Genomic DNA, 52831 nt, shown 5'->3' on the forward strand with positions numbered 1-52831 from the left:
GGGCACCGAGATGGTGATGCCGGGCGACAACATCACGATGGAAGTGACGCTGATTGCGCCGATCGCCATGGAAGAGAAGCTGCGCTTCGCCATCCGCGAAGGCGGTCGCACCGTCGGTGCCGGCGTCGTCGCTTCCGTGATGGATTAATTGAGAGGATCAAAGGACAGCGGCCGGGTTTCGGCTCGGTCGCTTCCCTTGTTGAATGGATAAGCCATGAACGGTCAAAACATTCGTATTCGCCTTAAGGCGTTCGACCACAGGATCCTCGACGCTTCGACACGTGAAATCGTGTCGACCGCGAAGCGGACCGGCGCTCAGGTGCGCGGGCCCATCCCGCTGCCGACGCGCATCGAGCGCTTTACGGTGCTTCGCTCGCCGCACATCGACAAGAAGTCGCGCGAGCAGTTCGAGATGCGCACTCACAAGCGTGTTCTCGATATCGTGGACCCCACCCCGCAGACGGTTGATGCTCTGATGAAGCTCGATCTCGCTGCTGGTGTGGACGTGGAAATCAAGCTCTGAGCCTTCGGGCTTGGAGCCTTCGGTAGACACGCCGAGAGGATACGCACATGCGCTCAGGCGTCATTGCACAGAAAGTCGGGATGACCCGCATCTTCACGGATGCTGGCGAGCATGTCCCGGTCACGGTTCTGAAGGTCGACAGCTGCCAGGTCGTCGCCCACCGGACCAAGGAAAAGAACGGCTACACCGCGCTGCAGGTCGGCGTCGGCAAGGCCAAGGTGAAGAACGTTTCGAAGGCCGAGCGCGGTAGTTTCGCCGTTGCCCAGGTCGAGCCGAAGCGCAAGCTCGCGGAATTCCGCGTCTCCGAGGATGCGGTCATCCCGGTCGGCGCCGAGATCACCGCTGATCACTTCATTGCCGGTCAGTTCGTTGATGTCACGGGCATCACGACCGGTAAGGGCTTCGCGGGCGGCATGAAGCGCTGGAACTTCGGCGGATTGCGCGCCACGCACGGCGTGTCGGTCTCCCACCGGTCGATCGGTTCGACCGGCGGTCGCCAGGATCCGGGCAAGACGTTCAAGAACAAGAAGATGCCGGGTCACCTGGGCGTCGAGCGCGTCACCACGCAGAACCTGCGTGTCGTGTCGACCGACGTCGAGCGCGGTCTGATCCTCGTCGAAGGCGCCGTTCCCGGTGTCGCCGGCGGCTGGATCTTCGTCCGCGATGCGGTGAAGCGCAAGCTGCCGAAGGAAGTGCCGATGCCCGGCGCATTCCGCTCGGCCAACGATGCTGCGCCGGCCGCCCAGGCTGAGCAGGCCCAAGAGGAGAATGCGTGATGAAGCTTGATATCACCACGCTCGAAGGCGGCAACGCCGGTTCGGTCGACCTGAACGAGACCATCTTCGGTCTCGAGCCGCGCGCCGATCTTCTGGCCCGTTGCGTCCGCTGGCAGCTCGCGAAGCGCCAGGCCGGCACGCACGCCGTCAAGAATCGTTCGGACATCGACCGGACGACGAAGAAGGTCTACAAGCAGAAGGGCACCGGCAGCGCCCGCCACGGCGCCGCGAGCGCTCCCCAATTCCGGGGCGGCGGTCGTGCCTTCGGCCCGCAGGTCCGCAGCCATGCTCACGATCTGCCCAAGAAGGTTCGCGCTCTCGCCCTGAAGCACGCGCTCTCGTCGAAGGCCAAGGATTCTTCGCTCGTCGTGATCGACGACGTGAAGCTTTCCGAGCCGAAGACGAAGGCTCTCGTCGAGCGCTTCGGCAAGCTCGGTCTCGGCAACGCCCTGATCATCGGCGGCGCTGAAATCGAGACGAACTTCCAGCGGGCTGCTCGCAACATCCCGAACATCGACGTCCTGCCGGTGCAGGGCATCAACGTCTATGACATCCTGCGTCGCGAGAAGCTCGTTCTCACGAAGTCGGCTGTCGATGCGCTGGAGGCGCGTTTCAAATGAGCCTGGACCCGCGCCATTACGATGTGATCGTAAGCCCGGTCATCACCGAGAAGGCCACGACCCTGTCCGAACAGAACAAGGTTGTCTTCAAGGTGCGTCCGGATGCGACGAAGCCGCAGATCAAGGAAGCGGTGGAGAAGCTGTTCGATGTCAAGGTGAAGAGCGTCAACACGCTCGTCACCAAGGGCAAGGTGAAGATGTTCCGCGGCATCCGCGGCCAGCGGTCGGACGTGAAGAAGGCGGTCGTAACCCTCGTTGAGGGCCAGACCATCGACGTCACGACGGGCCTCTGATCGGTTGAGAGAGTGATCCGATGGCTTTGAAAACATTCAAACCGATCACCCCCGGCCTGCGCCAGCTGGTGATCGTCGACCGCAGCGAGCTCTACAAGGGCAAGCCGGTCAAGAAGCTGACGGAGGGCAAGAGCTCCTCCGGCGGCCGCAACAACCTGGGTCGCGTGACCGTCCGCTTCCGTGGCGGTGGTCACAAGCGCACCCTCCGTCTGGTCGACTTCAAGCGTCGCGCCCGTCTGGGCGATGCGGCGACTGTGGAGCGGATCGAGTACGATCCGAACCGCACCGCCTTCATCGCTCTGATCCGCTACGCCGACGGCGAGCAGTCCTACATCCTGGCCCCGCAGCGTCTGGCTGTCGGCGATCAGGTGTCGGCTGGCGAGCAGGTCGACATCAAGCCGGGCAACGCGATGCCGATCGGCAACATGCCGGTGGGAACGATCATCCACAACGTCGAGCTGAAGATCGGCAAGGGCGGCGCTCTCGCCCGTTCCGCCGGAACGTATGCTCAGATCGTTGGTCGTGACCAGGGCTACGTGACGATCCGCCTGAACTCCGGTGAGCAGCGCCTGGTCCATGGGCTGTGCTTCGCCAGCGTCGGTGCGGTGTCGAACCCGGACCACATGAACACCTCGATCGGTAAGGCTGGTCGTAACCGTTGGCTTGGCAAGCGTCCGCACAACCGCGGCGTTTCCATGAACCCGATCGACCACCCGCACGGTGGTGGTGAGGGTCGCACCTCCGGTGGTCGTCATCCGGTGTCCCCGTGGGGCGTACCGACCAAGGGCAAGAAAACCCGTTCGAACAAGCGGACCGACAAGTTTATCGTGTCGAGCCGCCACGCTCGGAAGAAGTAAGGATAGAGGCACGTCATGGCACGTTCGCTTTGGAAGGGTCCGTTCGTCGACGGCTACCTCCTCAAGAAGGCCGAGGCTGCCCGTTCCTCGGGCCGCAACGAGGTTATCAAGATCTGGAGCCGCCGCTCCACGATCCTCCCGCAGTTTGTTGGCCTCACCTTCGGGGTCTACAACGGTCAGAAGCACATTCCCGTCTCCGTGAACGAGGAAATGGTGGGTCACAAGTTCGGCGAGTTCTCGCCGACCCGCACTTTCCACGGCCACGCGGCGGACAAGAAGGCGAAGAGGAAGTAAGATGGGTAAGGCCGCGACTCCTCGCGCACTGAGCGACACCGAGGCTCAAGCCGTCGCTCGCATGCTGCGCGTCAGCCCCCAGAAGCTCAACCTTGTTGCGGCCCTTATCCGCGGCAAGAAGGTTTCTGCGGCTCTCGCCGATCTCGAGTTCTCTCGCAAGCGCATCGCGCGTGACGTGAAGAAGTGCCTCGAGAGCGCCATTGCCAACGCCGAGAACAACCACAACCTCGATGTGGACGATCTCGTCGTCAGCCAGGCCTATGTGGGCAAGGCGCTCGTCATGAAGCGCTTCCACGCCCGGGCCCGCGGCCGGGGTGCTCGTATCATGAAGCCGTTCTCGAACCTCACGATCGTGGTTCGGGAAGTTGCCGAACAGGCATAAAGGAGAACCAGATGGGTCAGAAAATCAACCCGATCGGTCTTCGGCTCGGCATCAACCGGACCTGGGACTCGCGCTGGTTCGCCGGCAAGGGCGAGTACGCCAAGCTGATGCATGAGGACATGGCGATTCGCGAAGCTCTCATGAAGCAGCTGAAGCAGGCCGCCGTTTCGAAGATCGTGATCGAACGCCCGCACAAGAAGTGCCGCGTCACCATCCACTCGGGTCGCCCGGGCGTGGTGATCGGCAAGAAGGGCGCCGACATCGAGAAGCTGCGCAAGCTCGTTTCGAAGATGACGGACGCCGACGTGGCGATCAACATCGTCGAAGTCCGCAAGCCGGAGGTCGACGCGACGCTGGTGGCCGACTCGATCGCTCAGCAGCTCGAGCGCCGTGTCGCTTTCCGCCGCGCCATGAAGCGCGCCGTTCAGTCGGCGATGCGTCTGGGCGCCGAGGGCATCCGTATCAACTGCTCGGGCCGTCTGGGTGGCGCTGAAATCGCCCGCCTCGAATGGTATCGCGAGGGCCGCGTTCCGCTGCATACCCTGCGTGCGGATGTGGATTACGGAACGTCCACGGCCTTCACGACCTATGGCACCTGCGGCATCAAGGTCTGGATCTTCAAGGGCGAAATCCTCGAGCACGATCCGATGGCCCAGGACAAGCGGATGAACGACGAAGGAGGCCGCTCCGGTGGCCGCCGCGAGCAAGCGGCGTAACCGAGAGGTCAGGAGAGGTTTGCCATGTTGCAACCGAAGAAAACCAAGTTCCGTAAGCAGTTCAAGGGCCGTATCTCCGGCACTGCGAAAGGCGGTACGGACCTCAACTTCGGCCAGTTCGGCCTGAAGGCGATGGAACCCGAGCGCGTCAACGCTCGTCAGATCGAAGCGGCTCGCCGCGCCATCACCCGCGCCATGAAGCGCGCGGGCCGGGTGTGGATCCGCATCTTCCCGGACGTGCCGGTGTCGTCGAAGCCGACCGAAGTGCGTATGGGTAAGGGTAAGGGCGCTCCCGAATTCTGGGCGGCCAAGGTAAAGCCTGGCCGTATCATGTTCGAGATCGACGGCGTGCCCGAGGATATCGCTCGCGAGGCCCTGCGCCTCGGCGCAGCGAAGCTCCCGATCAAGACGCGCTTCATTCAGCGCATTGCCGAGTAAGGAGGGGATCATGAAGTCTAAGCAGAGAGCCTCTGACCTCAACGCGATGTCGAAGGACCAGCTGTCGGACGAGTTGCTGAACCTGAAGAAGGAGCAGTTCAACCTCCGCTTCCAGCGTGCGACCGGCCAGCTCGAAAACACCGGACGCGTCCGTGAGGTCCGCCGGGACATCGCCCGCGTCAAGACGCTGCAGCGCCACAAGGCCGCTGCGGCTAAGGCTTAAGAGGAAATCAAGATGCCGAAGCGCGTTTTGCAGGGCGTCGTTGTCAGCGATAAGCAGGACAAGACGGTCGTCGTGAAGGTGGAACGTCGTTTCACGCACCCGGTTCTGAAGAAGACCGTGCGTAAGACGAAGAACTACCACGCACACGACGAGAACAACACTGCCAAGGTGGGCGACACGGTCTTCATCGAAGAGACCAAGCCGTTCTCCAAACTCAAGACCTGGGTGCTCGTCAACGAAGCGAAGGCCTAAAAGCTTTCGTTTTGGGGTTGTCTAATGGGGGCGGTTCGTGTATACGGCCGCCTCTCTCGACATTTGAAGGGCAGGGGACGTCAGATCCCCGTCAGGCGTAGTCCGGGGGGCAATCCTGCCTTGGCCCGGAAACCTGTCTGAAACAAAGGAAAGGATCAAAGCCATGATCCAGATGCAGACGAATCTTGACGTCGCCGATAATTCCGGCGCCCGTCGCGTGATGTGCATCAAGGTTCTCGGCGGTTCGAAGCGTAAGTACGCTTCCGTGGGCGATATCATCGTCGTATCCGTGAAAGAAGCTATCCCGCGCGGCCGCGTGAAGAAGGGCGACGTCATGAAGGCGGTCGTCGTGCGCACCGCCAAGGACATCCGTCGCGCTGACGGCTCGGTCATCCGTTTCGACCGCAATGCCGCCGTTCTGATCAACAATCAGAAAGAGCCGGTCGGCACCCGCATCTTCGGCCCCGTTCCGCGTGAACTGCGTGCCAAGAACCACATGAAAATCATTTCGCTTGCGCCGGAGGTGCTCTAATGGCCGCGAAGATCAAGAAGGGCGACAAGGTCGTTGTCCTGACCGGTCGCGACAAGGGCAAGACCGGTGAAGTCGTGCAGGTGCTCCCGAAGGAAGAGCGCGCGGTCGTCCGTGGCGTGAACCTCGTGAAGCGCCACCAGCGCCAGACGGCAAACGCCGAGGGCGGCATCATCTCGAAAGAGGCTGCCATCCACCTGTCGAACCTGGCCTACGCGGACCCGAAGGACGGCAAGCCGACCCGGGTTGGTTTCAAAGTTCTCGAAGACGGCCGCAAGGTTCGTTTCGCCAAGCGTTCGGGAGACCTGATCGATGGCTAAGGCTCAGGTGGACGGCTACACGCCGCGGCTGAAGAAGCACTACGAGGAAGTGGTGCGTCCGAAGCTCATTGAAGAATTCGGCTACAAGAACCCCATGGAAGTCCCGACGATCGAGAAGATCGTCCTTAACATGGGCGTCGGCGAATCGACTGCGGACTCGAAGAAGGCTTCGGTCGCCGCTTCTGATCTCGCGCTCATCGCCGGCCAAAAGCCGGTGATCACGAAGGCCCGCAAGGCTATCTCGCAGTTCAAGGTTCGCGAGGGCATGCCGATCGGTGCCAAGGTCACGCTGCGCAAGGCTCGCATGTACGAGTTCCTTGACCGTCTCGTGACCGTCGCTCTTCCCCGCGTCCGCGACTTCCGGGGCCTCAACCCCAAGTCGTTCGACGGCCGCGGCAACTACGCAATGGGTATCAAGGAGCACCTGGTGTTCCCTGAGATCAATTACGACAGGGTCGAGCAGGTTTGGGGCATGGACGTCGTCATCACCACCACGGCGAAGACCGACGAAGAAGCCCGCGCCCTGCTGCGTCACTTCAACTTCCCGTTCCGGCAGTGAGGATAGCTGTCCTCAAACGCGGACACTGGAGATAAAAGCATGGCTAAGAAAAGCGCTATTGAGAAGAACAAGCATCGTCGCGAGCTGGTGAAGAAGTTCGCCGGCCGGCGCGAGCGCCTCCTGGCGGTCGCCAACGACGAGTCGAAGTCCATGGAGGAGCGCTTCGAGGCGCGCCTCAAGCTGGCTGAGCTGCCGCGCAACTCGAGCAAGACCCGCATTCGCAACCGTTGCGAGATCACGGGCCGCCCGCGCGCCTTCTATCGCAAGCTCGGCATGTCGCGTATCGCTCTGCGCGAACTGGGCAACAAGGGCCTGATTCCGGGCCTCGTGAAGTCCAGCTGGTAAGGGGAGGGCATTATATGATCAACGATCCGTTGGGCGATATGCTCACCCGTATCCGTAACGCGCAGATGCGCCGTCGCGGGTCCGTCTCCACCCCCGGCTCGAAGCTTCGCGCCCGTGTCCTCGAAGTTCTGAAGAGCGAGGGCTACATCCGCGACTATTCGCAGACCGAGTTCGGCAACGGCCGGACCGAGTTCTCGATCGAGCTGAAGTACTATGACGGTCAGCCGGTGATCCGCTCCATCGAGCGTGTCTCCAAGCCCGGCCGCCGCGTGTATGCCTCCGTCGACACCATGCCTCGCGTGGCTGACGGCCTCGGCATCACCATCCTCTCGACGCCCCAGGGCGTGATGGCCGACCATGAGGCCCGTGAGAGGAACGTGGGCGGCGAAGTGCTCTGCAAGGTCTTCTAAGGCCAGGCACCCGCACAGAACCACGGAGATTCGAAAATGTCCCGAGTAGGCAAGAAGCCCGTTACGGTTCCGTCAGGTGTGACGGCTACCGTTGACGGTCAGATGGTAAAAGTGAAGGGCTCGAAGGGCGAACTCTCGTTCCTCGTTCCCGAGGAAGTGTCGGTTGCTCTTGAGAGCGGCGCCGTGTCGGTGAACCCGCGCGACGAGTCCAAGACGGCCCGTTCGAAGTGGGGCATGTCCCGCGCCCAGGTGGCGAACCTGGTCGAAGGCGTGTCCAAGGGCTTCGAGAAGCGCCTCGAGATCAACGGCGTCGGCTACAAGGCCGCCGTTGCCGGCAAGGTGCTGAAGCTGTCGCTGGGCTACAGCCACGATATCGACTACGCGATCCCGGCCGGTGTCACGATCACGACGCCCAAGCCCACGGAGATCATCGTGGCCGGCATCGACAAGCAGGTCGTCGGTCAGACCGCCGCCGAGATCCGCGAGTATCGCGGTCCGGAGCCCTACAAGGGCAAGGGCGTCAAGTACTCCGACGAGTTCATCTTCCGCAAGGAAGGCAAGAAGAAGTAAGGACGACGTATCATGGCTGAGAAGAAAGGCGCTGAAGATCGCCGCAAGGCTCGTGTGCGCCGTGCGATCAAGAAGGCAGCGAATGGCCGTCCGCGTTTGTCGGTCTTCCGTTCGTCCAAGCAGATCTACGCCCAGGTCATCGATGACGTGCGCGGCCATACGGTCGCCTCGGCTTCGACCCTCGAGGCTGACCTGAAGGGCAAGCTCAAGACCGGCGCCACCGTGGATGCGGCGAAGGAAGTGGGCAAGCTCGTTGCGGAGCGCGCGGTTCAGGCCGGCGTGAAGCAGGTCATCTTCGACCGCTCGGGCTACCTCTATCACGGCCGCGTCAAGGCTCTGGCCGACGCAGCCCGTGAAGGCGGTCTGGATTTCTAACGGCGGGTATAATCCAAGCAACCCTTAGCGAGCGGGCCCGCCGCCCGCGCAAGTGAGAGGTCTCATGGCTAGAGAACCAAGAGAACGTGCTGATCGCGAAGAGCGCGACAGCGAATTCGTGGACCGCCTGGTCCACATCAATCGCGTCGCCAAGGTGGTGAAGGGCGGCCGTCGCTTCGGCTTCGCTGCTCTCGTCGTCGTCGGCGACCAGAAGGGCCGCGTCGGCTTCGGCCACGGCAAGGCCCGTGAAGTGCCGGAAGCCATCCGCAAGGCCACGGACGCCGCCAAGCGTTCCATGATCCGCGTCGCCCTCCGCGAGGGCCGCACGCTCCACCATGACGTGAACGGCCGCCATGGCGCCGGCAAGGTCGTGCTGCGTGCCGCTCCCCAGGGTACCGGCATCATCGCCGGTGGCCCGATGCGTGCCGTCTTCGAAGTGGTGGGCATGCAGGACGTGGTCGCCAAGTCGCTCGGCTCGTCGAACCCGTACAACCTCGTCCGCGCGACGTTCGACGCGCTCAAGAACGAGGACAGCCCGCGTTCGGTCGCTGCTCGCCGTGGCCTGAAGGTCTCGACGCTGCAGGCTCGCCGCCGCGATGCGGATGCCAGCGAAGCCGCTGGCGCTGAAGCGTAAGGGAGGCTTTGACGATGGCAAAGAATCCTGCTTCCGCTGGGAAGACCGTCACCGTTGAGCAGATCGGCTCGCCGATCCGCCGCGAAGCCAAGCAGCGCCAGACGCTGATCGGCCTCAAGCTCAACAAGCTTCACCGTACCTCGACCTTGGAAGACACGCCGGCTGTGCGCGGCATGATCGAAAAGGTCAAGCACCTCGTGCGCGTTGTCGACGGGCAGTGAGGAGAGCGTCATGAAACTCAACGAAATTCGTGACAACGAAGGTTCCACCAAGAACCGCATGCGTGTCGGCCGTGGTATCGGCTCCGGCAAGGGCAAGACCGGTGGACGCGGCGTGAAGGGACAGAAGTCCCGTACCGGCGTGTCGATCAAGGGCTTCGAAGGCGGTCAGATGCCTCTGCATCGCCGTCTGCCGAAGCGCGGCTTCAACAAGCCGAACGCGATCGACCTCAACGAGGTCAATGTCGGCCGTATCCAGCAGGCCATCGAGGCCGGCAAGCTCGACACGGCTGCCGCCGTGACCGTCGAGTCGCTGGTTGCCGCCGGTGTTGTGTCCAAGCCCCGCGACGGCGTGAAGATCCTCGGCGTCGGCGAGCTCAAGACGAAGCTTTCCTTCCAGGTCCACGGCGCGTCCAAGTCGGCCGTCGAAGCGATCGAGAAGGCTGGTGGCTCGGTCACCCTCCTGGGTGCCGTTGCGCAGGCGTGAGCCAGCGCCCACATTGACTAAGATCCAAGCGGCGGCCCGCGTCTGATCGCGTGGCCGCCGTTTGCGTGATGACCGTCACGTATCAGGGAATTCGGGGACACCACTATGGCCTCAGCAGCCGAGCAACTTGCGGCAAACATCAATTTCGGCGCCATTGCCAAGGCCGATGAGCTGAAGAAGCGCATCTGGTTCACCTTGGGCGCTCTCATCATCTACCGTCTCGGCACCTATATTCCGCTGCCCGGTATCGACCCGGAGGCTCTCCGGCAGAGCTTCCAGAATGCCAGCGGGGGCGTGCTCGGCCTCTTCAACATGTTCTCGGGCGGCGCCGTGGAGCGCATGGCGATCTTCGCCTTGAACATCATGCCTTACATCTCGGCATCGATCATCGTCCAACTCCTCACCTCCGTTCTGCCCTCGCTCGAGGCGCTGAAGAAGGAAGGGGAGGCGGGGCGCAAGATCCTGAACCAGTACACGCGGTACCTGACGGTGTTCCTGGCCGTGTTCCAGTCCTGGGGCATCGCGGTCGGCCTGCAGAGCTCGGGGACCATCGTGCAGGCTCCCGGGCCGTTCTTCCTCATCTCGACCGTGATCACGCTCACCGGCGGCACCATGTTCCTCATGTGGCTGGGCGAGCAGATCACCTCGCGGGGCATCGGCAACGGCACGTCGCTGATCATCTTCGCCGGCATCGTGGCGAACCTGCCGAACGCGATCGCAGGCACGCTCGAGCTCGGCCGCCAGGGCGCGATCTCGACGGGCCTGATCCTCGGCGTCATCGTCATGGCCGTGGCCATCATCTACTTCGTCGTGTTCATGGAGCGCGCTCAGCGCCGCCTGCTCATCAATTATCCGAAGCGCCAGGTCGGCAACCGGATCTATGAGGGCCAGACGTCGTTCCTGCCGCTCAAGCTGAACACCTCGGGCGTGATTCCGCCGATCTTCGCCTCGTCGCTGCTGCTGCTGCCGGCCACCATCGGCAGCTTCCAGCACAACGCCGACGGGACGGGCATCATCTCTATGCTCACGACCTATCTGGGCCATGGGCGGCCGGCCTACATGTTCATGTATGCCGCGCTGATCGTTTTCTTCGCCTTTTTCTACACGGCTATCGTGTTCAATCCGACCGAGACGGCCGACAACCTGAAGAAGCAGGGTGGCTTCATTCCGGGCATCCGTCCCGGCGAGCGCACGGCGGATTTCATCGACCAGGTCCTGACCCGTATCACCGTGCTGGGCGCGGCCTATCTGGTGATCATCTGCCTGATTCCCGAACTGCTGGTGTCTTACGCCGCTTTGCCATTCTACTTTGGCGGCACTTCGCTTCTGATCGTGGTGTCTGTTACCATGGACACGGTCGCCCAGGTGCACGGCCATCTTCTGGCGCACCAGTACGAGGGCCTCGTCAAGAAGGCGAAGCTCAAGGGCGCCCGCAGGCGATAAGGCGATCTCCGGCGAATCGGGGGGCCGGTTCGCCGTCAATGAACACGTGACTGGCAAGGGGAGCCGGTCTCCGCCGGGAGAGCGGCTCCGGACTTTGACGATCCCGCCTGAAGGCGGGGACACTCGACGGAGTGAGGGGGGCGTCGATGAGGATGATTCTGCTGGGGCCGCCGGGGGCCGGAAAAGGCACTCAGGCTGTGCGTCTGGTCGAGAGGCTGGGGATTCCGCAGCTGTCGACGGGCGACATGCTCCGCGCAGCGGTGGCAGCCGGCACGCCGGTGGGCCTCAAGGCGAAAGCCGTCATGGACCGGGGCGATCTGGTGTCCGACGATATCGTGGTCGGCATCATCGCCGACCGGATCGAAGAGGCCGACGCCAGGAACGGCTTCATCCTCGACGGGTTCCCGCGGACCGTGGCTCAGGCCGAGGCCTTCGACGCCATGCTGGCCGATAAGGGCCTCAAGCTCGATTCCGTCATCGAGTTCAAGGTGAACGAAGTCGAGCTGGTCGACCGGATCGTCAAGCGCGCCAGGGAGACGGAAGCCCGCGGAGAGCCGGTCCGCAAAGACGACAACCCGGAGGTCTTCAAGACCCGGCTCGAAGCCTACCGGAACCAGACGGCTCCGCTTTCGGCCTATTACGAGAGCAGGGGCATGCTCAGGACCGTCGACGGCATGAAGCCCATCGACGACGTAACGGAAGCGGTCAAGAGAATCCTGGGTCGCTGAAGGGCAGGGGCAGCCTGGCTGCTTCTCATCCGTTCCCGTCAAACCTCTTATCGTCTCCGATCAGAACGTCCCGTAGGATCTTCGGCACGGGAAAGCCGTAACCGGATCCCGGTGTTTCGAAATACAAGCCTCCGGACTGGTGGTAGTCGCTGAGATACAGCCGCGCACTGATCGTCTGAAGCGCTAGAATGATCGCCTGGACCTGATCGACGCCATGGCTTGTGTCCTCATCCACGCCGTCGGGCCAGCCAATAGAGAAGCGGCAAGACCAGTGTTTGCCGCCACCCTCGGGGGCATAAAGCCTGACAGGCACAGGAATGGTTGTCCCTGATTGTGCGGCATAGTCGAGATCGCGCTGTGCGATGATCATCGGAGCAACAGTAGTTCAGCGGCGGAGCTCGCCGGATTTCTGTCGCTATAGAGTTGCAGTTAATCTTCCGGCGAATCAATACTGGGTGTCCGGTGATGCGGTCAGGATAGGTCCCTAAGGTGCAGGGCAGGGAACCGACTACCGGCGGAGCCGGTAAACGGTGTTGACGCAACGCCAAAAAGCGGCTATGTGCCTCCCCTTGCAAAAGATGAGCTCGGCTCGAAGGGCTTCGGGAGAAGTCAATCGGGTCGTTTTGTTTTGCATAAGCCCGCGCAGGGGCCGGCCTCCACCGGACGCGCGATAACCAAAACCCGAAGCATTTGCTTCCCACATGGAGACGGACGATGGCCCGTATAGCAGGCGTCAACATCCCGACCGCCAAGCGCGTTGTGATCGCGCTTCAGTACATCCACGGCATTGGGCCCAAGAAGGCCCAGGAGATCGTCGAGAAGGTCAACATCCCGGCCGAGCGCCGCGTGAACCAGCTGACCGACGCCGAAGTTCTGGCCATCCGCGAGACGATCGACCGCGACTACATCGTCGAAGGTGATCTGCGCCGCGAAGTGTCCATGAACATCAAGCGCCTGATGGATCTTGCCGCCTATCGTGGCCTGCGCCACCGCCGCAGCCTTCCGACCCGCGGTCAGCGTACCCACACGAACGCCCGCACCCGCAAGGGCAAGGCGAAGCCGATCGCCGGCAAGAAGAAGTAATTTTGATCGGCCGCCCCCGACGGGCGGCCTTTTCTCCCGAGCGCCTGGAACGACGGGCGCGCTTGAAGGATCTTTGGAATGGCTAAAGAAGCTACCCGCGTCCGCCGCCGCGAACGCAAGAACATCGTTTCCGGCGTGGCGCATGTGAACGCCTCGTTCAACAACACCATGATCACCATCACCGACGCCCAGGGAAACACGATCTCCTGGTCCTCGGCTGGCGCCATGGGTTTCAAGGGTTCGCGTAAGTCGACCCCTTACGCGGCGCAGATCGCCGCTGAAGATGCGGCCCGCAAGGCTGCCGAGCACGGCATGCGCACCCTCGAGGTCGAGGTGTCCGGTCCCGGCTCAGGCCGTGAGTCCGCTCTGCGCGCCCTCCAGTCGGCCGGTTTCACCGTCACGTCGATCCGTGACGTGACGCCGATCCCGCACAACGGCTGCCGCCCGCGCAAGCGTCGCCGCGTCTAAGGTTATCCGGCGCGTGGGTCCAAAACCCACGCGCGTTCCGGTTTAAAGGGCGGACTGAGCGCCTCCCTTCAAGCCGTACCTCATGAGGTGTGGTTGTGATCCAAAAGAACTGGCAAGAGCTGATTAAGCCGAACAAGCTTGAAGTCGCCCCCGGCGACGACCCGAAGCGCATCGCGACGGTCGTGGCCGAGCCGCTCGAGCGTGGCTTCGGCACGACGCTCGGCAACTCGCTGCGCCGGGTCCTCCTGTCGTCGCTCCAGGGCGCGGCGGTGACGGCGATCCATATCGACGGCGTGCTGCACGAGTTCTCGTCCATCCCGGGCGTCCGCGAGGACGTGACCGACATCGTCCTCAACGTGAAGACGATCGCCATCAAGATGCAGGGCGAGGGCGCGAAGCGCATGACGCTCCGCAAGACCGGCCCCGGCGCCGTGACGGCTGGCGACATCAACACGGTCGGCGATGTGCAGATCCTGAACCCCGAGCTCGTGCTCTGCACCCTCGACGAGGGCGCCGAGATCCGCATGGAGTTCACGGTCGATATGGGCAAGGGCTACGTTCCGGCCGAGCGCAATCGCACCGAGGACGCCCCCATCGGCCTCATCCCGGTCGACTCGCTCTACAGCCCGGTGAAGAAGGTCTCCTATCGCATCGAGAACACCCGCGAGGGCCAGATTCTCGACTACGACAAGCTGATCATGACGGTCGAGACCAACGGCGCCGTGACGCCTGAGGATGCCGTGGCCTATGCCGCCCGCATCCTGCAGGATCAGCTCCAGGTCTTCGTCAACTTCGAAGAGCCGCGCAAGGAAGAGGCTGCCGCTGCCGCGCCGCAGCTGCCGTTCAACCCGGCCCTGCTCAAGAAGGTGGACGAGCTCGAGCTGTCGGTCCGTTCGGCGAACTGCCTGAAGAACGACAATATTGTCTACATCGGCGATCTCATCCAGAAGTCCGAGGCGGAAATGCTCCGCACCCCGAACTTCGGCCGCAAGTCGCTCAACGAGATCAAGGAAGTTCTCGCCGGCATGGGCCTGCACCTCGGCATGGACGTGCCGGGCTGGCCGCCGGAGAACATCGAAGACCTCGCGAAGCGCTTCGAAGAGCATTACTGAGTTTCTTGAGGCCGCCTCACAATGAAGGCGGCCTCAAATCTGCCCCTCGTCCGAAAGGGCGGGGATCATAAGAGAGACGGCCGTACCTTGGCACGGCGGCCGTAAGATCAAGGAGAAAGCCAATGCGTCACGGATTTCGTGGTCGTCGCTTCAACCGCACGACCGAACACCGCAAGGCCATGTTCGCCAATATGGCGGCTGCGCTGATCAAGCACGAGCAGATCGTCACGACCCTGCCGAAGGCGAAGGACCTGCGTCCGGTCGTCGAGAAGCTGATCACCCTCGGCAAGCGCGGTGACCTGCATGCCCGTCGTCTCGCCATGTCGAAGCTGCGCGACGAGACCATGGTCAAGAAGCTGTTCGACGTTCTTGGCAAGCGCTACCAGGACCGCAACGGCGGCTACACCCGCGTCCTGAAGGCCGGCTTCCGCTACGGCGACAACGCCCCTCTGGCCGTGATCGAGTTCGTGGACCGCGACGTGGATGCGCGCGGCCAGGATTCGGGCCCGACCATGAAGGAAGAGCTGGTCGAAGCCGCCGAGTAAGATCTCGGTTGCAAGGATATCATCAAGGGCGGCCCTCGGGCCGCCCTTTTTGTTTGAAACGGTCCGCTGTCCTCCCCTGAACTTGGTATTTCGGGCTTCGCGCTTTATCTGAAGTCATCGCTGAAGAGAGGATTCGCCGGTTATGCGCTTTTCGCCGTTTCGCCTGTCACTCACCGCCGCTCTGATGGCCGTCGGTATTGCAGGAGCACAGGCCCAGACGCAGCGCGTCGTCCCTGAGAGCAAGGCGCAGGTCCAGCTGTCCTTCGCGCCGGTCGTGCGCCAGACGGCCGGGTCGGTCGTCAATGTCTATGCCAGCCGCTCCGAGAAGCGGCAGAACGCCGCCATGGAGGAATATTTCCGCCGCTTCTTCGGCGACAATGCGCCGGGCGTTCCCAGGGGGCGGTCGCAGAGCTCCCTCGGCTCTGGCGTCATCGTCGATCCGTCGGGCCTCGTGATCACGAACAACCACGTGATCGAGAACATGAACGAGGTGAAGGTCGCGCTGGCGGACCGGCGGGAATTCGCGGCCGACATCCTGCTGCGCGATCAGCGCACCGACATCGCCGTGCTGAAGCTCAAGGACGCCACCAACCTCCAGGCGATCGAACTCGGCGATTCCGAAGCCCTCCAGGTCGGCGACATCGTGCTCGCCATCGGCAATCCCTTCGGCGTCGGCCAGACGGTCACCCAGGGCATCGTGTCGGCCCTGGCGCGGACGCAGGTCGGCATCTCCGATTACCAGTTCTTCATCCAGACCGATGCGGCCATCAACCCCGGCAATTCGGGCGGCGCCCTCATCGACATGAACGGCCGTGTGGTCGGCATCAACACGGCGATCTATTCTCGCTCCGGCGGCAGCATCGGCATCGGCTTCGCCGTTCCCTCCAGCATGGTCAAGGTGGTGCTGAACTCCGCCAAGGGGGGCGCCAAGAACGTCGTGCGGCCCTGGCTGGGCGCGCGTCTCCAGCCCGTGGATGGCGATATCGCGAGCGGGCTCGGTCTGGAGCGCCCGACAGGCGTTCTGGTAACGGCCGTCTACGACAAGGGACCGGCCGCGGAGGCCGGCCTGAAGCGGGGCGACGCGATCCTCATGGTGGACGGCCAGCCGGTCGATAATCCGGACTCCTTCGGCTACCGCTTCACTCTCAAGGGAACGCAGGGCGAGGCTCCTCTCACAATCCTTCGCGGCGGCAAGCAGACGACCCTTCAGGTCAAGCTCACGCCCCCGCCGGAGAACCCGAAGCGTGAGCCGGTGCAGGGCCGGGCCCGCACGCCGTTCGCCGGCGCGACCCTCGTGAACATGTCGCCCGCCGTCGCCGACGAGCTGCAGATCGAGGTCGCGGATGACGGCGTGGTCGTGGCGGACCTGGAGGATCGCAGCGTCGCCGCCAGTGTGGGCTTCGAGAAGGGCGACCAGATCGTCGCCATCAACGGCGAGCGTCTGACGTCCACGAAGGATGCGGACCGCCTGATCAACCGCAACGGCGGCTACTGGGAGATCACGGTCAGCCGGGGCGGGCGGGTCTTTACGACGGTTCTTGGGCGATAGACGGGACGGCGGGGGTGAGATCGGATATGGATGTTGGCCCGTTCCTTTAGTCCCTGATCCATCATGAGCGACCTGTTTTCATCCGCCGGCCTCGACCGCAACGCGCCTCGTCCGCTGGCGGACAGGATGCGGCCGACCCAGCTGTCCGAGGTGGTGGGCCAAGACCACCTTGTCGGGCCCGACGGGATCCTGACCCGGCTCATCGCATCTAAGACCCTCGGGTCTCTCATCTTCTGGGGGCCGCCCGGCACCGGCAAGACCACGGTCGCGCGCCTGCTCGCCCATGAAACGGACCTGCACTTCGAGCAGATCTCGGCGATCTTCTCCGGCGTGGCGGATCTCAAGAAGGTGTTCGAGGCGGCCCGGCACCGTCGGTCCACGGGTAAGGGCACGCTGCTGTTCGTCGACGAGATTCACCGCTTCAACCGGGCCCAGCTCGACGCCTTCCTGCCTGTCATGGAGGACGGCACCATCACGCTGGTCGGCGCCACCACGGAGAACCCGTCCTTCGAGCTGAACGCGGCGCTTCTGTCGCGCGCCCGAGTGCTGCTCTTCAAGTCCCTCGACGAGCCCGCCATCGAGCGGATCCTCGCGCGAGCCGAAGAGGTGACCGGCAAGAGCCTGCCGCTCGACGATGAGGCGCGGGCGTCCCTCGTGCGCATGGCGGACGGGGACGGACGAGCGGTCCTGACGCTGGCCGAGGAGGTCTGGCGCTCGGCGAAACCCGACGAAGTGTTCGACGCGGAGCAGCTGCAGGAGATCATCCAGCGCCGCGCGCCGATCTACGACAAGGGGCAGGAAGGGCACTACAACCTCATCTCCGCCCTACACAAAACCGTCCGGGGCTCCGATCCGGATGCGGCGCTCTATTATCTGACCCGCATGCTCGACGCAGGGGAGGACCGGCTCTTCATCGCCCGCAGACTGGTCCGCATGGCCGTCGAGGATATCGGGCTCGCCGATCCCCAGGCGCTGGTCATCGCCAATGCGGCCAAGGATGCCTTCGACTTCCTCGGTTCGCCGGAAGGGGAGCTCGCGCTGGCCCAGGCGGCCGTCTATCTCGCCACCGCGCCGAAATCGAACGCGCTCTACACCGCCTACAAGGCCGCCACCCGGGTGGCGAAGGAGCACGGCTCCCTCATGCCGCCCAAGACGATCCTCAACGCTCCGACCAAGCTCATGAAGCAGATCGGTTACGGGGACAGCTACGCTTATGACCACGACGAGCCGGACGCCTTCTCGGGCCAGGATTACTGGCCCGAGAAGCTGGGGCGGCAGGAATTCTACGATCCGGTGGACCGCGGCTTCGAGCGGGAAATCAGGAAGCGGTTGGACTGGTGGGAGAAGCTTAGGAAAGAGCGGCGTTAATAACGTTATATTGAGTATTTTGCTTCTTGAGCTAAGCTGAGCTTATCCGAGGAGCGGCTATGAATAAGTTCATTGTGGTATTGGTTTGGGCGCTGGGGGCGAGCCTTCCCTCGTTCGCTCACGCACAGAAAGTCGAAGTGGCTCCGGGAGCCATGGTGACGCGCAAGACATATCAGGTGCCAGCCAATGAGGCCCCATTCTTCAACTTCGTAGAAAAGAACGCAGCGCAAAAGGCTGCGGATCAGCAGTTGATCGACAGTGTTCTGCAGCAAGTTCCAGATCGCTCGAAGGCCGCAGATGCTGCTCTCAAAAGCGGTACACGAGCCTTCCTGGAGCAACAAGATTTCTCGACCGCAGCAAAGCGGTTCAACCAAGCTTACCTGCTCGATCCTCAACAAAGCGGCGTCTATCATGGCTTTGCAATGGTGGTCGCTGCCCGCTTCAGGGACTTCGAGTACGCGGATGAATTGTTCCGCGTAGCAGCTCGAATGAAAGCGCCATCTTTGTCCCTCAGCGCCGATCATGGCCGAACTTTGCTGATGGCCGGGCGTCCTCATGAGGCAAAGCCTCTTTTAGAGAAGGCGATCAAGGACACGCCGGATTGGGCGGTCCCACGCATGAACTTGGCATGGGCCGCTCTGCTGACAGGCGATAAAGTTGAGGCGTGCCGCCTCATCGTTCAGGTGAAGGGCAATGGCCTTGAGAATGTTGAGAACGATCTGACCTTGTTCAAGCAGAAGGCGGGCTGTTAACTTAACCGCATGAAATCCTATCTCCTCGTTTTCCTCGGCGCCGGGATCGGCGGTGCTCTCCGGCATGGGGTCAATCTCGGCTGCGCCCGTTACTGCGGGACGGCTTTTCCCTGGGGAACGCTGACGGTGAACGTTGCCGGCTCGTTTCTCATGGGGGCCATCGCCGGGTGGCTCGCCTTCAAGGCCGGCGAGGGATGGAGCCAGCCCCTGCGGCTCTTCCTCACCACCGGGATCCTCGGCGGCTTCACGACATTCTCGGCGTTCTCGCTCGATGCGGTGCTGATCTGGGAGCGGGGGCAGGCCGGGGTCGCGGCGACCTACGTGGTCGGGTCGGTTCTTCTTTCCATCGCAGGATTGGTGACCGGTCTCGGCCTTGTCCGGACGATCGCGGCTTGAAGCATCGGACGTGCATTCGAACTCACGCTCATGCTTCAAGGTTTTGGTTTAATGCATCTTTTCACGCAAAACCGGTGCCCACTTTTGCGTTTGATGCTCCAAACCTCGATTGCCGCTTCGGCGGCGCTCTGATACCGACAGTTCCATGAGAAAAAGCGGTTCAGGACAGAATAACGGTCGTGGCGGACGCTCCGGTGCCCGGCAGGACTTTCGCTCGCGCGAGGACAGGCCGGCGCGCAAGTCGCCGTCGTCCAAGTCGTCATCGTCGAAGTCGTCGACCAAATCTTCGGCGAAGCCGGGCGGGTTGAAATCGGCTGTGGGCAAGCCGCGTGCGGCGGCATCGGCCCTGCGCGAGAAGCCGGCTGCGCGGCTGAAACAGGCACGGCCTGCGGCCGCCGAGGCTCCGCGTGGCCCGACACGGGCCCAGGCCCGTGCGGAGGCCCAGGAGGTCCTGGCGACGGGCGTGCAGACCCTCGTGGTCGAGCCCGACGAGGCCGACATGCGCGTCGATCGTTTCCTGGTCGCCCGTTTCCCGCAGCTCGCCTTCACGCATATCCAGCGCATCGTCCGCAAAGGGGAACTGCGGATCGACGGCAAGCGCGCGCAGCCGAACGACCGGCTCCTGGCCGGCCAGAAGGTCCGCGTGCCGCCGTTGAAGCTCGACCAGCCGCGGCCGGTGTCCCGCAACGCCGCCAAGGACCAGGACGACCGCGACTTCCTGAAGTCGATCACGCTCTACGAGGACAAGGACGTTCTCATTATCAACAAGCCGATGGGGCTCGCCGTCCAGGGCGGATCGGGCACCAAGCGGCATGTAGACGGCCTGCTCGAGGCGTTGAAGGACGACGAGGGGCAGAAGCCGCGCCTCGTGCACCGTCTCGACAAGGACACGGCCGGCTGCCTCGTCATCGCCAAGACGCGCTTTGCCGCGTCCACCATGGCCAAATCCTTCCGCGCCCGCACCACGCGCAAGATCTATTGGGCGCTCGTCGCCGGTGTGCCGCGGGTCCGGCAGGGCCGGGTCTCGACCTATCTGGCCAAGGAAGGCGACGAGGGTGATTCCCGCATGCGCGTGGCCCGCCACGGCGACGAGGGCGCCAGCCACGCGCTGACCTATTACGCGGTGGTCGATACGGCGGCGCAGAAGCTCGCTTGGCTGTCGCTGAAGCCCGTCACCGGACGCACGCACCAGCTGCGCGCCCACGCGGCCCATATCGGCCATCCCATCGTGGGCGACCCGAAATATTTCGACATCGAGAACTGGGAGCTGCCCGGCGGCATCCAGAACAAGCTGCATCTCCTGGCGCGGCGCATCGTCATCGCCCATCCGAGGACCGGAAAGCCCATCGACGTCACCGCGCCGCTGCCGCCGCACATGCAGCAGAGCTTCAACCTCCTCGGGCTCGATACGAGCCGCTACGACCCGATCGTCGAAGCGCCTGAAGAGTAGTTCGCGTAACCCATTCGATCTTCCTAAGCATCGGACCCAAAATTGGAATCCACTTTTGGGATTCGATCCGATGCTCCGCTCCTTGAAGAGCGCATCGTTCGTTCGGAAAACCGGAGCCACTTTTCCGCACGATGCGCATCGGTCGCACTTTTGCCGCGCATCGCGCGCAGCATCGGGTGTCTCATTCAGTCTATCGGCTGATTGAGACAAAGGAGGAGATCGATGGAACACAAGCCTCTTGATCAGCTCCGCAGCGTCGCCGATGTCCAGCCGAGACCCCTGTCTCGCGAGGAACGGCTCCAGCGTTGGATCGACCTGCTCGAACGCGAGCCGGCGCGCCGCCTGCATTCCCTCGGTGAAATCGAGTACAAGCCGCCGGCAGAGCGCGCCCTGGTCCGCGAGGAAGACTCGCCGCTCACAATCGCCTATGACGATTCGATCCTGCGGGCGGACGGCCTGGCGAGCGACCGGCTCGGCGATGCCATGCGGTATTTCGAGCTGTCCGACGGTCAGGCTCATTACGTGCTTTGCTCATGCCTGAGCGGGCATTCGATGGAAGCCTCGACCTGCGCTCAGAGATTGCGCAACGCGACGGGCAACGTGACCTGGCAATCCGCCATCGGCGCCTGGGTCCTGGCGGGCCTGGCGGTGGCCTTGCCCGGGCTTGTCTATCTGCTGAGCTGAAGCGAGCCCGGAGCCGACCCTTGTTCGCGGCAGGGATGACGCCCTCTGCCGTCATGGACGGCCTTGTGCCGGCCATCCCGAGGCTGTAAGGCGCCGCGCTTTCCATCGAGATCACCGGCATGGGGCCGGTGATGACGTCGAGTTGTGTTGCCTTAGCCGTTGCGAGCTGCCCTTGAATCGGGGACAAAGCGGCAGATTGCAAAGGCCATTCCACATGCTGCACATCGAGCCCGTCACCCTCTCCACCGACCGCCTGACCCTGCGCCCCTTGAGCCTCGTCGACGTGCCGGCCTTGGGGCTGGCCGCCAGCGACGGCGAGCTTTGGGAGAAGAAGACCACGACGGTGCCCCGGCCCGAAGAGTTCGAGGCCTATGTGCGAAAGGCCCTGGACCTCCAGGCCGCGGGCCTCGCCCTTCCTTTCGCCACCGTGGTGAATGACGGCAACCGGGTCGTCGGCTCGACGCGCTACATGAACATCGACGCCGCCAATCACCGGGTCGAGATCGGCACCACCTGGATCGCCGGATCCTGGCAGCGGACCTTCGTCAACACCCATGCGAAGTTCCTCATGCTGCGGCATGCCTTCGAGGTCTTGGGGTGTCTCGCCGTCGAGATTCGCACCCATGCCCGCAATGACCAGTCCCGCGCCGCCATCGAGCGCCTGGGCGCCAAGCTCGACGGCATCCTGCGCCGGCACATGATCATGCCCGACGGGCATATCCGCGACACGGCGGTCTACAGCATCGTCCGGGAGGAATGGCCTGCGGTGAAGGCGAGGCTGGAGCAACGGCTCGGGTGAGGGGGCTTGCTTGTCGCCCTGACGATGCCCTGGCCACGCCCTCCTATGTCATCACCGGCCTTGTGCCGGTGATCTCGATGGCATGAAACGCCGAGCCTCACCGTATCGGGATGGCCGGCACAAGGCCGGCTATGACGTGGTGGGTGTCATCCCCATGGCGGAACGTGCCTCGCCAGACCACGTTGGTCTCCGACAGCTTCTGTAACGCGAGTTGAGGCATGAGCAGCATGGTTCGCGATAACACCGACCGTCATCGCTTCGAGCTGGAGCGGGACGGGTATCTCGCCTTCGCCAATTATGAGCGGCGTGGGTCCGATCTCGTGATCCGGCATGTGGAGGCGGCGATTCCTCTGCGGGGCACGGGAGCGGCGGGCGAGCTGATGCGCGGCGTCGCCGAGATCGCCCGCTCGGAGGGGCTCACCATCACGCCCCTGTGCGGCTATGCCCGGGCCTGGATTCGCCGGCACAAGGAATACAGCGACCTTCTCGACTGACGCGTCCCCTCCGTTCGGTGGGTGTGCCCATTCGCCGTACTGCGATCTGCGTCAAAATAGACTACACAGCGGCACCTCCAAAAAACATACATCGCGCTATGGGGGCGCTGCCGTGACCAACGTTCTCGAAAAAGCCAGACGGGTTCTGGGCAAGAAAAGCGTGGCTGTTTCAGCCGCCATCCTCATCGTGATGGTCGCGGTCGCCGCGTTCATCGGCCCCCGCCTGCTGGCAGAACCCGCCACCGAAATCACCTATTCGGACTTCACCCGGGACCTGGCGAACAAGAAGGTTCAGAAGGTCTTGATCGAGAGCGGCGGGCTGTCCGTCACGATGACGGACAGGAACGTCTTCGTGCGCATGCCCAATGGCCTCGTGAGCGCCGACTATATCGAGCGAATCACGGATGCCGGCGCCGAGGTGGATTTCAAGAAGCCCGGCTTCGATGCCGCCCATGTGGCGAGCATCCTGGTGCCGCTCGTGCTCGTCGCGGCCGTGCTCGTCATGCTGGCGATCCAGACCGATTTCAAGCCGACCTCCCGCTGGCCCCGCGTGGTCCGCAGCATCCCCAACCGGTTTGACGATGTCGCCGGTCAGGAGGAAGCGAAGGCGGAATTGCAGGAGGTCATCTCGTTCCTGCGCGATTCCGAATCCTTCACCAAGGTCGGCGCCCGCATTCCCCGCGGCCTCCTGATGGTCGGGCCGCCCGGAACGGGCAAGACCCTGATCGCCAAGGCGCTCGCCGGGGAGGCCGGGGTCTCGTTCATGGCCGTGTCGGGCAGCGACTTCTCGGCGCCTTTGATCGGCATCGCCAAGGGCCGGGTGTCCAAGCTGTTCGAGCAGGCGCGCAAGAAGGCTCCCTGCCTGATCTTCATCGATGAGATCGACGCCATCGGCCGCAAGCGCGGCGGCGGCGGATCGGCCGCCGACCGGGAGTTCGAGTCGACCCTGAACCAGCTCCTCGTGGAGATGGACGGCTTCAACACCACCGCCGGCGTGATCGTCATCGGAGCGACGAACCGCGTCGACGTCCTCGATCCGGCGCTCCTGCGCCCGGGCCGCTTCGACCGACAGGTCCATATCGGCCTGCCCGACATTTCCGGCCGCGAGGCGATCCTCAACGTTCACGCCCGCAACGTGAAGCTCGCGGAGGGCGTGAGCCTCGCCTCCATCGCCAAAGGGACGCCCGGCTTCTCGGGCGCCGATCTCGGCAACCTCCTGAACGAGGCCGCGATCTTCGCGGCGCGTGAGAGCGTCGGCGAGGTCACGCGCGACCACCTGGAAGCCGCCCGCAACAAGATCATCATGGGGCTCGAGCGGCGCACCCTCGTCATCTCCGACGAGGAGCGTAGGCTGGTGGCGGTCCACGAGGCGGGGCACGCCCTCTGCGCCTGCCTGCTGCCTGCCTCCGACAAGGTGCACAGCGCCACCATCATCCCGCACGGCCAGGCGCTCGGCCTCGTGATGCGGCTGCCCGAGCACGACCGGTTCTGCATCCCGATGGAGAAGCTCGAGGCCGACCTGATCGTCGCCATGGGCGGTCGCGCGGCCGAGGAGGTCGTGTTCGGAGCCAAGAAGGTGACGACGGGCGCCGCCAGCGACATCGCCCACGCCACCAACATCGTGACCAAGATGGTCACGGAATGGGGCATGAGCCCGGCCATCGGCATGGTCCGCGTGGCGCGCTCCGGCGACAGCCTCCCGCGCGAGGTCGAGCAGGAAATCCGCCGGATCATCGACGAGATGTACGCAGCCGCCAAAGCCTGCATCGAGGACAACCGGGGCGGGCTCGATGCCCTGACCGAGGCGCTGCTGGAGCACGAGACGATCGAGGGCGACGAAGTCCGCGCGATCGTAACGCGGCAGCAGACGAGACTGGCTGCCTGACCGGCCGCCTGTTCTTCCAGTTCAGGCGCGGGCCGCTTTCCGGTCCGCGTCGTCGTCGTCGTTCAGCAATGCATGGATCGTGCAGACGACCCCGGTCGGAGCGAACGCGATGGTGACGTCGCCGTGGAGTTCCTGGGCGAGGCTGCGCTCAATCAGCCGGGTGCCGAAGCCTCGGCGGCTCGGCTCGACGACGGGCGGCCCGCCCGTTTCCGTCCAGATCAGTTCCAGTTTACCAGCCGGACCCGCCAGCGACCAGCTGATCCCGATGCGTCCTGTCTCGTTCGACAGGGCACCGTACTTGACCGCATTGGTGCCGAGTTCCTGGATCGCCATGGCGATTGCGAGGGCGATCCGGGGCGGTAGGCGCATTTCGGGGCCGCGAATGTCGAAGCGGCTGTGTCCGTCGGCCTGGAAGGGCCCGATGGCTTCCCGAACGACTTCGCGCAGATAGGCGCCGTCCCAGTTCTCGCGGGTGAGCACGTCATGGGCTCGGGAGAGAGCGAACAGGCGGCCCTCCACCGCATCGCGCGCTTCGCTCGTCGTCGCGGCATTGCGAAGGCTCTGGGACGCAATGGACTGGACGGTCGCCAGGGTGTTCTTCACGCGATGATTGAGCTCGTTGATGAGAAGCTGCTGGTGCTCCTCGGCCCTTTTCATTTCCGTGATCTCGAGCGCCACGCCCAAGGTTCGCGCCGGGATGCCGTTCTCCACGTCCTGGAGTTCCGCGCGGAGCAGCAGCCAGTGGAGGGAACCGTCGGGCCAGACGACCCGCAATTCGGTCTCTATATGACGCTCTCCTCGTGATAGGGCCTCCCGGACGATGGCCCGAAGGCGCTTCTGTTCGCCAGGATAGTACAGGGACCGGACGTTCTCCGTGGAGAGGGGGGCGTCCGGGGGAAGACCGAGCAGACGGTTCAGCTCCGGCGAGGCGCTCACCCTGTCCGTGGCGGTTTCGATCTCCCAGACGGCCATGCGCCCGGCATCGATGGCAAGGCGCAGACGGGCCTCGCTCTCGGTCAGGGCTGCCTGCGACAGCTTGGTTTCGGTGAGGTCCGAGGCGAGGACGTAAAAGCCCACGATACGGCCGTCCTCGGCACGGTCGGGGATGTAATCCGACTTGACGTAGCGCATGCCCGTGCGAAAGGGCGCCCACCACTCGTGCCCGGTCCGATGCCCGGCGAGCACGGCCTCGATGTAGGGCCTTGTCCGCTCATAGGCCGGGCTGCCGACGGCCTCCCAGAGATGAAGGCCGTACAGGCTCTCCGGCGTGCGCCCGATCCAGGTTTCGTAGGCGCGGTTGTTGAAGCGGTAGCGCTGATCCCGGTCCACATAGGCCACGAGGGCAGGCAGATGATCCGCAATTTGCCTGAGCTTCCTCTCGCTGACGTGAAGCGGCCATTCGCTGTCGTCGGCAGGGGCGCCGTCGGCCGAACCGGGACGAGGATCCGTCGGTGCCGGCTCGTGCACCTGCAAGCGGGCCCGAAGCTCGCGGTTCTCGCGCTCCAGTTCGGCGAGCCGGTGCAGCAGAGCGTCCGTGTCCATGGGCTCGGTCGTTACCATCTACTCTTCTTGGCCCATTTTCGGAACGAACCTCATGCTACGCACGGTTTGTGCAAGTATATAGAACGCAAGCAGTAAAAAACCGGAGTGCGGCGGATTGTTTCCCGGCAGCGCCTTCTGGCAGTGGCCGGGATAATTGAATAAGGTGCCCGCCACCAAGGGGGCTCCCATCATGAAACGCATCATCCGCGTCACCGCCGTCATCGCTCTCGGCCTGCTCGCCACGGCCTGCGACAAGTGCGGCAACTGGAACATGAACACACCGCAATTCTGCCACGCCGACAGGCCGCAGAGCTGAATTGTAGGCTCTGCCTTTGAGCGGGAAAGACCCTTGAAGCTCGTTCTCTTCGATGTCGACGGCACGCTGGTCGACAGCCAGAACATCATCGTGGCCGCCCAACGGATGGCCTTCGCGGCCCACGGCCTGGAGCCGCCGAGCCGTGAGCGTTCGCTCTCCATCGTCGGCCTGTCCCTGGTGGAGGCCTTCACGGTTCTGGTGGGGTCGAAAGGACCTGTCGCCGGACTGGTCGATGCCTACAGGGATTCCTTCCACACCCTGCGCCAGGATCCGGCGAACGCTGAGCCGCTCTTTCCCGGCGTGGAAAGCTGCCTCGAATGGCTCCACGGCCGCAAGGACGTGGTGCTCGGGATCGCGACCGGAAAGTCCCGCCGCGGCGTCGCCCATCTGCTCGACCGGCATGGCTGGCAGGACGTCTTCCCGGTGATCCAGACCGCCGACGATGCGCCCTCCAAACCCCATCCCGGCATGATCCTGCAGGCCATGCGCGAGACGGGGGCTCTACCGCATGACACGGTGATGGTGGGCGATTCAAGCTTCGACATGGGCATGGCCCGCGCGGCCGGGGTGCTGCCGGTCGGGGTGTCCTGGGGCTTCCAGCCCGTCGCGGCCCTGGTTGAGGCGGGGGCAGGGCCCATTGTCGATTCCTATGCGGAGCTGGAGATGGTGCTGCGGGAATTCCTGAACACGCCCTCGAAGATTTTCGCCTGAAACCCCATTTTACGATCATGACAGATTTTCGCGACTGGTTCCCGTCCGAGGAGGAGCCGAACCCCATGCGCACGGCCCAGGCCGGCATGAAGCCGACCCTGCCGAAGCGCTTCTACAAGGATGCGGGCGTCGAGGAGCGGGATGGCCTGTTCCACCTGACCCTCGACGGACGTACCGCCAAGACACCAGGCAAGCAGGCTCTCGCCGTGCCATCGCGCGCTCTGGCCGAGGCTCTGGCCGAGGAATGGCGAGGTCAGGGGAGCGAGATCGACCCCTCGACCATGCCGATCACCCGCATCGTCAATTCCGCCATCGACGGCGTCTCGCCCCGGCAGGCGGAGGTGGTCGATGACCTCGTCCGCTACGCGGGGTCCGATCTGGTCTATTACCGGGCCGGCGAGCCCGAGCGCCTGGCGGCATCGCAGGAGGATGCCTGGGGGCCGGTTCTCGACTGGGCCAGGGAGGCCCATGGTGCCCGCTTCACCCTGGGCGAGGGCGTCATGCACGTGACCCAGCCGGACGAGGCCGTCGCGGCCATCAGGGGCGCCATCGAGGAGATCGGGTCGCCGTTCGCGCTCGCCGCCCTGCACGTGATGACCACCCTGTCCGGCTCGGTGCTGATCGCGCTCGCCCATGCCGCGCAGCAGATGGATGTGGACCGGGCCTGGGCCGCGGCCCATGTGGATGAACTCTACCAGGAAAGCGTCTGGGGCGAGGATTACGAGGCCATGGAGCGCCGCCGCCGCCGCGAGGCGGATTTCCGGGCCGCCTCGACGGTCTACAGGCTGGCAAACCCATAAACGAAAAAGCCGCCGATGCTTCCCGCACGGCGGCTTTTTCTTTGGGGACAGGCCTTACGAGCGGCGGAAGGTGATGCCGCAGCGCTTCTGGATCGAGGCTTCCTCGACGGCCTGCATCTGGCCCTTCAGGCGGGCGAGTTCGGCCGTCTGGGCGCCGTTGCCGCCCACGAAGAAGGCGGCCGGCCAGAAGATGACGATAGCGGCGGTCGTGGCCACCGCGTCCTTGGTGCGCGACGAATCCTGGGCGCCGGCAGCGGCCGCGGCGGCCGCGCTGACCCGCTGGGCTTCCACGCTCAGCTCACGGCAGCTGTAGCTGGAATAGGCCATGGGTGAGACATAGGCGGCCGCCACATCCTCCGACCGGCTGGCGCAGCCGGCGGCCGTGAGGGAGAGGGACACGGCGATAGCCGCAGACTTATGGATCTTCTTCATATCAGCCCCGATAGGAAACATAACAACGCACAAGCTCCTATCTTGCCGCCAAGCTTCTGTGAAGTGCTGTGGAGCACACGCCCATAGTGGGATTTTGAGCCCTGCACGGCTGTGCTAAGCGGGGGGAACATTCCCCCGTCATCCAGGGACCCCCGATGAAAGACATGCTTGAACGGCTTGAAGAGCGGCGTGCCCAGGCGCGCCTGGGCGGCGGCGAGAAGCGCATCGCGGCGCAGCACGGCCGGGGCAAGCTGACCGCCCGCGAGCGCATCGAGCTCCTGCTCGACAGGAACTCCTTCGAGGAGTTCGACATGTTCGTCGAGCACCGCTCCACCGATTTCGGCATGGACAAGGCCAAGATCCCGGGCGACGGCGTCGTCACCGGCTGGGGCACGGTCAACGGCCGCACGGTCTTCGTCTTCGCCAAGGACTTCACGGTGTTCGGCGGCTCGCTCTCCGAGGCGCATGCCCAGAAGATCATCAAGATCCAGGACATGGCGCTGAAAATGCGCGCGCCCATCGTCGGCCTGTTTGACGCGGGCGGCGCCCGCATCCAGGAGGGCGTGGCCGCGCTCGGCGGTTACGGCGAGGTGTTCAAGCGCAACGTGATCGCCTCCGGCGTCATCCCGCAGATCTCGGTGATCATGGGGCCGTGCGCGGGGGGCGACGTCTATTCGCCCGCCATGACCGACTTCATCTTCATGGTGCGCGACCGGTCCTACATGTTCGTCACCGGCCCGGACGTGGTGAAGACCGTGACCAACGAGACCGTGACCTCGGAGGAACTCGGCGGCGCCAAGGTCCACACCACCAAATCGTCGGTGGCCGACGGCGCCTACGACAACGACGTCGAGGCGCTGCTGCAGGTGCGTCGCCTCATCGACTTCCTGCCCGCCAACAACCAGGACGGCGTGCCGGAGATCCCGAGCTTCGACGATCCGAACCGGACGGATGAGAGCCTCGACACCCTGATCCCGGACAACCCGAACAAGCCCTACGACATGAAGGAGCTGATCCTGAAGGTCGTGGACGAGGGCGACTTCTTCGAGATCCAGGAGGCTTACGCGAAAAACATCATCACGGGCTTCGGCCGCGTCGAGGGCCGCACGGTCGGGTTTGTCGCCAACCAGCCGATGGTGCTGGCGGGCGTGCTCGACTCGGACGCCTCGCGCAAGGCCGCGCGCTTCGTGCGCTTCTGCGACGCCTTCAACATCCCGATCGTCACCTTCGAAGACGTCCCGGGCTTCCTGCCGGGCACGGCGCAGGAATATGGCGGCCTCATCAAGCACGGCGCGAAGCTGCTGTTCGCCTATTCGGAAGCCACCGTGCCATTGGTCACCGTCATCACGCGAAAAGCCTTCGGCGGCGCCTACGACGTGATGGCGTCAAAACACATCGGCGGCGACGTGAACTACGCTTGGCCAACCGCTCAGATCGCCGTGATGGGTGCCAAGGGCGCGGTGGAGATCATCTTCCGCCAGGACATCGGCGATGCGGACAAGATTGCGGCCCGCACAAAGGAATACGAGGACCGCTTCATGTCGCCCTTCGTGGCGGCCGAGCGCGGCTATATCGACGAGGTGATCATGCCGCATTCCACGCGCCGTCGGATCGCCCGGGCGCTCGCGATGCTCCGGCACAAGGAAAGCGAGCGTCCGTGGAAGAAGCATGATAATATCCCGTTGTGATCATGTCCGCGCATTGTCCCCGCTCCTGGGTTTCCACCGCCATCCAGATCATCGAGGCGGATTTCAACCGCTCGTCGGACACGCATCTGCTGCGCGTGCCGCTGCCGGGCGTCGAGCTGTACCTCAAGGATGAATCGACCCATCCGTCGGGGAGCCTGAAACACCGGCTGGCGCGGTCGCTCTTCCTATATGGGTTGTGCAACGGCTGGATCGGGCCGGAGACCACGATCATCGAGGCGTCGAGCGGGTCGACCGCCGTGTCGGAGGCCTATTTCGCCAGGATGCTGGGTCTGCGCTTCATCGCCGTGATGCCGCGCTCCACCTCCGCTGAGAAGATCGCGCAGATCGCCTTCTATGGCGGCGAAAGTCATTTCGTCGATAGCCCCGCCGAGATGTATGCGGAGAGCGCGCGTCTCGCGGAGGAACTCGGCGGCCATTACATGGACCAGTTCACCTATGCCGAACGGGCGACGGACTGGCGCGGCAACAACAACATCGCCGAATCCATCTTCAGCCAGATGTCCCACGAGGAGCATCCGGTACCGAGCTGGATCGTGGTGGGAGCGGGGACAGGCGGCACCTCGGCGACCCTCGGGCGCTACATCCGCTATCGCCGCCTGCCGACGAAGCTGTGTCTCGCCGATCCGGAAGCCTCCGTGTTCCACCGGCATCTCGCGGATCGCGCCGTGTGCAACGTCTCAGGCCCGCCTTCGGTGATCGAAGGCATCGGTCGCCCAAGGTGCGAACCGTCCTTCGTGCCGGAGCTCATCGACCGCGCCTTTGCCGTGCCGGATGCGGCGAGCATCGCGGCCGCGCGGGTCCTGTCGCGCCGCATCGGCCGCTCCTGCGGCGGCTCCACGGGCACGAACCTGTGGGCGGTCGCTCAGATCATCGGCGAGATGGTGCAGAACGGGGAGCAGGGCTCCGTCGTGACGCTGCTGTGCGATTCAGGCGAGCGTTACCGCAGCACGCATTTCGACGATGCGTGGTTGAGCCAACGCGGCATCGACATCAAGCCGGCTGAAGAGACGATGGAGCGGTTCTTCGAGACGGGTGTCTTGAGCTCTGCTTGAGGCGTGGATCGAGACACCCCGTCATTCCGGGGCTGCGAAGCGGAACCCGGAACCCATAGCCACGGCATGGAAGGAAAGGGCGATCAGCGTTCCACCTTCTTCTGCATCGTTTGCGGTTATGGGTTCCGGGTTCGCGCTGTAGGCGCGCCCCGGAATGACGACGGACGACAGCGGGGCGCCTCGCCTTTCCAATCGAGATCACCGGCACAAGGCCGGTGATGACGTGGAGGGTGCCGAAAGACGGCTCATCGGCTTTGCTCCGCAAACCACTTCACCAACAGCTGCAGGTCCGTCTGCGACAGATTGTGGCCGGTGGGCAGCATGTGGTGCTGAACCTCCGCGCCGGCTTCCTGCAGCGATGCCGCGAGGCGGTTCGCATTGTCGGCCGGGATGATCGGGTCCAGGGCGCCTGAGGTCATCAGCACGCGCTTGCCCGAGAGGTCCACTTGCGGCGTCTCGGAGAGCGGCACCATGGCGCGCAGCAGCGCCGCGCCTGCGAGCGCTTCCGGGCGCAGCAGCATCATGGCCGCGGCGATGTTGGCGCCGTTGGAGAAGCCCACCGCGACGGGTGCCTCGAGCCCATAGGCCTTGCGGGCCTCCGTGACGAAATCCGCGAGTTCGTTCGCGCGGAGCTTCACATCCGCCTCGTCGAACACGCCTTCCGCGAGCCGGCGGAAGAAGCGGGGCATGCCGTTCTCCAGGATCTTGCCGCGCGGGGAGAGCAGGGCGGAGCCCGGGGAGATCGTGCGGCCGAGCCCGAGCAGATCGTTCTCGTCGCCGCCGGTGCCGTGAAGCAGCAGGAGCGGCGGGCGGCTGGAATCCGTGGCGGGCTCGAAGCGGTGGATGAAGGACAATTCGGTCATGGGATTTCTCTTTCTGTGGGAGAAAGGGGTTACGTGTTCTTTCGTCCCTTGAGCGGATGGTGAATGGGTGGACCCTCGATGTCGTCATGGCCGACCTTGTGCCGTGCGCTGGTGTCATCCCCGGCGAGCGCAGCGAGGGAAGGGGATCCACGATCAAGCGCTGAGCCATGGATTCCCTTCCCCTCCGCTGTCGCTCCGGCCGGGAATGACACTGAAAACGCCTTTCGGATCGAGATCACCGGCACAAGGCCGGTGATGACGTCGAAATCGACGAGACTCGGCATTCCGACCCTCGATCCCTCCCGCAAGGGGGAGGGAAGATAGGCAGTGTAGGCTCAGGCCAGTTCCGGCAGATGGGCCTCGATGTCGCCGCGCCGAGGCTCCAGGAAGGCCGGGAGCTTCAGGGTCTCGCCGAGGCTGTCCTGCGCTTCGTCCACGGCGAAGCCGGGCGCGTCGGTGGCGATCTCGAACAGGATGCCGCCCGGCTCGCGGAAGTAGACGGACCGGAAGTAGTTGCGGTCCTTCTGCTCCGTGGTGTGCAGCCCGTGGTTCTCGGCGAGCTTCTTCACCATCTCGGCCTCCTCGGCATCGTCCTTGGCGCGGAACGCCACGTGGTGGACGGAGCCGCCGCCCATCCGGCCCGGCAGGAAGCCGCCGGCGCTGCGGATGTCGACGGTGCTGCCCATCGGGGCGTCCGTCTCGTAGCGCACGAGGGAGCCGTCGCGGGCCGTCTCGCGAAAGCCGAACACATCGGTCAGGATGGCGCCGGTCCGCTCGCCGTTCTCGACGAGCAGCGTGACGCCTTCCAGGCCGCGGATGGCATGTTCCGCCGGAATGCCGTCGACATTCCAGGCAGGCTCGCTCTCCGCGTTCGGCGTGCCGACGAGCGCGAGGCTCGTGCCGTGCGGATCCTTGAAGGTCAGCACGCTCTGACTGAGCCGCTTCTCCACGGTGCCGTGCTCGACGCCCTGCTCGATGAAGCGGTGCGCCCAGAAGCCCAGGGATGCTTCGGGCACCCGGAAGGAGGTTTCCTGGGTCGAGCCGATGCCGTTGCGCCCGGGTGCCACATGCTCCCACGGGAAGAACGTCAGGATCGAGCCCGGCTGCCCCGAGGCATCGCCGAAATAGAGGTGATACGTGCCGGGATCGTCGAAATTGACGGTCTTCTTCACGAGGCGCAGACCGAGCACGCGGGTGTAGAAATCGAGGTTGCGACGGGCCGGACCGGCAATGGCGGTGACGTGATGAATTCCGTGGTGCCGCATGGGACTATTCCTTAACGGGCAAGCGCGGATTGCGCTGCGTTGTCGAGGAGATAGGTACCACCGAAGACCGCTGAAGTGTGGAAAGGGCGTCCTTGCGCGATTGCAAGAGACGCGGCGCTCCCTTGGCAAATCCGCGTGATTCCTCGCGAATCCGGATTGGCAAGATTCCGGCAACCAAAGTCTCTCAACAAGGCTTAACCTCAACGGCGATTCAGCATGTCGTCTTAACGGTTTCGGCCCGCAATCCATGTGAGACTCATCCTCAGCAAGCGATGAACCGGCAGTGAGCCAAAGAAAAGCCGGCGGGAGTCAAAGGGATGATGAAGGATCAACTTCGCGATTTCATCGACAGGATCTCCGAGACCAAGCATGTTTCGGACGACGACGTGACGATGCTTCAGGGCGAGATCCTGCAAGGCGGCATCACGAGCCGGATCGAGGTCGAGTCCCTGCTGGCGCTCGACCGGATCGTCGATGGCGCGGAGAGCTGGGGAATGGTGCTCACCAAGCTCGTGGTCGATTTCGTCGTCTGGAGCCGGGCGCCCCATGGCGTGGTCAGCAACGACGATGCCTTCTGGCTCGCCACCCTGCTGGAGATCAGCGGCCCGTCGCCGAACGCCATGAACATCGCCTACGCGATCCTCGACGAAGCGGGCTATGTGGACGTGGCGCTGCTCGATTTCATCATGCGCGGACGCCAGCAGGCGAGACTCTCGCAGATCGCCGCGTAAGGAGTTGCCCGCCGCGCATTGTTGCGCGGGGAATGAGGCCTCTCGGATTACGACATGCCCAAGTCGTGGCCGGCCTAGTGCCGGCCATCCCAAGACAGTGAGGCACTCCGGTGTCATCCCCGGCGAGCCGAAGGCGAGGGAAGGGGATCCATGGCGTGCCCCTGATCGTGGATTCCCTTCCCCTTCGCTACGCTCCGGCCGGGAATGACGCCGATGGCGCTTCAATCAATCGAGATCACCGGCACAAGGCCGGTGATGACGAGACAACCGAGCATTTTCGGTGAAGTGGATCCGGTTCACCGTCGAGAATGCGCTACTCGCCCGCCTCCAACGTGAATCCGGCCTTGAGCACCACCTGATAGTGGCGCACTTCACCGTTCTCCACGTGACCGCGGGTCTGGATGACCTCGAACCAGCGCAGGTTTCTCAAGGTCTGGCTCGCGCGTCGAACCGCCGTCTGGATGGCGTCCTCGATGCTGGTCTCGGACGAGCCGACGAGCTCGACGATCTTGTAGACATGGTCATCCATGGGCCGCTCCATGCTTTGCCGACAGCATGGAGGTAGAGCGCGGGGAGGGCGCGCCTATGGGGCGGTTCAACCTTCTTGCCGGTACGCCTCGACCTTCTGCTCGATGGCCCCGAAGATCGACTGGCCCTGCTTGTCCTTCATCTCGATGCGGATCGTGTCGCCGATGCGCATGAACGGCGTTCTGGGCTCGCCCTGGAGGATCGTCTCCACGGTGCGCTGCTCCGCGAGGCACGAATAGCCGAGACCGCCCTGGTCGATGGGCTTGCCGGGACCGCCGGTCTCGTCCTTGTTGGAGACGGTGCCCGACCCGATGACCGTGCCGGCGCCGAGCGGCCGGGTCTTGGCCGCGTGGGCGATCAGGGTCGGGAAGTCGAAGGTCATGTCGACCCCCGCATTGGGCCTGCCGAAGGGCTTGCCGTTGAGGTGGGTGAGCAGGGGCAGGTGAAGCCTGCCGCCGTCCCAGGCGTCGCCCAGCTCGTCGGGCGTCACGGCGACCGGCGAGAGGGTGGAGGAGGGCTTGGCCTGGAAGAAGCCGAAGCCCTTCGCCAGTTCGCCCGGGATCAGGTTGCGAAGGGACACGTCGTTGACGAGGACCACGAGGCGGATGGCGGCCGCGGCCTCGTCCCGCGTGGCGCCCATGGGCACGTCGTCGGTGATCACCGCGACCTCGGCCTCGAAGTCGATCCCATGCGCCTCGTCCATCGCGGGAATCGGGTCGCGCGGCCCGAGAAAGGAATCGGAGCCGCCCTGGTACATGAGCGGATCGGTCCAGAAGGACGCCGGCATCTCGGCGCCGCGCGCCTTCCGCACCAGCTCAACATGGTTCACATAGGCCGAGCCGTCCGCCCATTGATAGGCGCGGGGCAGGGGCGACGCGCAATCGTGCTCGTGAAAGCGGAAGGCCGGGACCGAGCCGTGCTCCAGCTGTTCGGCAAGGTCGCGGAGCCGGGGCTCTACTTTTTCCCAATTGTCCAAGGCTTGCTGAAGCGTCGGAACAATGAAAAAAGCATCCGTCGCGCGGGTCAGGTCTTTCGACACGATGACGAGGCGGCCGTCACGGCCTTGGTTGAGAGAGGAGAGCTTCATTGCCACCGACCGGGTTGTTATGGTCCATTCAACTTGCAACAGAATGCTCTCTGGGGAAACGCCAATGACGACGATGAAGAGAAGAAACTTTCTGAAGGGGGCAGGACTTGCGGCTGCGGCCGGCACGGTGGCGGCTCCGGCCATCGCGCAGTCGGCGCCCGAGATCCGCTGGCGTCTGACCTCGAGCTTCCCGAAATCCCTCGACACGATCTTCGGCACCGCCCAGACCTTCGCCAAGTACATGGCTGAGGCCACCGACAACAAGTTCCAGATCCAGGTCTTCGCCCCCGGCGAGATCGTGGGCGGCTTGCAGGCCATGGACGCGGTGCAGAACGGGTCGGTCGAATGCGCCCATACCCCGCTCTACTACTACATCGGCAAGGAGCCGGCGCTCGGCATGGGCACGGGCCTGCCCTTCAGTCTCAACGCCCGCCAGCTCCATTCCTGGTGGCACTTCGCGGGCGGCAAGGAGATCATCAACGAGGTGATGGGCAGGTATAACTGCACCTCCCTCGTCTGCGGCAATTCCGGCGCCCAGATGGGCGGCTTCTTCCGCAAGGAGATCAACACGGTCGACGACCTGAAGGGCCTCAAGTTCCGCATCGGCGGCCTCGGCGGTCAGGTCCTGGCCAAGCTCGGCGTCGTGCCGCAGCAGATCGCCCCCGGCGACGTCTATCCGGCCCTGGAGCGAGGCACACTCGACGCGGCCGAGTTCGTCGGTCCCTACGACGACGAGAAGCTCGGCTTCCTGAAAGTCGCCAAATACTACTATGCTCCCGGCTGGTGGGAGGGCGGCGCCATGCTCCACCTCGTGGTCAACCAGCAGAAGTGGAACGAGCTGCCGAAGAACTACCAGGCCATCATGAGCCAGGCGACGGAAGCCGCCAACAACTGGATGCTGGCGAAGTACGATGCCGTCAACGGCCAGGCCCTGCGCCGCATGGTCGGCGCGGGCGCGGAGCTGCGGACCTTCTCCCCGGCCATCATGGAGGCCTCCCTCAAGGCTTCCAACGAGCTCTATACGGAGCTTTCGGCCAAGAACGCGGACTTCAAGAAGGTCTACGATTCCATGGTCGCCTACCGCAACGATGTCCTGCCCTGGTGGCAGCTCAACGAATACGCCTTCGACACCTTCATGATCCGCACCCGCGGACGGGCATGAAACCGTAAGGCTTAGGTTTCACAACCTTTTAACGAACGGCGCGGTCGGGCAACCCGGTCGCGCCGTTCGTTTTTCAACTTGCCCCTACGTCACAGAATCTGGTTGCGTCTGCAACGAATTGTGCTATCAGTTGCTGGTGCAACGATTGGCGTGGTGATGGCAACTGGATCCGCAGCGAAGAAGCCCGAAACCGAGCCTCTGGTCATTCTGGAGGAATTCCTGCCGTACAGGCTCAACGTCCTGGCGGGTCTGACGTCCAGCGCGCTGGCCCAGATCTACGCGGAGCGCTTCGGCCTTTCGATCCCGGGGTGGCGGATCATCGTCACCCTTGGGCAATATGAGCTGCGCACGGCCCGGGACATGGCTCCTGATGGGGTCATGCACAAATCGACGGTTTCACGGGCCGTCTCGGCGCTCGAGAAGCGAGGTCTCGTCGTTCGCCGCCCCAATCTCGACGACCGCCGCGAGGAATGGCTCGCCCTGACGCCGGAAGGTCGGGCGATCTACGAAGCCGTCGCGCCAGAGGCCCTGGCCGTCGAGGACCGCCTTCTGTCCGTTCTGACGCCTCAGGAGCAGACGATGCTCGCTGCCCTGGTCGACAAGCTCACCCGGCAGGCCCGGTTGCTGGCGCCAAAGAGCGTCGAGGAGGATGACGGGTGAAGCTCTATACCTATTTCCGCTCCTCCGCCGCCTATCGCGTCAGGATCGCCCTCAACCTGAAGGGCCTCACGTACGAATCGGTGCCGATCAACCTGTTGAAGGGCGAGCAGCGCGAGGAGGGCTACAAGGCCGTCAACCCGCAAATGCGCGTGCCGTCCCTCGATATCGGTGCGACGACGCTGATCCAGTCCCCGGCCATTCTCGAATATCTCGACGAGGTCTATCCGGAACCGCCACTGCTGCCGGTCGGCGCGGTGACGCGCGCCAAGGTGAGGGCAATTGCCAGCCTGATCGCCTGCGATATCCATCCGCTCAACAATTCAGGGACGCTGGCCTATCTCAAGAACCGGCTCGGGCACGACAAGGCGGCTGCCGACGAATGGTACGCCCATTGGGTGCGCGAGGGCTTCGATGCCATCGAAGCCCTCGTCGGCCCCGGCCCTTATGCCTTCGGTTCCAGGATCACGCTGGCCGACGTCTATCTCGTGCCGCAGGTCGCCAATGCGCGACGCTTCCACATCCCGCTCGATGCCTATCCCAAGATCGTCGCGGTGGATGCGGCCTGCGCCGCGCACAAAGCCTTTCAGGATGCCGCGCCGGCCAACCAGCCCGATGCGACCTGACGAGAATCGCATCCGTCCCTGAACGAATGCGTTGTCTTCACAACCGATGACCTCTCGCTCGGCAGAGGCATAACAGGAGGAAAGTCATGGGACCGTTCCCGCACGATGCACCGCCAGCCGCAATCTCCGAAGAGAACCCCATGGGGACGGACGGCTTCGAATTCGTGGAATTCTGCCATCCCGATCCGCAGGCCCTGGATCGTCTTTTCAAGACGATGGGGTTCAGCCTCGTCGCCAAGCACCGCTCGAAGAACGTGATGCTTTACCGCCAAGGCGACATCAATTTCATCGTCAACGCGCAGCCGGGCTCCTTCGCCGAACGTTTCGCGGCGCAGCACGGCCCCTCGGCTCCGGCCATGGCCTTCCGCGTGGCCGATGCGAAATACGCCTATGACCGCGCACTTTCCATGGGGGCCAAGCCGGTCGAAACGCAGGTCGGTCCCAACGAACTCGAAATCCCCGGTATCGAAGGCATCGGCGGATTGCAGATCTACTTCGTCGACCGTTACGGCGCGAAGGGCTCCATCTACGACGTCGATTTCGAATGGCTGGGCGAGCCCGATCCGAAGCCGAAGGGCGTCGGCCTCTATTACATCGATCACCTGACCCACAACGTCTACCGCGGGCGGCTCAACGAATGGGCGGGCTTCTACGAGCGTCTCTTCAATTTCCGCCAGATCCGCTACTTCGACATCGAAGGCAAGCTGACGGGGCTGCACTCCCGGGCCATGACGAGTCCGGACGGCAAGATCCGCATCCCGATCAACGAAGACGCCGGTGAAACCGGGCAGATCGAGGAGTACCTGCAGGAATACAAGGGCGAGGGCATCCAGCACGTGGCGCTCGGCTCGCAAGATCTATACGAATCCATCGAGTCGCTCATCGAGGGCGGGCTCGAGTTCATGCCGGCTCCGAACGAGATCTACTACGCCCGGGTCGACAAGCGCCTGCCCAGTCATGAAGAGCCCATCGACCGCTTGAAGAGAAACGGGATTCTCATCGACGGGGAGGGCGTCGTCGAAGGAGGCTTCACGAAGGTCCTGCTCCAGCGCTTCGGGAAGACCGCCATCGGGCCGATCTTTTTCGAATATATCCAGCGCAAGGGCGACGACGGGTTCGGCGAGGGCAACTTCAAAGCCCTCTTCGAATCGATCGAGGAGGACCAGATCCGCCGCGGCGTGATCGGTCCGAAGGTCGCGTAGTCTGGAATCGCCTTACGATTCGAGAGAGGCCGGGTTCGCTCGGCCTTTTTCATGAGCAGGGGAGGCGGACTATCAAGATTGTGACGGGCGTTATTCACAGGCCGGGTCTATCGTGCACGGCCTCAAGACTCTCCGCGAGCCCGCAGGAGCAGCGGACGGAGGTCCCGCAAACCCTTTATCTTTAAGGCTTTATGAATTCCGGGGCACAGAACTTAACGAGACGTAAAGAAGCCAGCTTCAAACGTTGCCATTGTGCAACATGCCCCTGAAAAGCCCCGTCTCTTGCCCATTTTGCGCCTTCATTCGGTTGCTTGCGGTCCAGTCATGGATAATGTGGCTCCAGCGACGGGGGCACCCCAGTCGTGATACCGGCGAGTTCGACCGAAAAGGCGGGCCGCCGGGTTCTAGGGGAAAAGGGACGTGTTTAGGGCTTCGTCGAAGCACTCGAAGCACAAAAACCCGGCCCCCCAGGGTCTCGAAACTTTGGAGGTTTAACCATGAAGCTCGCTAAGAGCCTCTTCCTCGGATCGGTCGCGGGTCTCGCGGCTGTTGCCGGAGCTCAAGCTGCCGATCTTCCCGCGAAGAAGGCCGCTGCTGTTGAATATGTTCGCGTCTGCTCCACCTACGGTGCAGGCTTCTTCTACATCCCCGGCACCGAAACCTGCCTCCGCGTCGCTGGCCGTGCTCGCGCCGAGTTCCGCTATGTCGAGCCGCTCGACCGCTCGCAGGACGCCATCGGCTTCCGCGCTCGTGGCCGCATCCAGCTCGATGCCCGCACCGCCACCGCCTACGGTCTGCTCCGCACATTCGTGCGCTTCGAGATGACCCGCGACACCGGCGTCTACGGCTTCAGCTCGACCTCGGCTAACGTCGACCAGGCCTTTGTGCAGTTCGGCGGCCTCACCGCCGGTCGTACCGTGTCGTTCTATGACAACAGCGACCTGCCCACCGGCCACTTCGGCACGCTCCGCTTCTCGGACGCTCCGACGGTGAACGTGTTCGCCTACACCTTCTCCTTCGGCAACGGCTTCTCGGCCACGCTGTCGGCTGAAGAAGGCCGCTTCGCTGGCACCTTCCTTGGCAACCGTCAGGTCGTCAGCGACACTGGTGTTATCAGCGTTGTCCCGAACACGCTGTTCAACGAAGCCGGTCAGACCTACCCTGACCTCGTCGGCAACCTGAAGTACGCCGGCACCTGGGGTTCGGCTCAGCTCTCCGGCGCTCTGCACCAGCTGCGTAGCGACGATCTGGTGAACGTTACTCCTGGCATCACGCCCGGCATCTTCGATTATCCGGACAGCGAACTCGGCTGGTCGGTGTCGTTCCAGGGCTCTCTGAACCTGCCGGCTCTCGGCGCTGGCGATGCGGCCTGGATTGCCGTGTCCTATGCTGACGGCGCTCTCGGATACCTCGGCTTCGGCAGCAGCGCGACCGTTGGATCTCTCAACGTCTCCATTGCTGATGCCTTCGTCGGCGCAGATGGCGACATTGATACCGGCAAGGGCTGGTCGGTCGCCGGTGGTCTGCGTCACTACTGGACCCCGACCATCCGCCAGAACGTGTTCGGTTCGTATGCTCGCGTCGAATACGGCAACACTCTGGTTCGCGGCTTCCTCCCGGGTAGCCTCGTCAATGCAAGCGCGTTCGATTTCGACGAGTGGCGCGCTGGCACGAACGTGATCTGGTCGCCGGTGGCTGGCCTGGACCTCGGCGTCGAGGTTCTGTACGCCAACGTCGACCCGCGTGGTCCGAACCCGATCAACGCGACCAACGACATTTGGGAAGGCCGTATCCGCGTTCAGCGCGACTTCTAATCGGTCAATCCAAGTTGGATAGGAGAACCCCGGTGGGAACACCGGGGTTTTTCCGTTTCAGGAGTGGAAGACTGAAATTCACTCACCATTCCGCCGGTAAGCCGCCAACGGGATGATTTCGGTATTCCAACGGGATGACTTCGGTATTTCTGTCAAAGCATATGCGGGCCGAGCAGGCGAAAACGCTCCCGCGAAGAGGCGGATTCCCGGATCTTTCAATCGGAGAGAAGGCGATCCTCGTCAGTCCCGAGGATCGACCCTGGCAATGAAGTCCTTGATGACCTGGATGAGATCGCCTTCGAGAGAAGGGGCGTGACCCTGGTCCGGCACTGTCACGGGTGTGAGATCAGGATGCCGTTCCTTCATCATCTGCAGGGTCGCTGCCGTCAGAAGATCGGAATTGCTGCCACGGATGGCCAGAACAGGGAACGGCTTCATGGCTTCGAAGAGAGGCCATAGATCCGGTAACGGCGCCTCCAGATCGAGACTCTCAAGTGTCTTCATAAGACGGGGATCGTAGTTGAGCACGAACCCATCCGTGCCTTCATGCCAAGTCCCCCGCGCGATCCTCTCCCATTGCTCATTCGTGTATCGTGAAAATTGGGTCTCGGATTGCCGACGCAGGATGTCGGCGGCCTCGCCGATGGTTTGTGGCGTGGGGAGCTTGCCGACATAGCTGCGGATCCGCTTCAGCCCATCGGCTTCGAGAACCGGACCGACATCGTTTAGGATCGCGCCGGCGATGAGTTCGGGACGGGCCGCGCACAGAGCCATTGTGATCAAGCCGCCACGGGACGTGCCGAGGAAGATCGCCTTGTCGATCCCGGCTGCGGCCAAAACCTGGAGGGTGTCGCTCATCTCGACCTTGAGGTCGTAGTTGTGCCAGTCCTGGTCCCATTCGGAACGTCCACGTCCGCGATAGTCCAGGGATATGAACCTTCGTGGTCGGGCAGGGTCGCTGCTGAGGGCCTCTGCGAGGTCGTGAAAATCCGCAGACGTTCTGGCAAGCCCGGGCAAGCCTATGACGGGTAATGCATCGCGGGCTTCAGGAGCATAGTCGCGGGCGTAGAGACGCAATCCGTCGGCCGCGGATACGAACAGGTCGCGATAGGAGTGGCTCATATCGGTCCGACTATATGAATTCAGTCAGGTGCATCCTGCGTCATCAATTGGTGCTTGTCGCGTCCGCCGTCGCCGGGGCGATGGGAGTGGGCTTGCCGTTCAGGCGCTGTCGGTAGACCCGCAAATTCTCCAGCACGCGCTGGACGTAGTTGCGTGTCTCATAGAACGGAATCCGCTCCACCCAATCGACCTCGTCCACCTCGGGTTTCCGAGGATCACCATAGGTTCTCACCCATTTGATCACGTTGCCGCCGCCCGCATTGTAGGAAGCGAAGGCGAGGATGTAGGAGCCTTTCCAGTCCCCCATCAGCTCACCCAGATGGGCCGAGCCGATCTTGGCGTTGTAGGACGCATCCTCGGTCAACCGGTTCAGATCGAAGCCGACGCCGAACCGCTGCGCGGTTCTCTTGGCGGTCGCCGGCATGAGCTGCATGAGGCCACGCGCTCCTGCGCTCGATACGGCACGCGGGTTGAAAGCACTTTCCTGCCGGGCAATCGCATAGACCATTGCCGGTTCCACATCGTCACCCACCGGTTGGAAATCGGGAATGGCCGCCAAGGGATAAGCATGCTGATCGAGCGGGAAACCTCGCTGCAGGGAGGTCTTGCCGATGGCGAGCACGGCACGGGGATTCTGCTGGGACGTGGCCAGACCTGCTAGAGCATCGAGCTGCCCCGGATCGTTCAAGGACTGCGCGAGGTCGGTGTAGAGGTTGAGGGCAAGATCCTGCTCGCCGATCTGTTGCAGCAGTTTCACGGCCTGGACGGGAACCAGGGCATCGAACGCCTTGCGCTCTTCCTCCGAGAGCGGATCGACCTTTCGGAGCGAAATGGCATGCCCCAGTTTGGCCTGGGCCAGTTGGCCGTAATAGGTCGTCGGCTGGTCCGCCGCGCGCTGATAGAAGATCTTGGCATCCTGTCCTTGGCCGGCGGCTTCCGCCGCGCGTCCCTGCCAGTAGGCGACGCGGGATGTGGAGATCGGCGTGGACGCCGTTTGGGCGACCGTTACAAAGTGCCTGGAGGCCGTGGCTGGATCGTTCAGGAAGCGGAGCGCGATCCATCCTGCATGAAACTCCGCCTCGATCTGCTGCACGGGCGATTCCGCAGCGTGATGGCTCGCAACCTCATAAGCCAGCTTGAAATTGCCCTTGTCGAGCAGGGCACGGGCGATCAGGCGCTGTTCGGCCCACCATTCGTCGCCGTCGACGCGCAGGTCTGGGTCCCGCGGCGCCTGCATGATGATCCCGGCAGCCTCTTCCAGGTTATTGCTTCGGCGCTGAAGCAGCGCCCTGGAGAACAGGTAGGATGGGTCGCTGCGCAGGGCGGTCGGCACAGCGGCAAAGGCTTTCTCGGCCTTCTTCTTGCCCTGGAAAACGGCCAGCCGCGCCTTGGCGAGCAACTCGTAGTCCTTGCCGGCGTAGGAGGCTGCGCGTTGGGCTCCGCCCCAGTTCTCCTTCAGAAGAAGTCTCTCCATGCGGAAGCGATGGTCGGCTTTGGAGAGCGCATCCGGAAAGCGGTCGAGGATGCGTCGCTCCATGTCGGGGCCGAAATTGTCCTCTCGCCAGATGTATCGGATCTTGTCGTTCGCCTCTTGCGCGATGCCATCTGCCTGGAGCGCGAAGGCGAGGGCGACCCGGCCCGCCGCCGTTCCGGCAGGCTGCTTGGCGAAAAAAGCGCGGATCTGGGCGGGAGGCCTGCGCTCGGCCAGCAGGGCGTCCTCGCTCCGTCGCCGGAACTGGCTGGAGACCGGCCAGTTCGGATAGTCCCTCTGGAAGGCGAGGATGCGATCGAGCCCCGTGGTGAACCCGCTGCGGATCGCGAACCATTCGATCAGGGCCTGAGCGGCCGGTTGGGTGAGCTTCGATTTGAGGATCTGAGCCTCGGTCGGATCGTTGTCCCGATAGGCCTTGAAGATTGAGGGCAGGTGATCCAGGTCTCCAGGCACCGGTGCAGGCTGTACGAAGCTTTCCAGGAAGGTGGGTTGTCCTGGGGCCGGCGTGTCGGGTGGAATCTCGGTTGCGTGGACGGTGAGAACGGACAATTGGACGAGCGCGACGGATGTCACAAGACGTATGAGAGGACGCATGTTGAGGCTCACCCGCTACCCCCTTGCTGCCGCCTTTTATTTGATTGTGACGACGTTTCTCTTGAGGAAACACTAAGAGCCGAGCTAGGACAACTCCCCGAACGAATGTTTGCGCGCATGCGCCGCACCCCCTATGTCTAAACCCTTGTGGCCCAAGAGAAGGCCCAGCGCCCATTTCGAGGATACCCCATGCCCCAATTCAAAGGCTCCATCACGGCTCTGGTCACCCCCTTCAAGGATGGAGCCGTGGACGAGGCGGCGTTCCGGTCCTTCATCAACTGGCAGATCCAGGAAGGCACGAGCGGCCTCGTTCCCGTGGGAACGACGGGCGAGAGCCCCACGCTCACCCACGCGGAGCATGAGCGGGTCGTCGAGATCTGCGTCCAGGAGACGAAGGGCAGGGTGCCTGTGATCGCCGGAGCCGGCTCCAACAGCACGGCGGAGGCGGTGGCCTTCTCCAAGCATGCGGAAAAGGTCGGGGCCGACGCGGTGCTGATCGTCACGCCCTATTACAACAAGCCGACGCAGGAAGGCCTCTATCAGCACTTCAAGGCCATCAACGACGCCATCGGCATCCCAATCTTCATCTACAACATCCCTGGCCGTTCGATCATCGACATGTCGGTGGAGACGATGGCGCGGCTCTACGAGTTGAAGAACATCGTCGGCGTGAAGGACGCGACGGCCAACATGGCGCGCGCAAGCCTGCAGCGGCAGGTGCTAGGACCGGACTTCATCCAGCTCTCCGGCGAGGATGCGACGGCGCTCGGCTTCATGGCCCACGGCGGACATGGCTGCATTTCGGTCACGTCGAACGTCGCGCCCCGCCTCTGCGCCGAGATGCAGAGTGCCTGCCTGAAGGGCGACTATGCTTCAGCCCTGAAAGTGCAGGATCGCCTCATGCCTCTGCACACCAACCTGTTCATCGAAACGAATCCGACTCCCGTGAAGTACGCCGCGTCCCTGCTCGGCCTCATGGAGGACAAGGTGCGCCTGCCGCTGGTGCCCGCCTCCGAGAATGCCAAGCAGGCTGTCCGCTCGGCCATGGTCCACGCGGGGCTGATCAACACCTGAAGAGCTCATGTCAAAAGATCCAAAGAGTGCCAACCGCGTCGTTGCCGACAACAGGAAGGCGCGGTTCAATTACGAGATCCTCGACACCTACGAGGCGGGGATCGCTCTCACCGGCACGGAAGTGAAATCCCTGCGTCAGGGGAAGGCGACCATCGGCGAGGCCTATGCCGGACCGTCGGGAGAGGAGTTCTTCCTCTTCAACGCCTATATCCCGGAATACCTTCAGGCGAACCGCTTCAACCACGAAACGAAACGCCCGCGCCGCCTGCTGCTGCACAAGCGCCAGATCGACAAGCTGATCGGCGCCACGCAGCGCGAGGGCTTCACCGTGATCCCGCTCAAGATCTACTTCAACGACCGTGGGCGGGCCAAGGTGGAACTCGGCCTTGGGCGAGGCAAGAAACTGCATGACAAGCGTGAAACCGAGAAAGAGCGCTCCTGGAACCGGGAGAAGGCGCGCCTGATGCGGGATAAGGGCTGACGGAACGCCTGCCTGCGCTACCTTCTCCTTTGTTGATTGGGAGGGGAGAATGGCGTCCGTTGCTCTGGTGTCGGTTCTTGGGCCCGATCGGGTCGGACTCGTCGCGGCGATTGCCGAGCACTTGTTCGACGTGGGCGTGAACCTGAGGGACACGACCTTTACGGCTCTGGGCGCGGGCGCCGAGTTCGTTGCCCTGTGCGAGCTTCCCGCGGATCTGACGGCCGCTGACATCGAGGCCGGACTGAAGCAGCTACCCGAGCTTGAGGGGGCCGATGTTAGGGCCGTTCCCTATGCTTTCGATCCGAGCCCAGGCCCTGCCGGCACCATCACTCATCGCATCGCCATCAGCGGCGCCGATCAGCTCGGCCTCGTGGCGCGTCTCTCGGAAGTGTTCAAGCAATACGAGGCCAATATCGTGCGCCTCGAAGCCCGCAAGCTTCCGGATGCCGAGGGCGGACTTTACGTGACCCGGTTCGCCGTCTCGATCCCCGCCGACCGAACGGATCTGTGCCTGGCGACGGTCAGCAACACGGCCGGGTCGCTCAGAATGGACTGCGACGTCGAGGAAAGTTCGCTTTGAAAAGAAAATGGCCGGGACGAGCCCGGCCATGACAGCATCTCCGCGACAGTCCGAAGCTCAGATGTCGAATTCGTCGTCCGAGCCCTGTCGGATGCCGTAGCGGCTCTCCAGGGCGCCATTGCGGGGCTGCTGCGGGCGCGAGCGCTCGCCGCCTTCGCTCCCGCTGCGTTGCTGGCGGTCCGAGGGGTCGCGCCCGATGCGGGAAGCGAGCTGCGACAGATCGAGGAACTCGTCAGCTTGGCGGCGCAGTTCGTCGGCCACCATCGGCGGCTGGGTCGTCACGGTGGAAACGACCGAAACCCGGACTCCGCGGCGCTGCATGGCCTCGACCAGCGACCGGAAGTCGCCGTCGCCGGAGAACAGCACCATGTGGTCGATGTAAGGGGCCAGCTCGAGCGCGTCGATGGCGAGCTCGATATCCATATTGCCCTTCACTTTTCGACGACCGGCGGAATCCACGAATTCCTTCGTCGGCTTCGTGACCACCCGGTAGCCATTATAGTCGAGCCAGTCGATCAGCGGACGAATGGAAGAATATTCCTGATCTTCCACAAGCGCAGTGTAGTAAAACGCCCGAACCAGGACGCCTCGGCCCTGGAACTCCTTCAGCAAGCGCTTGTAATCGATATCGAATCCGAGTGTTTTAGTGGTAGCGTATAGGTTGGCGCCATCAATGAAGAGCGCAATCCGCTGCTGGCCTGACATAAGTATTCTCTATTTGTGTCTGCCGGAGCGGCATAACAACCTTTACTATACAAGCGGCATCCATTATTTACGCTGGCAATAAAATTGCGCGATAAAATCACGACGCGCCTTCGTTCAGGCTGTTAATCACCCTTCGGACGAAAAAACGACAATGTAAAATACTTAATGGCGTGCAAATTCCAAGAGTCAAGTTGGCAGAACCAAGGCAGTCAAGCCTTTGTGTGACAATTAAACAGCTTTTATGATTTGAGGCTGCGGCTGCCCGGCTTGATGGCCGGAAGAGCGGCCAATTCGGCAGGGATTTGATCCGGGGCGTAGGCCGGAATGTCCAGCTGCACCAGGGACACCAGGGGGACGCCCAGGTCCGCATTGCCGCCGGAGCGGTCGATGAGGCATGCGGCCCCGAGAATCGTGCCGGGATGCTCCCGCAGGGCGGTCAGGCATTCGCGGGAGGAGAGGCCAGTCGTAATGATGTCTTCCACCATGACGACCCGGGCCCCTTCGGGGATCGTGAAACCGCGCCGCAGGACGAAAGCCCCATTCTCCCGCTCCACGAAGATCGCCTTGCATCCCAGATGCCGAGCCGTCTCGTAGCCTGGAACGATGCCGCCGACAGCGGGAGAGACCACGTAGTCGACAGTCCCGAAGGTTCCCTTGATCTTCTCCGCCAGCGCACGGCAGACCCTCTCGGTGCGTGCCGGATCCTGGAACACGAACATCTTCTGCAGGAAGACAGGACTGTGCAGACCTGACGAGAGAATGAAGTGTCCCTCCAGCAGCGCGCCTGCGGAGCGGAATTCGTCGAGAACTTCATTCTGAGTCATGGCTAAGGATCTCCTGCTCGCGGCTGTTTGGCAGGCGGAACTGTGTGAGGCAAGGACATTCTAGCAAGTATATTTTTCGAGCAACGAAATTAAAAAGCGTCCGCGGCAATTTTGGGTGATGTGTTGGATCACACTTGAAAAACATTATGACGTTCCATCTATAGGACACCATAGAGCCGATACACACCGGTTCTGTATAGAGTGAATTGCTGATCGTCATCAGCAAGTGATTCGACGAGAAGCAGTCGTATAAAATTGTCTCTGACGTGTAATCGCAGCATATAGATCATAGAAGATGTGCACGTCTTAGTATTTTATGTGGCTTATGAGGGTCTGACATGAAAATCACAGCCGCTAGATCTGTGGATACATCATCTGCTCGGAGGAGCCCTTCTGACAAAGCCAATTCTTGGCCTGTCAGGAAAATCGCCATCATGGATGCTGAGATCCGTAGCGATGTCGTCCGAGGCAGTGCCGAGATCCGCCAGATGGACGAAAAGGGCGACATAGCCACCGGAGAGAAACTAGATGCCTGTCGGACCGAGACGGTGCTCGTCGACCAGAATGGCCTCTTCCGCGAAGGACTGAAAAGGCTTCTCGCCGAGACGGCTTACTACCCTGATGTGTCTGCGGCGAGCCTGGATGACGTGCGGTTCAAGCTGGAAGCGAACGATGGCGCAATCCTTTTGATCCTCGATGCGGTCAACGACCATGCGGGAAGCTGCGAACAGGTCCGATTCCTCAAAGAGCAGAACCCATCCATCCGGGTGGTCATGCTCGTCGAGCGATACGACCTCAAGCAGATGTTGGCCGCATTCGAGGCAGGGGCCGCAGCGTGCCTCATGAAATCAACCTCACATGAGGCACTCGTTAAGGTTCTGGATCTGGTCATGCTGGACGAAACGGTGTTCATAACCACCATCCTCGCTCAGCTTCATGAACCGACGGCCTTCAGCGCCCAGGGCAACCTACGTGCGTTGTCAGCCCGAGAAACAGCCGTTCTTGAATGTTTGATTGAGGGTGCATCGAACAAAGTCATTGCCCGCATGCTCGATATTACCGAGGCCACCGTTAAAGTTCACGTCAAGGCGATCCTGCGGAAACTGAAAGCGAAGAACCGAACACAAGCGGCAATATGGGCCTCGACGCATATCGTGAAGACGCCACAGTGACGGAAAGAGCGTGCGGGGCGCCTCAGCTCTTTCTCGTTGCCTGCACGAAAGCCTCAAAGAGCCTGTTTCCGGGATGATCCTGGAAGGTGAACAGTTCCTGGTGCCATTGGACGCCGATGGCAAAGCGCTGAGCCGGTATTTCGATTGCCTCGACGATCCCATCCGCTGCATGGGCGCTCGCTATAGCTTGATCCGACATATCCACCACTGCCTCCCGATGGAAACTGTTCACGAGGATCTCGGATAACCCGATGATCCTTGAGAGACGGGTGTCTTGCCTGAGCGTCACAGGATGAAGGAACCCACGTTTGTCGTGCTCCATGACATGGGGGCCCAGCGATCGCACGTTCGGGGACAGGCGGCAGCCGTGAAGGGCCGCGAGGACCTGCATGCCGTTGCATATGCCGAGGATCGGCTTGTTTCGTTCCAGGAAGCCGCGCATCAGCGTGGTCTCGATCTCCAATCGCTCCGACGGCGGCGAATTGGAAACCTGCCCGTCCACATACCAGGAATCAGGAAAGGCGAAGCGGCCGCCGACGCTCAGGAAACCGTCGAACTCGTCTATGACAGGTTCGATCATCTCGGGAACGTAGGGAATGCCGAAGGGGAGGCCTCCTGCGCGCTGGATCGCGACGAAATAGGCCTTGGTCATGTCGTAGCGCGTGCCGTCGACACTCGTGTTCTCGTCCATGATCACGGCGATGCGAGGCTTGCCACTCATGGCGTCTAACCGGTTACCCGATCGACGCGGCTCACGACACGCTTGGCGCGCAGCTCCGCGATGATGGCGTTGAGGTGCTTCAGGTCCCACACCGTCAGGTCGATGGTCACGTCGGTGAAGTCCTGGGTGCGCCGCTTCATGGAGACATTGTCGATGTTGCCGTCATGATCGGCGATCACCTGGGTGATCTGCGCGAGCGAACCGGGCTCGTTGATCGATTGCAGCTTGATGCGCGCCGGGAAGCGCTGCGTGGAGCCTGATTCCAGGTCCCAGCGAACGTCGATCCAGCGGTCCGGCTCGTTGTCGAATGCTGCCAGAGACGGCGACTGGATCGGGTAGATCGTGACCCCTTCGCCCGGAGTGAGAATGCCCACGATGCGGTCTCCCGGCACAGCGCCTCCTTCCGGGGCGAATCGGATCGGCATGTCCCTGTTGAGACCGCGGATCGGGATGCCGCCCGGATGCTCGCCCGCGACCTTCTTGCCTGCGCCGTCGGGTTGTCCACCGCCCTTGCCGTCTGGGCCGCCGCGGCGCTCGTCCAGGTAATCAGGATAGACGGCCCGCACCACGTCGCCGGAGAACATCTCTCCCCGGCCCACGGCCGCCAGTACGTCCTCGACGGAGACCCGGGCCAGGCGGGGCAGGGCGCCTTTCAGCTTCTCGTCCGAGAAGGCGCGGCCGGCCCGCTCGAAGGCACGTTCAAGGATCTGATGGCCGAGGCCGGTATATTGCCGGCGCACGGCCGCCCGGGTGGCGCGGCGGATCGAGGCGCGGGCCTTGCCGGTGACCACGAGCGATTCCCAGGCTGCCGGAGGTGTCTGGCCCTCTGCGCGGACGATTTCCACCTCGTCGCCGTTCTGGAGCTCGGTCAGGAGCGGGGACATGCGGCCGTTGATCTTGCAGCCGACGGCGGTGTTGCCGACATCGGTATGCACCGCATAGGCGAAGTCGATGGGCGTCGCGCCGCGCGGCAGGGCGATGAGGCGCCCCTTGGGCGTGAAGCAGAAGACCTGGTCGTGGAAGAGTTCGAGCTTCGTGTGCTCGAGAAACTCCTCCGGATTGTCGCCCTCGGCGAGGAGGTCGATGGTCCGGCGCAGCCATTGATAGGCGCGGCTTTCCGTGGCGAGGCGCGAATTGTCGTTGACGCCTTCCTTGTAGAGGGCATGGGCCGCGATGCCGTACTCCGCCACCTCGTCCATGTCCTCGGTGCGGATCTGCAGCTCGACGCGCTGGCTGCCGGGACCGATCACCGTGGTGTGGATCGAGCGGTAGTCGTTCTGCTTGGGCGTCGAGATGTAATCCTTGTAGCGCCCCGGCACCATCGGCCAGCTGGTATGGACGACGCCGAGCGCCCGATAGCACTCGTCGATGCTGTTCACGATGATCCGGAAGGCGAAGATATCGGACAATTGCTCGAAGGAGACGGATTTCCGTTCCATCTTGCGCCAGATGGAATAAGGCCGCTTCTGTCGGCCAGTCACTGCCGCCTCGATGCCTTGTGCCCGCAATTTGGTCGTCAGCGTGCGCTCGATCTCCTCGACGAGCTTCTCGCTCCTGGCGGACAACTCGTGCAGGTGGCGCTTGATGGCCTCATAGGCCTCCGGGTCGAGGTTCTGGAAGGCCAGTTCCTCCAGCTCCTCGCGCATCTCCTGGATACCCATGCGTCCGGCGAGGGGTGCGTAGATGTCGAGGGTCTCTTCCGCGATGCGCTTGCGCTTCTCCGCCGGCATGAACTGGAGCGTGCGCATGTTATGCAGGCGGTCGGCAAGCTTGACGAGCAGCACCCGCACGTCATCGGCGATGGCCAGGAGGAGCTTGCGGAAGTTTTCGCCCTGGGCGGCCCGCTTCGAGACGAGATCGAGCCGCTTGATCTTGGTCAGGCCGTCGACGAGGGCGCCGATCTGCGGCCCGAAGGTCTTGTTGATCTCCTCAAGGGTGGCCTGCGTGTCTTCGACCGTGTCGTGCAGAACCGCCGCCGCGATGGTGGCGTCGTCGAGCTTCAGATCGGTGAGGATCGCCGCCACTTCGAGGGGGTGGCCGAAGAACAGGTCGCCGGATGCGCGCTTCTGGTTGCCATGGGCCATCATGGCATAAACGTAAGCGCGGTTGAGAAGCGCCTCGTTGGTCGAGGGGTTGTAACGCTTGACCCGCTCGACAAGTTCGTACTGGCGCATCATGCGGCCGTTGTCCCCTTCGGTCCTGTTATCTGGCTGAAATCACGAAGCTATCGAAGATATTGTACAACATCTTCTGACCGCAAGCTGAATACCTTGCCGCAGGCCGCCTATGCGCCGGCGTGGTTAAATGGCCCAACAAAAAAGCCCGGCGCGGAGCCGGGCTTTTGAAATCGCCGTGAAAGCTTACTCGCGGTCGTCGTCGTCCGCGCTGCTGCTCGGGGGCACGAGGCCCTCCAGGCCGCGAAGCAGATCTTCTTCGCTCATGCGGTCGAACTGGACGTCCGCATCGTTGTCGCCTCCGGTCGAAGGCGCGGCAGCCGTGTTGCTGAGCATGGGGACGGCCTCGGCCTCAGGCTCGTCCACCTCGACGTATTTCTGCATCGAGTGGATCAGCTGCTCCTTCAGGTCATCGGGAGCGATCGTCTCGTCGGCGATCTCGCGCAGGGCCACGACGGGATTCTTGTCGCGGTCACGATCGATCGTCAGCGGGGAGCCTGACGAAATGAGGCGGGCCCGGTGGCTTGCCAGCAGAACGAGCTCAAACCGGTTGTCGACCTTGTCGATGCAGTCTTCGACGGTCACGCGAGCCATGCGGGGCTCCTTCTTCAGTCATGAGAATATCGGAAGAGGGACCGGATACACCGGTTGGGTTCAGAAAACAAGAGGAAGCGTTCTCCGGCAGGGACTTAACCGGAGGTGCGCCCGCACACGCCTGTTCCAGGTCCCTGCCGCTACAAGCGGAGCCATTGTACGGTTAAGTTCGGGTGCGCCTTGACTCCTTAGCGTCCCGGTGCGAGTCCCGCGCGGATTCTATC

The 52831-nt window shown here is 63.2% G+C and carries 65 protein-coding genes and 1 pseudogene; 52 read left to right on the forward strand and 14 right to left on the reverse strand.

The features are described from left to right. The 24 genes and pseudogenes from tuf to AB4097_RS10690 all read left to right on the forward strand — a co-directional run. Window positions 1-148 (forward strand): annotated as a pseudogene (gene tuf / locus AB4097_RS10575) (elongation factor Tu); the annotation flags it as partial. A 66-nt stretch (window positions 149-214) separates the two neighbouring features. Continuing rightward, window positions 215-523, forward strand: a complete 309-nt coding sequence (rpsJ, locus tag AB4097_RS10580; protein ID WP_009764298.1) for a 30S ribosomal protein S10 — start codon at window positions 215-217, stop codon at window positions 521-523. Between the two features lie 47 nt (window positions 524-570). After that, window positions 571-1299, forward strand: a complete 729-nt coding sequence (gene rplC, locus AB4097_RS10585) for a 50S ribosomal protein L3 (protein ID WP_262029966.1) — start codon at window positions 571-573, stop codon at window positions 1297-1299. Then, window positions 1299-1919, forward strand: coding sequence for a 50S ribosomal protein L4 (gene rplD, locus AB4097_RS10590; protein WP_442039244.1), 621 nt, complete (start codon window positions 1299-1301; stop codon window positions 1917-1919). The genes rplC and rplD overlap by 1 nt, the downstream gene beginning before the upstream one ends. After that, window positions 1916-2212: a 50S ribosomal protein L23 gene (locus tag AB4097_RS10595; protein WP_442039246.1), complete on the forward strand. Its 297-nt coding sequence runs from the start codon at window positions 1916-1918 to the stop codon at window positions 2210-2212. The genes rplD and AB4097_RS10595 overlap by 4 nt, the downstream gene beginning before the upstream one ends. Window positions 2213-2232: 20 nt before the next feature. Next, window positions 2233-3069: a 50S ribosomal protein L2 gene (gene rplB / locus AB4097_RS10600; RefSeq protein ID WP_442039248.1), complete on the forward strand. Its 837-nt coding sequence runs from the start codon at window positions 2233-2235 to the stop codon at window positions 3067-3069. Window positions 3070-3084: 15 nt separating this feature from the next. After that, a complete protein-coding gene (gene rpsS, locus AB4097_RS10605; RefSeq protein ID WP_009764303.1) occupies window positions 3085-3363 on the forward strand; it encodes a 30S ribosomal protein S19 in 279 nt (92 codons plus the stop codon). Between the two features lies 1 nt (window position 3364). Next, window positions 3365-3745, forward strand: a complete 381-nt coding sequence (gene rplV, locus AB4097_RS10610; protein ID WP_009764304.1) for a 50S ribosomal protein L22 — start codon at window positions 3365-3367, stop codon at window positions 3743-3745. A gap of 11 nt (window positions 3746-3756) precedes the next feature. Next, window positions 3757-4461, forward strand: a complete 705-nt coding sequence (rpsC, locus tag AB4097_RS10615; protein WP_009764305.1) for a 30S ribosomal protein S3 — start codon at window positions 3757-3759, stop codon at window positions 4459-4461. 24 nt (window positions 4462-4485) lie between these two features. Beyond that, window positions 4486-4899: a 50S ribosomal protein L16 gene (gene rplP / locus AB4097_RS10620; protein WP_036352973.1), complete on the forward strand. Its 414-nt coding sequence runs from the start codon at window positions 4486-4488 to the stop codon at window positions 4897-4899. 10 nt (window positions 4900-4909) lie between these two features. Continuing rightward, window positions 4910-5122, forward strand: coding sequence for a 50S ribosomal protein L29 (rpmC, locus tag AB4097_RS10625; RefSeq protein ID WP_099511395.1), 213 nt, complete (start codon window positions 4910-4912; stop codon window positions 5120-5122). 12 nt (window positions 5123-5134) lie between these two features. Continuing rightward, the gene (rpsQ, locus tag AB4097_RS10630; protein ID WP_009764308.1) at window positions 5135-5374 is read left to right on the forward strand and encodes a 30S ribosomal protein S17; all 240 of its coding nucleotides are present in this window, start codon (window positions 5135-5137) and stop codon (window positions 5372-5374) included. Between the two features lie 163 nt (window positions 5375-5537). After that, window positions 5538-5906: a 50S ribosomal protein L14 gene (rplN, locus tag AB4097_RS10635; RefSeq protein ID WP_009764309.1), complete on the forward strand. Its 369-nt coding sequence runs from the start codon at window positions 5538-5540 to the stop codon at window positions 5904-5906. Next, on the forward strand, window positions 5906-6223 hold the full coding sequence (gene rplX, locus AB4097_RS10640; protein ID WP_009764310.1) for a 50S ribosomal protein L24: 318 nt from the start codon (window positions 5906-5908) through the stop codon (window positions 6221-6223). The genes rplN and rplX overlap by 1 nt, the downstream gene beginning before the upstream one ends. Next, window positions 6216-6782 (forward strand): 50S ribosomal protein L5, encoded by a 567-nt coding sequence (gene rplE, locus AB4097_RS10645; protein WP_442039252.1) that lies wholly within the window; start codon window positions 6216-6218, stop codon window positions 6780-6782. The genes rplX and rplE overlap by 8 nt, the downstream gene beginning before the upstream one ends. Window positions 6783-6821: 39 nt before the next feature. Continuing rightward, window positions 6822-7127 (forward strand): 30S ribosomal protein S14, encoded by a 306-nt coding sequence (gene rpsN, locus AB4097_RS10650; protein WP_442039254.1) that lies wholly within the window; start codon window positions 6822-6824, stop codon window positions 7125-7127. A gap of 14 nt (window positions 7128-7141) precedes the next feature. Further along, window positions 7142-7537, forward strand: a complete 396-nt coding sequence (gene rpsH, locus AB4097_RS10655) for a 30S ribosomal protein S8 (RefSeq protein ID WP_009764313.1) — start codon at window positions 7142-7144, stop codon at window positions 7535-7537. A 36-nt stretch (window positions 7538-7573) separates the two neighbouring features. Next, the gene (gene rplF, locus AB4097_RS10660) at window positions 7574-8107 is read left to right on the forward strand and encodes a 50S ribosomal protein L6 (protein WP_442039257.1); all 534 of its coding nucleotides are present in this window, start codon (window positions 7574-7576) and stop codon (window positions 8105-8107) included. A gap of 12 nt (window positions 8108-8119) precedes the next feature. Further along, window positions 8120-8482, forward strand: coding sequence for a 50S ribosomal protein L18 (gene rplR, locus AB4097_RS10665; RefSeq protein ID WP_009764315.1), 363 nt, complete (start codon window positions 8120-8122; stop codon window positions 8480-8482). A 64-nt stretch (window positions 8483-8546) separates the two neighbouring features. After that, complete coding sequence (gene rpsE / locus AB4097_RS10670; protein WP_036353003.1) at window positions 8547-9116, forward strand: 30S ribosomal protein S5; 570 nt, start codon at window positions 8547-8549, stop codon at window positions 9114-9116. A gap of 14 nt (window positions 9117-9130) precedes the next feature. Further along, window positions 9131-9337 (forward strand): 50S ribosomal protein L30, encoded by a 207-nt coding sequence (rpmD, locus tag AB4097_RS10675; RefSeq protein ID WP_009764317.1) that lies wholly within the window; start codon window positions 9131-9133, stop codon window positions 9335-9337. A 10-nt stretch (window positions 9338-9347) separates the two neighbouring features. Next, window positions 9348-9821 (forward strand): 50S ribosomal protein L15, encoded by a 474-nt coding sequence (gene rplO / locus AB4097_RS10680; protein ID WP_442039260.1) that lies wholly within the window; start codon window positions 9348-9350, stop codon window positions 9819-9821. Between the two features lie 105 nt (window positions 9822-9926). Next, a complete protein-coding gene (gene secY / locus AB4097_RS10685) occupies window positions 9927-11264 on the forward strand; it encodes a preprotein translocase subunit SecY (RefSeq protein WP_442039262.1) in 1338 nt (445 codons plus the stop codon). Between the two features lie 146 nt (window positions 11265-11410). Then, on the forward strand, window positions 11411-11992 hold the full coding sequence (locus AB4097_RS10690) for an adenylate kinase (RefSeq protein WP_442039264.1): 582 nt from the start codon (window positions 11411-11413) through the stop codon (window positions 11990-11992). A gap of 25 nt (window positions 11993-12017) precedes the next feature. Here AB4097_RS10690 and AB4097_RS10695 read toward each other — a convergent pair whose 3' ends face one another. Then, the gene (locus AB4097_RS10695; protein ID WP_442039266.1) at window positions 12018-12362 is read right to left on the reverse strand and encodes a DUF6968 family protein; all 345 of its coding nucleotides are present in this window, start codon (window positions 12360-12362) and stop codon (window positions 12018-12020) included. Between the two features lie 344 nt (window positions 12363-12706). Between AB4097_RS10695 and rpsM the strand changes: the two genes are divergently transcribed. The 13 genes from rpsM (at window position 12707) to ftsH (ending at window position 24577) form a co-directional block, all read left to right on the forward strand. Then, a complete protein-coding gene (rpsM, locus tag AB4097_RS10700) occupies window positions 12707-13075 on the forward strand; it encodes a 30S ribosomal protein S13 (protein WP_099511408.1) in 369 nt (122 codons plus the stop codon). A 78-nt stretch (window positions 13076-13153) separates the two neighbouring features. Continuing rightward, on the forward strand, window positions 13154-13543 hold the full coding sequence (gene rpsK / locus AB4097_RS10705) for a 30S ribosomal protein S11 (protein ID WP_009764323.1): 390 nt from the start codon (window positions 13154-13156) through the stop codon (window positions 13541-13543). Window positions 13544-13632: 89 nt separating this feature from the next. Next, window positions 13633-14655 (forward strand): DNA-directed RNA polymerase subunit alpha, encoded by a 1023-nt coding sequence (locus AB4097_RS10710; RefSeq protein ID WP_262029955.1) that lies wholly within the window; start codon window positions 13633-13635, stop codon window positions 14653-14655. 122 nt (window positions 14656-14777) lie between these two features. Beyond that, window positions 14778-15200 carry a 50S ribosomal protein L17 gene (gene rplQ / locus AB4097_RS10715; RefSeq protein WP_442039269.1) on the forward strand — a complete coding sequence of 141 codons (423 nt, stop codon included), beginning with the start codon at window positions 14778-14780 and terminating at the stop codon, window positions 15198-15200. 142 nt (window positions 15201-15342) lie between these two features. Further along, complete coding sequence (locus AB4097_RS10720) at window positions 15343-16749, forward strand: Do family serine endopeptidase (RefSeq protein ID WP_442039271.1); 1407 nt, start codon at window positions 15343-15345, stop codon at window positions 16747-16749. A gap of 63 nt (window positions 16750-16812) precedes the next feature. Further along, entirely contained in the window at window positions 16813-18117 is a 1305-nt protein-coding gene (locus tag AB4097_RS10725; protein WP_442039273.1) for a replication-associated recombination protein A, read from the forward strand. Window positions 18118-18176: 59 nt separating this feature from the next. Beyond that, window positions 18177-18869, forward strand: coding sequence for a tetratricopeptide repeat protein (locus AB4097_RS10730; RefSeq protein ID WP_442039275.1), 693 nt, complete (start codon window positions 18177-18179; stop codon window positions 18867-18869). 9 nt (window positions 18870-18878) lie between these two features. Continuing rightward, window positions 18879-19265 (forward strand): fluoride efflux transporter CrcB, encoded by a 387-nt coding sequence (gene crcB / locus AB4097_RS10735; protein ID WP_442039277.1) that lies wholly within the window; start codon window positions 18879-18881, stop codon window positions 19263-19265. 145 nt (window positions 19266-19410) lie between these two features. After that, window positions 19411-20715: an RluA family pseudouridine synthase gene (locus AB4097_RS10740; protein WP_442039279.1), complete on the forward strand. Its 1305-nt coding sequence runs from the start codon at window positions 19411-19413 to the stop codon at window positions 20713-20715. A gap of 222 nt (window positions 20716-20937) precedes the next feature. Then, the gene (locus tag AB4097_RS10745; RefSeq protein WP_442039281.1) at window positions 20938-21399 is read left to right on the forward strand and encodes a hypothetical protein; all 462 of its coding nucleotides are present in this window, start codon (window positions 20938-20940) and stop codon (window positions 21397-21399) included. Between the two features lie 214 nt (window positions 21400-21613). Beyond that, window positions 21614-22198: a GNAT family N-acetyltransferase gene (locus tag AB4097_RS10750; RefSeq protein ID WP_442039283.1), complete on the forward strand. Its 585-nt coding sequence runs from the start codon at window positions 21614-21616 to the stop codon at window positions 22196-22198. A gap of 227 nt (window positions 22199-22425) precedes the next feature. After that, complete coding sequence (locus tag AB4097_RS10755) at window positions 22426-22692, forward strand: GNAT family N-acetyltransferase (RefSeq protein ID WP_442039285.1); 267 nt, start codon at window positions 22426-22428, stop codon at window positions 22690-22692. Between the two features lie 112 nt (window positions 22693-22804). Further along, window positions 22805-24577: an ATP-dependent zinc metalloprotease FtsH gene (gene ftsH / locus AB4097_RS10760; protein WP_442039287.1), complete on the forward strand. Its 1773-nt coding sequence runs from the start codon at window positions 22805-22807 to the stop codon at window positions 24575-24577. Between the two features lie 21 nt (window positions 24578-24598). Here the strand turns inward: ftsH and AB4097_RS10765 are convergent, their stop codons facing one another. Continuing rightward, window positions 24599-26137 (reverse strand): sensor histidine kinase, encoded by a 1539-nt coding sequence (locus tag AB4097_RS10765; protein ID WP_442039289.1) that lies wholly within the window; start codon window positions 26135-26137, stop codon window positions 24599-24601. Window positions 26138-26309: 172 nt separating this feature from the next. Between AB4097_RS10765 and AB4097_RS10770 the strand changes: the two genes are divergently transcribed. From AB4097_RS10770 to AB4097_RS10780, 3 genes are read left to right on the forward strand one after another with little or no spacing between them, the layout of a single operon-like run. Continuing rightward, complete coding sequence (locus tag AB4097_RS10770) at window positions 26310-26435, forward strand: hypothetical protein (RefSeq protein WP_442039291.1); 126 nt, start codon at window positions 26310-26312, stop codon at window positions 26433-26435. A 33-nt stretch (window positions 26436-26468) separates the two neighbouring features. Then, on the forward strand, window positions 26469-27146 hold the full coding sequence (locus tag AB4097_RS10775; RefSeq protein ID WP_442039293.1) for an HAD-IA family hydrolase: 678 nt from the start codon (window positions 26469-26471) through the stop codon (window positions 27144-27146). A gap of 17 nt (window positions 27147-27163) precedes the next feature. Next, entirely contained in the window at window positions 27164-27946 is a 783-nt protein-coding gene (locus AB4097_RS10780) for an ATP12 family chaperone protein (RefSeq protein ID WP_442039295.1), read from the forward strand. A 54-nt stretch (window positions 27947-28000) separates the two neighbouring features. Here AB4097_RS10780 and AB4097_RS10785 read toward each other — a convergent pair whose 3' ends face one another. Next, a complete protein-coding gene (locus tag AB4097_RS10785; protein WP_442039297.1) occupies window positions 28001-28378 on the reverse strand; it encodes a hypothetical protein in 378 nt (125 codons plus the stop codon). Between the two features lie 155 nt (window positions 28379-28533). On the opposite strand from AB4097_RS10785, the gene AB4097_RS10790 reads away from it, so the two are divergent. Next, window positions 28534-30066 carry an acyl-CoA carboxylase subunit beta gene (locus tag AB4097_RS10790; RefSeq protein WP_442039299.1) on the forward strand — a complete coding sequence of 511 codons (1533 nt, stop codon included), beginning with the start codon at window positions 28534-28536 and terminating at the stop codon, window positions 30064-30066. 2 nt (window positions 30067-30068) lie between these two features. Continuing rightward, a complete protein-coding gene (locus AB4097_RS10795; RefSeq protein ID WP_442039301.1) occupies window positions 30069-31139 on the forward strand; it encodes a PLP-dependent cysteine synthase family protein in 1071 nt (356 codons plus the stop codon). A gap of 245 nt (window positions 31140-31384) precedes the next feature. Here the strand turns inward: AB4097_RS10795 and AB4097_RS10800 are convergent, their stop codons facing one another. Beyond that, window positions 31385-32002, reverse strand: coding sequence for an alpha/beta hydrolase (locus AB4097_RS10800; protein WP_442039303.1), 618 nt, complete (start codon window positions 32000-32002; stop codon window positions 31385-31387). Window positions 32003-32337: 335 nt separating this feature from the next. Continuing rightward, window positions 32338-33267 carry a ring-cleaving dioxygenase gene (locus AB4097_RS10805; protein ID WP_442039305.1) on the reverse strand — a complete coding sequence of 310 codons (930 nt, stop codon included), beginning with the start codon at window positions 33265-33267 and terminating at the stop codon, window positions 32338-32340. 320 nt (window positions 33268-33587) lie between these two features. On the opposite strand from AB4097_RS10805, the gene AB4097_RS10810 reads away from it, so the two are divergent. Beyond that, window positions 33588-33998 (forward strand): hypothetical protein, encoded by a 411-nt coding sequence (locus AB4097_RS10810; RefSeq protein WP_442039307.1) that lies wholly within the window; start codon window positions 33588-33590, stop codon window positions 33996-33998. Between the two features lie 313 nt (window positions 33999-34311). Here the strand turns inward: AB4097_RS10810 and AB4097_RS10815 are convergent, their stop codons facing one another. Then, window positions 34312-34527 (reverse strand): dodecin, encoded by a 216-nt coding sequence (locus tag AB4097_RS10815; RefSeq protein WP_114948887.1) that lies wholly within the window; start codon window positions 34525-34527, stop codon window positions 34312-34314. 66 nt (window positions 34528-34593) lie between these two features. After that, window positions 34594-35613, reverse strand: coding sequence for a fumarylacetoacetate hydrolase family protein (locus AB4097_RS10820; RefSeq protein WP_442039310.1), 1020 nt, complete (start codon window positions 35611-35613; stop codon window positions 34594-34596). 73 nt (window positions 35614-35686) lie between these two features. Between AB4097_RS10820 and AB4097_RS10825 the strand changes: the two genes are divergently transcribed. The 5 genes from AB4097_RS10825 to AB4097_RS10845 all read left to right on the forward strand — a co-directional run bounded on the left by AB4097_RS10825 (window position 35687) and on the right by AB4097_RS10845 (window position 41074). Next, window positions 35687-36775, forward strand: coding sequence for a TRAP transporter substrate-binding protein (locus AB4097_RS10825; RefSeq protein WP_442039401.1), 1089 nt, complete (start codon window positions 35687-35689; stop codon window positions 36773-36775). 156 nt (window positions 36776-36931) lie between these two features. After that, entirely contained in the window at window positions 36932-37435 is a 504-nt protein-coding gene (locus AB4097_RS10830) for a MarR family winged helix-turn-helix transcriptional regulator (RefSeq protein ID WP_442039312.1), read from the forward strand. Further along, on the forward strand, window positions 37432-38058 hold the full coding sequence (maiA, locus tag AB4097_RS10835; protein WP_442039314.1) for a maleylacetoacetate isomerase: 627 nt from the start codon (window positions 37432-37434) through the stop codon (window positions 38056-38058). The genes AB4097_RS10830 and maiA overlap by 4 nt, the downstream gene beginning before the upstream one ends. 86 nt (window positions 38059-38144) lie before the next feature. Then, window positions 38145-39260: a 4-hydroxyphenylpyruvate dioxygenase gene (gene hppD, locus AB4097_RS10840; RefSeq protein WP_442039316.1), complete on the forward strand. Its 1116-nt coding sequence runs from the start codon at window positions 38145-38147 to the stop codon at window positions 39258-39260. A gap of 497 nt (window positions 39261-39757) precedes the next feature. Continuing rightward, window positions 39758-41074: a porin gene (locus AB4097_RS10845; protein WP_442039318.1), complete on the forward strand. Its 1317-nt coding sequence runs from the start codon at window positions 39758-39760 to the stop codon at window positions 41072-41074. A 240-nt stretch (window positions 41075-41314) separates the two neighbouring features. Here AB4097_RS10845 and AB4097_RS10850 read toward each other — a convergent pair whose 3' ends face one another. After that, window positions 41315-42196 carry an alpha/beta fold hydrolase gene (locus AB4097_RS10850; protein ID WP_442039320.1) on the reverse strand — a complete coding sequence of 294 codons (882 nt, stop codon included), beginning with the start codon at window positions 42194-42196 and terminating at the stop codon, window positions 41315-41317. A 43-nt stretch (window positions 42197-42239) separates the two neighbouring features. Next, window positions 42240-44282, reverse strand: coding sequence for a transglycosylase SLT domain-containing protein (locus tag AB4097_RS10855; protein ID WP_442039322.1), 2043 nt, complete (start codon window positions 44280-44282; stop codon window positions 42240-42242). Window positions 44283-44471: 189 nt separating this feature from the next. Here AB4097_RS10855 and dapA point away from each other — a divergent pair, with 189 nt between their 5' ends. The 3 genes from dapA to AB4097_RS10870 are packed head-to-tail and all read left to right on the forward strand — an operon-like array spanning window position 44472 to window position 46417. Beyond that, the gene (gene dapA, locus AB4097_RS10860; protein ID WP_442039324.1) at window positions 44472-45356 is read left to right on the forward strand and encodes a 4-hydroxy-tetrahydrodipicolinate synthase; all 885 of its coding nucleotides are present in this window, start codon (window positions 44472-44474) and stop codon (window positions 45354-45356) included. 7 nt (window positions 45357-45363) lie between these two features. Further along, window positions 45364-45837: an SsrA-binding protein SmpB gene (gene smpB, locus AB4097_RS10865; RefSeq protein ID WP_099511742.1), complete on the forward strand. Its 474-nt coding sequence runs from the start codon at window positions 45364-45366 to the stop codon at window positions 45835-45837. A gap of 49 nt (window positions 45838-45886) precedes the next feature. Continuing rightward, window positions 45887-46417: a glycine cleavage system protein R gene (locus AB4097_RS10870; RefSeq protein WP_442039326.1), complete on the forward strand. Its 531-nt coding sequence runs from the start codon at window positions 45887-45889 to the stop codon at window positions 46415-46417. A 57-nt stretch (window positions 46418-46474) separates the two neighbouring features. Here AB4097_RS10870 and AB4097_RS10875 read toward each other — a convergent pair whose 3' ends face one another. Both AB4097_RS10875 and pyrE read right to left on the reverse strand, forming a co-directional pair. Further along, entirely contained in the window at window positions 46475-47122 is a 648-nt protein-coding gene (locus tag AB4097_RS10875) for a LabA-like NYN domain-containing protein (RefSeq protein ID WP_442039328.1), read from the reverse strand. Between the two features lie 239 nt (window positions 47123-47361). Next, window positions 47362-47946, reverse strand: a complete 585-nt coding sequence (pyrE, locus tag AB4097_RS10880; RefSeq protein WP_442039330.1) for an orotate phosphoribosyltransferase — start codon at window positions 47944-47946, stop codon at window positions 47362-47364. A 434-nt stretch (window positions 47947-48380) separates the two neighbouring features. On the opposite strand from pyrE, the gene AB4097_RS10885 reads away from it, so the two are divergent. Next, window positions 48381-49118 carry a LuxR C-terminal-related transcriptional regulator gene (locus AB4097_RS10885; RefSeq protein ID WP_442039332.1) on the forward strand — a complete coding sequence of 246 codons (738 nt, stop codon included), beginning with the start codon at window positions 48381-48383 and terminating at the stop codon, window positions 49116-49118. A 22-nt stretch (window positions 49119-49140) separates the two neighbouring features. On the opposite strand, the gene AB4097_RS10890 is transcribed toward AB4097_RS10885, so the two are convergent. From AB4097_RS10890 to rpoZ, 3 genes are all read right to left on the reverse strand, one after another. Continuing rightward, window positions 49141-49839 carry a gamma-glutamyl-gamma-aminobutyrate hydrolase family protein gene (locus AB4097_RS10890; protein WP_442039334.1) on the reverse strand — a complete coding sequence of 233 codons (699 nt, stop codon included), beginning with the start codon at window positions 49837-49839 and terminating at the stop codon, window positions 49141-49143. Between the two features lie 5 nt (window positions 49840-49844). Beyond that, the gene (locus tag AB4097_RS10895; protein ID WP_442039336.1) at window positions 49845-52016 is read right to left on the reverse strand and encodes a RelA/SpoT family protein; all 2172 of its coding nucleotides are present in this window, start codon (window positions 52014-52016) and stop codon (window positions 49845-49847) included. A gap of 183 nt (window positions 52017-52199) precedes the next feature. Then, complete coding sequence (gene rpoZ, locus AB4097_RS10900) at window positions 52200-52607, reverse strand: DNA-directed RNA polymerase subunit omega (RefSeq protein WP_009764362.1); 408 nt, start codon at window positions 52605-52607, stop codon at window positions 52200-52202. Between the last annotated feature and the right edge of the window lie 224 nt (window positions 52608-52831).

It is taken from the genome of Microvirga sp. 2MCAF35 (assembly GCF_052115545.1).
Taxonomy (GTDB): domain Bacteria; phylum Pseudomonadota; class Alphaproteobacteria; order Rhizobiales; family Beijerinckiaceae; genus Microvirga.

Bases quoted from the DNA above. Each gene is read 5' to 3' on its own strand.
- rpsJ (WP_009764298.1), top strand. From the start codon at position 215: ATGAACGGTCAAAACATTCGTATTCGCCTTAAGGCGTTCGACCACAGG.
- rplC (WP_262029966.1), top strand. From the start codon at position 571: ATGCGCTCAGGCGTCATTGCACAGAAAGTCGGGATGACCCGCATCTTC.
- rplD (WP_442039244.1), top strand. From the start codon at position 1,299: ATGAAGCTTGATATCACCACGCTCGAAGGCGGCAACGCCGGTTCGGTC.
- AB4097_RS10595 (WP_442039246.1), top strand. From the start codon at position 1,916: ATGAGCCTGGACCCGCGCCATTACGATGTGATCGTAAGCCCGGTCATC.
- rplB (WP_442039248.1), top strand. From the start codon at position 2,233: ATGGCTTTGAAAACATTCAAACCGATCACCCCCGGCCTGCGCCAGCTG.
- rpsS (WP_009764303.1), top strand. From the start codon at position 3,085: ATGGCACGTTCGCTTTGGAAGGGTCCGTTCGTCGACGGCTACCTCCTC.
- rplV (WP_009764304.1), top strand. From the start codon at position 3,365: ATGGGTAAGGCCGCGACTCCTCGCGCACTGAGCGACACCGAGGCTCAA.
- rpsC (WP_009764305.1), top strand. From the start codon at position 3,757: ATGGGTCAGAAAATCAACCCGATCGGTCTTCGGCTCGGCATCAACCGG.
- rplP (WP_036352973.1), top strand. From the start codon at position 4,486: ATGTTGCAACCGAAGAAAACCAAGTTCCGTAAGCAGTTCAAGGGCCGT.
- rpmC (WP_099511395.1), top strand. From the start codon at position 4,910: ATGAAGTCTAAGCAGAGAGCCTCTGACCTCAACGCGATGTCGAAGGAC.
- rpsQ (WP_009764308.1), top strand. From the start codon at position 5,135: ATGCCGAAGCGCGTTTTGCAGGGCGTCGTTGTCAGCGATAAGCAGGAC.
- rplN (WP_009764309.1), top strand. From the start codon at position 5,538: ATGATCCAGATGCAGACGAATCTTGACGTCGCCGATAATTCCGGCGCC.
- rplX (WP_009764310.1), top strand. From the start codon at position 5,906: ATGGCCGCGAAGATCAAGAAGGGCGACAAGGTCGTTGTCCTGACCGGT.
- rplE (WP_442039252.1), top strand. From the start codon at position 6,216: ATGGCTAAGGCTCAGGTGGACGGCTACACGCCGCGGCTGAAGAAGCAC.
- rpsN (WP_442039254.1), top strand. From the start codon at position 6,822: ATGGCTAAGAAAAGCGCTATTGAGAAGAACAAGCATCGTCGCGAGCTG.
- rpsH (WP_009764313.1), top strand. From the start codon at position 7,142: ATGATCAACGATCCGTTGGGCGATATGCTCACCCGTATCCGTAACGCG.
- rplF (WP_442039257.1), top strand. From the start codon at position 7,574: ATGTCCCGAGTAGGCAAGAAGCCCGTTACGGTTCCGTCAGGTGTGACG.
- rplR (WP_009764315.1), top strand. From the start codon at position 8,120: ATGGCTGAGAAGAAAGGCGCTGAAGATCGCCGCAAGGCTCGTGTGCGC.
- rpsE (WP_036353003.1), top strand. From the start codon at position 8,547: ATGGCTAGAGAACCAAGAGAACGTGCTGATCGCGAAGAGCGCGACAGC.
- rpmD (WP_009764317.1), top strand. From the start codon at position 9,131: ATGGCAAAGAATCCTGCTTCCGCTGGGAAGACCGTCACCGTTGAGCAG.
- rplO (WP_442039260.1), top strand. From the start codon at position 9,348: ATGAAACTCAACGAAATTCGTGACAACGAAGGTTCCACCAAGAACCGC.
- secY (WP_442039262.1), top strand. From the start codon at position 9,927: ATGGCCTCAGCAGCCGAGCAACTTGCGGCAAACATCAATTTCGGCGCC.
- AB4097_RS10690 (WP_442039264.1), top strand. From the start codon at position 11,411: ATGAGGATGATTCTGCTGGGGCCGCCGGGGGCCGGAAAAGGCACTCAG.
- AB4097_RS10695 (WP_442039266.1), bottom strand. From the start codon at position 12,362: ATGATCATCGCACAGCGCGATCTCGACTATGCCGCACAATCAGGGACA.
- rpsM (WP_099511408.1), top strand. From the start codon at position 12,707: ATGGCCCGTATAGCAGGCGTCAACATCCCGACCGCCAAGCGCGTTGTG.
- rpsK (WP_009764323.1), top strand. From the start codon at position 13,154: ATGGCTAAAGAAGCTACCCGCGTCCGCCGCCGCGAACGCAAGAACATC.
- rplQ (WP_442039269.1), top strand. From the start codon at position 14,778: ATGCGTCACGGATTTCGTGGTCGTCGCTTCAACCGCACGACCGAACAC.
- AB4097_RS10720 (WP_442039271.1), top strand. From the start codon at position 15,343: ATGCGCTTTTCGCCGTTTCGCCTGTCACTCACCGCCGCTCTGATGGCC.
- AB4097_RS10725 (WP_442039273.1), top strand. From the start codon at position 16,813: ATGAGCGACCTGTTTTCATCCGCCGGCCTCGACCGCAACGCGCCTCGT.
- AB4097_RS10730 (WP_442039275.1), top strand. From the start codon at position 18,177: ATGAATAAGTTCATTGTGGTATTGGTTTGGGCGCTGGGGGCGAGCCTT.
- crcB (WP_442039277.1), top strand. From the start codon at position 18,879: ATGAAATCCTATCTCCTCGTTTTCCTCGGCGCCGGGATCGGCGGTGCT.
- AB4097_RS10740 (WP_442039279.1), top strand. From the start codon at position 19,411: ATGAGAAAAAGCGGTTCAGGACAGAATAACGGTCGTGGCGGACGCTCC.
- AB4097_RS10745 (WP_442039281.1), top strand. From the start codon at position 20,938: ATGGAACACAAGCCTCTTGATCAGCTCCGCAGCGTCGCCGATGTCCAG.
- AB4097_RS10750 (WP_442039283.1), top strand. From the start codon at position 21,614: ATGCTGCACATCGAGCCCGTCACCCTCTCCACCGACCGCCTGACCCTG.
- AB4097_RS10755 (WP_442039285.1), top strand. From the start codon at position 22,426: ATGGTTCGCGATAACACCGACCGTCATCGCTTCGAGCTGGAGCGGGAC.
- AB4097_RS10765 (WP_442039289.1), bottom strand. From the start codon at position 26,137: ATGGTAACGACCGAGCCCATGGACACGGACGCTCTGCTGCACCGGCTC.
- AB4097_RS10770 (WP_442039291.1), top strand. From the start codon at position 26,310: ATGAAACGCATCATCCGCGTCACCGCCGTCATCGCTCTCGGCCTGCTC.
- AB4097_RS10780 (WP_442039295.1), top strand. From the start codon at position 27,164: ATGACAGATTTTCGCGACTGGTTCCCGTCCGAGGAGGAGCCGAACCCC.
- AB4097_RS10785 (WP_442039297.1), bottom strand. From the start codon at position 28,378: ATGAAGAAGATCCATAAGTCTGCGGCTATCGCCGTGTCCCTCTCCCTC.
- AB4097_RS10790 (WP_442039299.1), top strand. From the start codon at position 28,534: ATGAAAGACATGCTTGAACGGCTTGAAGAGCGGCGTGCCCAGGCGCGC.
- AB4097_RS10795 (WP_442039301.1), top strand. From the start codon at position 30,069: ATGTCCGCGCATTGTCCCCGCTCCTGGGTTTCCACCGCCATCCAGATC.
- AB4097_RS10800 (WP_442039303.1), bottom strand. From the start codon at position 32,002: ATGACCGAATTGTCCTTCATCCACCGCTTCGAGCCCGCCACGGATTCC.
- AB4097_RS10805 (WP_442039305.1), bottom strand. From the start codon at position 33,267: ATGCGGCACCACGGAATTCATCACGTCACCGCCATTGCCGGTCCGGCC.
- AB4097_RS10810 (WP_442039307.1), top strand. From the start codon at position 33,588: ATGAAGGATCAACTTCGCGATTTCATCGACAGGATCTCCGAGACCAAG.
- AB4097_RS10815 (WP_114948887.1), bottom strand. From the start codon at position 34,527: ATGGATGACCATGTCTACAAGATCGTCGAGCTCGTCGGCTCGTCCGAG.
- AB4097_RS10820 (WP_442039310.1), bottom strand. From the start codon at position 35,613: ATGAAGCTCTCCTCTCTCAACCAAGGCCGTGACGGCCGCCTCGTCATC.
- AB4097_RS10825 (WP_442039401.1), top strand. From the start codon at position 35,687: ATGAAGAGAAGAAACTTTCTGAAGGGGGCAGGACTTGCGGCTGCGGCC.
- AB4097_RS10830 (WP_442039312.1), top strand. From the start codon at position 36,932: ATGGCAACTGGATCCGCAGCGAAGAAGCCCGAAACCGAGCCTCTGGTC.
- hppD (WP_442039316.1), top strand. From the start codon at position 38,145: ATGGGACCGTTCCCGCACGATGCACCGCCAGCCGCAATCTCCGAAGAG.
- AB4097_RS10845 (WP_442039318.1), top strand. From the start codon at position 39,758: ATGAAGCTCGCTAAGAGCCTCTTCCTCGGATCGGTCGCGGGTCTCGCG.
- AB4097_RS10850 (WP_442039320.1), bottom strand. From the start codon at position 42,196: ATGAGCCACTCCTATCGCGACCTGTTCGTATCCGCGGCCGACGGATTG.
- AB4097_RS10855 (WP_442039322.1), bottom strand. From the start codon at position 44,282: ATGCGTCCTCTCATACGTCTTGTGACATCCGTCGCGCTCGTCCAATTG.
- dapA (WP_442039324.1), top strand. From the start codon at position 44,472: ATGCCCCAATTCAAAGGCTCCATCACGGCTCTGGTCACCCCCTTCAAG.
- smpB (WP_099511742.1), top strand. From the start codon at position 45,364: ATGTCAAAAGATCCAAAGAGTGCCAACCGCGTCGTTGCCGACAACAGG.
- AB4097_RS10870 (WP_442039326.1), top strand. From the start codon at position 45,887: ATGGCGTCCGTTGCTCTGGTGTCGGTTCTTGGGCCCGATCGGGTCGGA.
- AB4097_RS10875 (WP_442039328.1), bottom strand. From the start codon at position 47,122: ATGTCAGGCCAGCAGCGGATTGCGCTCTTCATTGATGGCGCCAACCTA.
- pyrE (WP_442039330.1), bottom strand. From the start codon at position 47,946: ATGACTCAGAATGAAGTTCTCGACGAATTCCGCTCCGCAGGCGCGCTG.
- AB4097_RS10885 (WP_442039332.1), top strand. From the start codon at position 48,381: ATGGATGCTGAGATCCGTAGCGATGTCGTCCGAGGCAGTGCCGAGATC.
- AB4097_RS10890 (WP_442039334.1), bottom strand. From the start codon at position 49,839: ATGAGTGGCAAGCCTCGCATCGCCGTGATCATGGACGAGAACACGAGT.
- AB4097_RS10895 (WP_442039336.1), bottom strand. From the start codon at position 52,016: ATGATGCGCCAGTACGAACTTGTCGAGCGGGTCAAGCGTTACAACCCC.
- rpoZ (WP_009764362.1), bottom strand. From the start codon at position 52,607: ATGGCTCGCGTGACCGTCGAAGACTGCATCGACAAGGTCGACAACCGG.